The sequence below is a fragment of the Streptomyces sp. NPDC101776 genome (genome assembly GCF_044766845.1).
Classification (GTDB): Bacteria; Actinomycetota; Actinomycetes; order Streptomycetales; family Streptomycetaceae; genus Streptomyces.
Genome location: NZ_JBIWMV010000034.1, coordinates 1 through 55548, shown reverse-complemented (window position 1 = coordinate 55548; position 55548 = coordinate 1). Strand labels below are relative to the sequence as shown.

General features: G+C 68.3%; 42 protein-coding genes and 9 pseudogenes. 18 read left to right on the top strand and 33 right to left on the bottom strand.

Annotated features, from left to right (window positions below):
- Positions 1-94 precede the first annotated feature (94 nt).
- The 3 genes and pseudogenes from ACIRRY_RS49100 to ACIRRY_RS49090 form a co-directional block, all read right to left on the bottom strand.
- Positions 95-586: pseudogene (locus ACIRRY_RS49100) on the bottom strand (ATP-binding protein); the annotation flags it as partial.
- A complete protein-coding gene (gene istA, locus ACIRRY_RS49095) occupies positions 583-2001 on the bottom strand; it encodes an IS21 family transposase (protein WP_403986770.1) in 1419 nt (472 codons plus the stop codon). The gene istA and the pseudogene ACIRRY_RS49100, both read right to left, overlap by 4 nt.
- A gap of 1696 nt (positions 2002-3697) precedes the next feature.
- Positions 3698-4099, bottom strand: a complete 402-nt coding sequence (locus ACIRRY_RS49090; protein ID WP_403986767.1) for a hypothetical protein — start codon at positions 4097-4099, stop codon at positions 3698-3700.
- A 184-nt stretch (positions 4100-4283) separates the two neighbouring features.
- Here ACIRRY_RS49090 and ACIRRY_RS49085 point away from each other — a divergent pair.
- Positions 4284-4841: pseudogene (locus ACIRRY_RS49085) on the top strand (IS701 family transposase); the annotation flags it as partial.
- Here ACIRRY_RS49085 and ACIRRY_RS49080 read toward each other — a convergent pair.
- The 3 genes and pseudogenes from ACIRRY_RS49080 to ACIRRY_RS49070 form a co-directional block, all read right to left on the bottom strand.
- Positions 4841-5410, bottom strand: a pseudogene (locus ACIRRY_RS49080) (IS5 family transposase); the annotation flags it as partial. The pseudogenes ACIRRY_RS49085 and ACIRRY_RS49080 overlap by 1 nt on opposite strands.
- A gap of 12 nt (positions 5411-5422) precedes the next feature.
- Positions 5423-5617, bottom strand: coding sequence for a transposase (locus tag ACIRRY_RS49075; protein WP_403986764.1), 195 nt, complete (start codon positions 5615-5617; stop codon positions 5423-5425).
- Positions 5618-6273: 656 nt separating this feature from the next.
- The gene (locus ACIRRY_RS49070; protein ID WP_403986761.1) at positions 6274-7122 is read right to left on the bottom strand and encodes an ISL3 family transposase; all 849 of its coding nucleotides are present in this window, start codon (positions 7120-7122) and stop codon (positions 6274-6276) included.
- A gap of 182 nt (positions 7123-7304) precedes the next feature.
- On the opposite strand from ACIRRY_RS49070, the gene ACIRRY_RS49065 reads away from it, so the two are divergent.
- On the top strand, positions 7305-7451 hold the full coding sequence (locus ACIRRY_RS49065) for a hypothetical protein (RefSeq protein ID WP_403986758.1): 147 nt from the start codon (positions 7305-7307) through the stop codon (positions 7449-7451).
- 36 nt (positions 7452-7487) lie between these two features.
- Here ACIRRY_RS49065 and ACIRRY_RS49060 read toward each other — a convergent pair whose 3' ends face one another.
- From ACIRRY_RS49060 to ACIRRY_RS49010, 11 genes are all read right to left on the bottom strand, one after another.
- Positions 7488-10598, bottom strand: a complete 3111-nt coding sequence (locus tag ACIRRY_RS49060; protein WP_403986755.1) for an alpha-N-acetylglucosaminidase TIM-barrel domain-containing protein — start codon at positions 10596-10598, stop codon at positions 7488-7490.
- 20 nt (positions 10599-10618) lie between these two features.
- A complete protein-coding gene (locus tag ACIRRY_RS49055) occupies positions 10619-11533 on the bottom strand; it encodes a beta-glucosidase (RefSeq protein ID WP_403986752.1) in 915 nt (304 codons plus the stop codon).
- On the bottom strand, positions 11530-12468 hold the full coding sequence (locus ACIRRY_RS49050) for a hypothetical protein (protein ID WP_403986749.1): 939 nt from the start codon (positions 12466-12468) through the stop codon (positions 11530-11532). The genes ACIRRY_RS49055 and ACIRRY_RS49050 overlap by 4 nt, the downstream gene beginning before the upstream one ends.
- Positions 12465-13895: an alpha-L-fucosidase gene (locus tag ACIRRY_RS49045; RefSeq protein ID WP_403986746.1), complete on the bottom strand. Its 1431-nt coding sequence runs from the start codon at positions 13893-13895 to the stop codon at positions 12465-12467. Before ACIRRY_RS49045 ends, ACIRRY_RS49050 begins: the two co-directional genes overlap by 4 nt.
- 11 nt (positions 13896-13906) lie before the next feature.
- Positions 13907-15979: a GDSL-type esterase/lipase family protein gene (locus ACIRRY_RS49040; RefSeq protein ID WP_403986743.1), complete on the bottom strand. Its 2073-nt coding sequence runs from the start codon at positions 15977-15979 to the stop codon at positions 13907-13909.
- 178 nt (positions 15980-16157) lie between these two features.
- Positions 16158-18164: a glycoside hydrolase family 31 protein gene (locus ACIRRY_RS49035; RefSeq protein WP_403986740.1), complete on the bottom strand. Its 2007-nt coding sequence runs from the start codon at positions 18162-18164 to the stop codon at positions 16158-16160.
- On the bottom strand, positions 18164-18547 hold the full coding sequence (locus tag ACIRRY_RS49030; protein WP_403986737.1) for a beta-galactosidase: 384 nt from the start codon (positions 18545-18547) through the stop codon (positions 18164-18166). The genes ACIRRY_RS49035 and ACIRRY_RS49030 overlap by 1 nt, the downstream gene beginning before the upstream one ends.
- Before the next feature lie 5 nt (positions 18548-18552).
- Positions 18553-22194 (bottom strand): beta-galactosidase, encoded by a 3642-nt coding sequence (locus ACIRRY_RS49025; protein ID WP_403986734.1) that lies wholly within the window; start codon positions 22192-22194, stop codon positions 18553-18555.
- Entirely contained in the window at positions 22191-24068 is a 1878-nt protein-coding gene (locus tag ACIRRY_RS49020) for a glycoside hydrolase domain-containing protein (protein WP_403986731.1), read from the bottom strand. The genes ACIRRY_RS49025 and ACIRRY_RS49020 overlap by 4 nt, the downstream gene beginning before the upstream one ends.
- 86 nt (positions 24069-24154) lie before the next feature.
- Complete coding sequence (locus tag ACIRRY_RS49015) at positions 24155-27118, bottom strand: TIM-barrel domain-containing protein (protein WP_403986773.1); 2964 nt, start codon at positions 27116-27118, stop codon at positions 24155-24157.
- A gap of 421 nt (positions 27119-27539) precedes the next feature.
- Positions 27540-28439 carry an SIS domain-containing protein gene (locus tag ACIRRY_RS49010; RefSeq protein WP_403986728.1) on the bottom strand — a complete coding sequence of 300 codons (900 nt, stop codon included), beginning with the start codon at positions 28437-28439 and terminating at the stop codon, positions 27540-27542.
- A 159-nt stretch (positions 28440-28598) separates the two neighbouring features.
- Here ACIRRY_RS49010 and ACIRRY_RS49005 point away from each other — a divergent pair, with 159 nt between their 5' ends.
- The 3 genes from ACIRRY_RS49005 to ACIRRY_RS48995 are packed head-to-tail and all read left to right on the top strand — an operon-like array spanning position 28599 to position 31749.
- The gene (locus ACIRRY_RS49005; protein WP_403986725.1) at positions 28599-29894 is read left to right on the top strand and encodes an extracellular solute-binding protein; all 1296 of its coding nucleotides are present in this window, start codon (positions 28599-28601) and stop codon (positions 29892-29894) included.
- A gap of 26 nt (positions 29895-29920) precedes the next feature.
- Entirely contained in the window at positions 29921-30865 is a 945-nt protein-coding gene (locus tag ACIRRY_RS49000; protein ID WP_403986722.1) for a carbohydrate ABC transporter permease, read from the top strand.
- Between the two features lie 56 nt (positions 30866-30921).
- Entirely contained in the window at positions 30922-31749 is an 828-nt protein-coding gene (locus ACIRRY_RS48995; protein ID WP_403986719.1) for a carbohydrate ABC transporter permease, read from the top strand.
- Between the two features lie 50 nt (positions 31750-31799).
- Here the strand turns inward: ACIRRY_RS48995 and ACIRRY_RS48990 are convergent, their stop codons facing one another.
- The 4 genes and pseudogenes from ACIRRY_RS48990 to ACIRRY_RS48975 form a co-directional block, all read right to left on the bottom strand.
- Complete coding sequence (locus ACIRRY_RS48990) at positions 31800-32588, bottom strand: DeoR/GlpR family DNA-binding transcription regulator (protein WP_403986716.1); 789 nt, start codon at positions 32586-32588, stop codon at positions 31800-31802.
- A gap of 445 nt (positions 32589-33033) precedes the next feature.
- A pseudogene (locus ACIRRY_RS48985) lies at positions 33034-33738 on the bottom strand (carboxylesterase family protein); the annotation flags it as partial.
- 57 nt (positions 33739-33795) lie between these two features.
- Positions 33796-34103, bottom strand: a pseudogene (locus tag ACIRRY_RS48980) (transposase); the annotation flags it as partial.
- Between the two features lie 173 nt (positions 34104-34276).
- Positions 34277-34756: pseudogene (locus ACIRRY_RS48975) on the bottom strand (transposase); the annotation flags it as partial.
- An 88-nt stretch (positions 34757-34844) separates the two neighbouring features.
- Here ACIRRY_RS48975 and ACIRRY_RS48970 point away from each other — a divergent pair.
- Positions 34845-35259 (top strand): annotated as a pseudogene (locus ACIRRY_RS48970) (hypothetical protein); the annotation flags it as partial.
- Positions 35260-35506: 247 nt separating this feature from the next.
- Here the strand turns inward: ACIRRY_RS48970 and ACIRRY_RS48965 are convergent.
- The 4 genes from ACIRRY_RS48965 to ACIRRY_RS48950 are packed head-to-tail and all read right to left on the bottom strand — an operon-like array spanning position 35507 to position 37464.
- Positions 35507-35689, bottom strand: coding sequence for a DUF397 domain-containing protein (locus ACIRRY_RS48965; protein ID WP_403986713.1), 183 nt, complete (start codon positions 35687-35689; stop codon positions 35507-35509).
- A gap of 9 nt (positions 35690-35698) precedes the next feature.
- Complete coding sequence (locus ACIRRY_RS48960; RefSeq protein WP_403986710.1) at positions 35699-36553, bottom strand: helix-turn-helix domain-containing protein; 855 nt, start codon at positions 36551-36553, stop codon at positions 35699-35701.
- Between the two features lie 7 nt (positions 36554-36560).
- A complete protein-coding gene (locus ACIRRY_RS48955) occupies positions 36561-37085 on the bottom strand; it encodes a DUF6879 family protein (RefSeq protein ID WP_403986707.1) in 525 nt (174 codons plus the stop codon).
- Entirely contained in the window at positions 37057-37464 is a 408-nt protein-coding gene (locus ACIRRY_RS48950) for a hypothetical protein (RefSeq protein ID WP_403986704.1), read from the bottom strand. Before ACIRRY_RS48950 ends, ACIRRY_RS48955 begins: the two co-directional genes overlap by 29 nt.
- 192 nt (positions 37465-37656) lie before the next feature.
- Here ACIRRY_RS48950 and ACIRRY_RS48945 point away from each other — a divergent pair, with 192 nt between their 5' ends.
- The 4 genes from ACIRRY_RS48945 to ACIRRY_RS48930 all read left to right on the top strand — a co-directional run bounded on the left by ACIRRY_RS48945 (position 37657) and on the right by ACIRRY_RS48930 (position 40697).
- Positions 37657-38010 carry a hypothetical protein gene (locus tag ACIRRY_RS48945; protein ID WP_403986701.1) on the top strand — a complete coding sequence of 118 codons (354 nt, stop codon included), beginning with the start codon at positions 37657-37659 and terminating at the stop codon, positions 38008-38010.
- 437 nt (positions 38011-38447) lie between these two features.
- On the top strand, positions 38448-39575 hold the full coding sequence (locus ACIRRY_RS48940; protein ID WP_403986698.1) for a radical SAM protein: 1128 nt from the start codon (positions 38448-38450) through the stop codon (positions 39573-39575).
- On the top strand, positions 39572-39739 hold the full coding sequence (locus ACIRRY_RS48935; RefSeq protein WP_403986695.1) for a hypothetical protein: 168 nt from the start codon (positions 39572-39574) through the stop codon (positions 39737-39739). Before ACIRRY_RS48940 ends, ACIRRY_RS48935 begins: the two co-directional genes overlap by 4 nt.
- Positions 39740-39827: 88 nt before the next feature.
- Positions 39828-40697 (top strand): GNAT family N-acetyltransferase, encoded by an 870-nt coding sequence (locus ACIRRY_RS48930; protein ID WP_403986692.1) that lies wholly within the window; start codon positions 39828-39830, stop codon positions 40695-40697.
- A 540-nt stretch (positions 40698-41237) separates the two neighbouring features.
- Here the strand turns inward: ACIRRY_RS48930 and ACIRRY_RS48925 are convergent.
- Genes ACIRRY_RS48925 through ACIRRY_RS48915 form a run of 3 tightly spaced genes read right to left on the bottom strand, consistent with a single transcriptional unit; the run spans position 41238 to position 44523 of the window.
- Positions 41238-41861, bottom strand: a complete 624-nt coding sequence (locus ACIRRY_RS48925; RefSeq protein ID WP_403986689.1) for a TetR/AcrR family transcriptional regulator — start codon at positions 41859-41861, stop codon at positions 41238-41240.
- A gap of 4 nt (positions 41862-41865) precedes the next feature.
- Positions 41866-42999, bottom strand: coding sequence for a hypothetical protein (locus tag ACIRRY_RS48920; RefSeq protein ID WP_403986686.1), 1134 nt, complete (start codon positions 42997-42999; stop codon positions 41866-41868).
- A gap of 15 nt (positions 43000-43014) precedes the next feature.
- Positions 43015-44523: an FAD-dependent oxidoreductase gene (locus tag ACIRRY_RS48915; protein ID WP_403986683.1), complete on the bottom strand. Its 1509-nt coding sequence runs from the start codon at positions 44521-44523 to the stop codon at positions 43015-43017.
- Between the two features lie 437 nt (positions 44524-44960).
- Between ACIRRY_RS48915 and ACIRRY_RS48910 the strand changes: the two genes are divergently transcribed.
- From ACIRRY_RS48910 to ACIRRY_RS48900, 3 genes are all read left to right on the top strand, one after another.
- Positions 44961-45533: a DUF4232 domain-containing protein gene (locus ACIRRY_RS48910; protein WP_403986680.1), complete on the top strand. Its 573-nt coding sequence runs from the start codon at positions 44961-44963 to the stop codon at positions 45531-45533.
- Between the two features lie 345 nt (positions 45534-45878).
- On the top strand, positions 45879-46397 hold the full coding sequence (locus ACIRRY_RS48905; RefSeq protein WP_403986677.1) for a TnsA-like heteromeric transposase endonuclease subunit: 519 nt from the start codon (positions 45879-45881) through the stop codon (positions 46395-46397).
- A 217-nt stretch (positions 46398-46614) separates the two neighbouring features.
- Positions 46615-46857 (top strand): hypothetical protein, encoded by a 243-nt coding sequence (locus ACIRRY_RS48900; protein WP_403986674.1) that lies wholly within the window; start codon positions 46615-46617, stop codon positions 46855-46857.
- Between the two features lie 615 nt (positions 46858-47472).
- On the opposite strand, the gene ACIRRY_RS48895 is transcribed toward ACIRRY_RS48900, so the two are convergent.
- The gene (locus ACIRRY_RS48895; RefSeq protein ID WP_403986671.1) at positions 47473-48192 is read right to left on the bottom strand and encodes a dienelactone hydrolase family protein; all 720 of its coding nucleotides are present in this window, start codon (positions 48190-48192) and stop codon (positions 47473-47475) included.
- Between the two features lie 336 nt (positions 48193-48528).
- Here ACIRRY_RS48895 and ACIRRY_RS48890 point away from each other — a divergent pair, with 336 nt between their 5' ends.
- The gene (locus ACIRRY_RS48890) at positions 48529-49047 is read left to right on the top strand and encodes a hypothetical protein (protein WP_403986668.1); all 519 of its coding nucleotides are present in this window, start codon (positions 48529-48531) and stop codon (positions 49045-49047) included.
- A gap of 70 nt (positions 49048-49117) precedes the next feature.
- On the opposite strand, the gene ACIRRY_RS48885 is transcribed toward ACIRRY_RS48890, so the two are convergent.
- Both ACIRRY_RS48885 and ACIRRY_RS48880 read right to left on the bottom strand, forming a co-directional pair.
- Positions 49118-49648, bottom strand: coding sequence for a hypothetical protein (locus tag ACIRRY_RS48885; RefSeq protein ID WP_403986665.1), 531 nt, complete (start codon positions 49646-49648; stop codon positions 49118-49120).
- Between the two features lie 14 nt (positions 49649-49662).
- A complete protein-coding gene (locus tag ACIRRY_RS48880) occupies positions 49663-50031 on the bottom strand; it encodes a hypothetical protein (RefSeq protein ID WP_403986662.1) in 369 nt (122 codons plus the stop codon).
- 155 nt (positions 50032-50186) lie between these two features.
- On the opposite strand from ACIRRY_RS48880, the gene ACIRRY_RS48875 reads away from it, so the two are divergent.
- Positions 50187-50600, top strand: a complete 414-nt coding sequence (locus ACIRRY_RS48875) for a peptidase inhibitor family I36 protein (protein WP_403986659.1) — start codon at positions 50187-50189, stop codon at positions 50598-50600.
- A gap of 154 nt (positions 50601-50754) precedes the next feature.
- On the opposite strand, the gene ACIRRY_RS48870 is transcribed toward ACIRRY_RS48875, so the two are convergent.
- On the bottom strand, positions 50755-51876 hold the full coding sequence (locus ACIRRY_RS48870) for a hypothetical protein (RefSeq protein WP_403986656.1): 1122 nt from the start codon (positions 51874-51876) through the stop codon (positions 50755-50757).
- Positions 51877-52003: 127 nt separating this feature from the next.
- Between ACIRRY_RS48870 and ACIRRY_RS48865 the strand changes: the two genes are divergently transcribed.
- The 3 genes and pseudogenes from ACIRRY_RS48865 to ACIRRY_RS48855 form a co-directional block, all read left to right on the top strand.
- A complete protein-coding gene (locus ACIRRY_RS48865; protein WP_403986653.1) occupies positions 52004-54232 on the top strand; it encodes a TIR domain-containing protein in 2229 nt (742 codons plus the stop codon).
- Positions 54229-54543: a RyR domain-containing protein gene (locus ACIRRY_RS48860; protein WP_403986650.1), complete on the top strand. Its 315-nt coding sequence runs from the start codon at positions 54229-54231 to the stop codon at positions 54541-54543. Before ACIRRY_RS48865 ends, ACIRRY_RS48860 begins: the two co-directional genes overlap by 4 nt.
- Before the next feature lie 17 nt (positions 54544-54560).
- Positions 54561-55043, top strand: a pseudogene (locus ACIRRY_RS48855) (hypothetical protein); the annotation flags it as partial.
- A gap of 55 nt (positions 55044-55098) precedes the next feature.
- On the opposite strand, the pseudogene ACIRRY_RS48850 reads toward ACIRRY_RS48855, so the two are convergent.
- Positions 55099-55308: pseudogene (locus ACIRRY_RS48850) on the bottom strand (IS5/IS1182 family transposase); the annotation flags it as partial.
- Positions 55309-55548: the final 240 nt, after the last annotated feature.

The window sequence follows — 55548 nt, the reverse complement described above, 5'->3', positions numbered from 1 at the left end:
GTCCTACGAACCCTTCACCCGTCCCCTGCACCTCCTCGGCATGACCCCGTGACCAGCAACTTCACCCACCCGGCAGGACTTTGGAACAGCCCTGGGGCCGCAGGTAGGTGCCGGGCTTGTTCATCAGACGCCCGGCAGCCTCGGCGGTTTTGAGATTGCGGACCATGTCGTCGAGGCTGGTGAAGTAGATCGAGTAGCCGGCCCGGCAGGCCGCGACCGCGAGAGCGACGGCGATGTGTGTCTTGCCGACCCCGGGCGGCCCGAGCAGAGCGGCGTTCGCCTTGCCGTCGACGAACGAGAGGGTGGCCAGGTCCTTGACCTTGCGCGGGTCGAGGTCAGGCTGGAAGGAGAAGTCGTACTCGTCGAGCGTCTTGTGGTGGGGCAGCCGGGAGAGCCGCAGGCCCTGGCGGAAGCGGCGGTCGTCGCGGACGGCGAGCTCCTCGGACAGCACCAGGTCGAGGAAGTCGAGGTAGCCCATCTTGCCCTCGTCGGCCCGCCGGGTGTACTCGTTGATCGTTTCGGCCAGGTGGGGCAGGCCGAGCTTTCCGGCCGTGTTGCGGATGCGGGTGGAGACCAGCTCGCTCAGGACGTTTCCCTCGTGCTCGGACGGGTGGTGAAGGGGCGGGTTCCGGTCAGCTCGTCATAGACGGACAGCGGACGGCGGCCGACCTCGATGCGGGTGGCCGCGGTGCGGTTCAGCAGGGCCTGCAGAGGCCCTGTCTCCTCGCCCCGAGAAGGCTCATGGCGAGGCCGTGGCAGGACATCGCCGGTGGTGGTCCGGCGGCCCTTGCCGGTGGGCAGACCGTTCCAGTGGGCTTCTTCGACAACGCGGGTGCCGCGGCCAACCGCCCGCAGATGGGTGGCCAGCAGCGTCTCGCCGTCGGCGTCCGCGATGGTGGAATGCAGCATGACCTGCGATTTCGTGGCCCGGATCTCCACCAGTTGACGCGGTCGGACCCTGCGTGCGGGCACCGAGTAGAGATTGCCGCCGAAGGCGACCAGGCAGTCCTTGCCGACCGGCCGCAGATGCCGTTCGGCCACCAGATACGGAGTTTCCGGCAGCGGTTTGAGGGCCACGTGATCGCGGGCGGCCCGCTCGCCAATGATCTGCTGGTGAGTCCTGTGGGCCTGAGCCCTGCGCCGCGGCACCCAGGCGGCGAAGGCGGCGTCCATCTCCTCGACGGAGGAGAAAGACCGGCCGGACAGGACGTGGTCACGGACGATGAGGACCTGCCGTTCGACGCGTCCCTTGCCGGTGGGCCGGTAAGCGGCCAGGACGTCGATATCGAAGTCGTAATGGCCGGCGAACCCGACCGCTTCCGGATGCAGCGGGACCGCCTCGCCCGGAGCGACATGCCTGCGGACGACGGTCTTCGTGCGGTCGTAAACGATCGCCATCGGGACGCCGCCGAAGTGGGCAAAGGCCCGGCGATGGCAGTCGAAGAAGCTCTGCAGGTCCTGGCTGGTGGTGAAGCAGCAGAACGGGTCGCGCGAGTACGACAGCGTCATGTGGAAGGAGTAGACCTTCGGGATTCCCATGTGGGCGAGGACCTTGCCCTCGTCGCCCCAGTCCACCTGGGCCTGAGCGCCGGGGATCACCTCGAAGCGGCGGTGCATGCCGGCGAGTTCCTTCGGCGTGATGCCGAGTTCCCCGGCGATGCGAGGCCGGGCGTCCTGAACGTAGAGCTTGACACGCTGGTAGTTGCCGGTGAACCCGTACTCCGCGGCCAACCGCCCGTGGATCACCGCGGCCTTCATCAAGATCTCCGCCCGCAGCATCGAGTCGACCAACGGCGCGAACTCGTCGATCACCCTCGCCTTCGACCGCCCGCTCGGCGACCGCCGCGGTGGGGTCACCGGACCCGGCGCAGACAGATACTTACGCACCGTCTTGCGGTCCAGCCCGGTCTCCCGGGCCACCTCCGACAGGCTGATCGCCCCAGATTCCAACAGACTCCGGAAGCGCCTCAGTTCCAACCAACGTTGCGGATCCAAGACCACCGTCGACCGCCTTCCGCCGCCTCTCACCGACCAAGCAGCAGAGTGCCGAGCAGCAGGTCTCAACGCATCAACAACCGTCCCTTTTCATCCGTACGCGGGTGGGGACGTTCACGTGTACGCCGACAGGGGCCAGCACAGGAGTCTCGAACCTGATAGGCGGATAACGGATACAGCGGCGGGCGGCGTCACAGCCGCCCGCCACAGCTTCTCAGCGCAGGGAGATTCAACCGTGGGCGAGCTTGGTCCATCTGCGGAACAGCAAGGTAAGTCGCGCATGTTCTACGTCTGGTCGTCAATCGCATCAGCAGTCCTGGTGATCGCCGGAGTGGCACTCGCGATCATGGGTAACGGCGCAGGCTGGGTACTGGTTGTCTTCGCTGCCGTCAGGTGGACAGGACTCTTCCTCACTCTCAGGTACACGAAGCAAGCGCAGCCCTGAGCAGGTCCCTGGCCTGGAATCGAAGTTCGGCCGCATAGAAGCGGAGCAGCCTGCGGCCCCTCGTCGGCATTCACGAATACCTTCCACCAGTGCAATTACAGGATGAACCGCGCATGGGGACGCCGACCTCCATGACAACCGACTTCCCCGACGCCGTCACTGGCGTCGGGATGCAGGCGACCAAGCCGACAGTGCCGCCGACAGCCGTCGCGGCGTCCACCGGGGAAGTCATCGCGGGGCCTCCTACCTGGTGTCGGTGTCGGCGGCTGCGTGGGCGGTGGCGAGCGAGATGAGCAGGGTGCGGACGTTGGTGACAGGCGTGCCGGCCAGGGTGAGGAGCTCTGGTGGCGGGGCCGCAGGTGTCGCCGTTGGTGGTGCAACGGGGAATCCGATAGCCGGCGGCTGTGCCGGTGGAGCCGTTGCAACTGCTCTCGGCGGTGGATCAGCAAGCGATGACCTGGAGTCCTGTGCGATCTGGGGGGTAACTGCCGGTATAGGCGCGGCCCTCGTCGGGCTTCTCTGATCAGGCGAAGGAGGACGACTATGCAGATGTATGGCGCTCGCAGAATCCGGTGGGGCACTGTCAGTCTTGTAATGTGCGTGCTCGTGGGCCTGGGCGGAGCGATAAAGCACTATCCAGTGGCGGCGTACGTGGTTCTCGCGCTCATTGCCGCACTCGCTCTGATCGCCATAGCGAGGGGATGGCGAGAGCAAGGAGTTCGTAGATGCCGGCGAAATTATCCTGAGGCTACGGACGGGTCCGGCCCCGCCTCGCGTAGATAGGACGTTCGGACGGTTTCGGCCCTACTGGTCCGCGAACCACGGCGGCACCACCATGGATGATCGGTGGTGCCGCCCCGACAGAGTCGAGCTGGGGGAGCAACCCGGTCTCGCGGGGGCCTGGTATGGGGCCCGCCGCGGGCATGGGCAGGGGGAGCCCCGGCTGGACCGGGGAGACCAGTTGGGGCGCTGAAGTGGAATGACGACGATGAGCGCAATCTCGCGCGTGGGAATTTTTGTGGCCGTGCTCTATCTGGCAGGCGCACTCGGTATCTTTATAGGAGTGAGCGGTGGGGGTGCATTTCCGCTGTTCCCTCTATTGGCTGGAACAGTGTGCGTGTTGATCGGGATGACCCTCACGGTCGTTAATTCGAAGATCAAGAAATCGCGCCTAGTGCTCCAGCTGTAGATCGCGATCTTGCTGGTGGAGGCGGCTGACCACCCAGCCCGCTTGCACCGACTGGCCGTCTTGGGTTGTCAGATGACGCTTCGGACGATCGTGACGTCGATGGCACGAGCGTCCGCGCCTGGAGAGTCCACTGTGACTCGCACTCTGAACTCGCCGCGGTCTCCCACTCGATATACGAAGCGGGTCAGTTGCTCCACGTCGCCGACAGTAATGCGGCCGTCAGGCAGTAGCAGGGACCCGTCGAAGACCGTGATGAACGCGGGGTCGGCCCCTTCGGGATCCTCAGACTGCGGCTGCACGAAGAGACGTACTTTGACGAGTCCCGTCTGCGGCCGCACCCGAACCGCTACGTGGGTATCGCAGCTGGCTGCGGGTGCCTCTGCCAAGGCGAGGGAGAGGGGAACCCAATCGGTTGCCCCCAGGTGCAGCACGGCGTGGTTCACGTAGATGTCGACTCCGGCGACCTGCACTGCGCTCCATCCTCATTCAGCTCAGACCGCCGATCCTGCTGCCCTCGGTGGCTGAGCGGCCGGCCAGTCCCGTAGGGGAAGCGGCCACCGTTGATCATCGTGAGGTGTGTGGACTAACGAAGAGACGGTGGCCGCGGGCCACAGCATAGATCCCGTCCATTGGCGGCAGTCTTTCGAGGCTGTCTTGAGTCGGATCGCGGGCCGGTTCGCGCGAGTCGAACCCCGTCGGCGTGCGCGGAGGCTGATCCTGGGCCTGTTGTCGGACCTGCCCCGCAAGAACTGCTGGACGATCGCCGAATGGGTTGGCGAGGCGAGCCCGCACGAGATGCAGCACTTGTTGTGCCGGGCTTCCTGGGACGCCGATGTAGTCCGTGACGACATACGGGAGTACGTGGTCGAGCACCTACATGACCCCGACGCCGTACTGGTGGTCGATGAGACCGGAGACCTGAAGAAGGGGATCCGCACCGTCGGCGTCCAGCGCCAGTACACGGGCACAGCCGGACGCATCGAGAATGCCCAAGTCGCCGTCTACATGATTTACGCAGGTCAGCACGGCCACGCTGCGGTCGACCGGGAACTGTATGTCCCTCGTTCCTGGACCTCGGATCCCGAACGCTGCCGCGCTGCAGGTCTGGCCGAGGAGACCGTCATGGCCACCAAGCCGGAGTTGGCCGCACGCATGATCACCCGGTTTCTGGATGCCGGCCACCAGCCCGCATGGGTGGCCGGCGACGAGGTCTAGACATGCAGGTACTCGTAGTCCTTCGACAGGCGGCGGCACCGTCCCAGCCAGGCGAACGTCCGCTCAGCCACCCAACGCCGCGGGACCACCGCGAAGAGGGGCAGTGCCGGTGGCGGTGCCCCTACTTTCGCCCAGGTCGAGCGGAATCCACCGTCGCGGTGCTGCACGACCTCCACGGTGATGCCGGTGGCTTCTCGGGCCCAGCTGTGGAAGTCGGCGCCGCGGTAGCCCTGGTCCGCCCACAGGTGTTGCAGGCGTGGAAAGGCGTCGGCGGCCCGGGAGAACAGCACCGCGGCACCGTCGCGGTCGCCGACGTTGGCCGGGCTCACGCAGGTGACCAGGACGGTGCCGCGGGTGTCGACGAGCAGGTGACGCTTGACGCCGCTGACCTTCTTGCCGCCGTCGTACCCGTGCAGGCCACCGCGTTCACTGGCCCGGACGCTCTGACTGTCCACGATGGCAGCGCTGGGGGTGGGTTCGCGGCCGAGCTGTACCCGTTCGCGTTCGTGCAACGCCGTCAACATCTGCTCTCGCACGCCTTCTTGCTGCCATCGCCGCCAGTAGTGATAGACCGTCTGTCATGGCGGCAGGTCATACGGCAGCAGTCTCCAGGCACAGCCGGCCCGCAGCCAGTACGCCAGCGCCTTGAGGATCTCCCTCCGGGTGTGTTTCGCCGGCCGACCACCGGACTTGACTGCCGGAACCAACGGACGGAGGATCGCCCACTCCGCATCGGACAGATCCGTCGAGTAACGGGTACGCAGCCCGCACACCCCAGCCCCCGAAAGTGCGACGCCACCCCGCTACCAGGCAACTTGCCCGCTGGGCAGGCTTTTCAGACGCCCTCTAACCAGCCTGACCGAGGAAGCCCTCGCCGAGCTGTACCTCGCGCTCGCCCGGCCCGTGGCATCGGAAGCTCTGGACCCGCCCCTGCCCTCCGGGTGGGTTGGCGAGGACCACTTCGGTGAGCTGATCCGATCCATTCCACCGCTCCTTCAGGCCAAGAACACGCCGCAAGCCGCCCATCAATTGCGCCGTCTGGCCTCCCGGACAGGGGTGCGGCGCCTACGACTCCTCGCCCGGCAGACCGCCACCACAGCCGCGCAATCCCTGCGCACCCCGGTAACACCCCCTCAGCTCAGGGAACTTGCCGAATCGAGCCAACGTCGCTGGGTCACTGACGAAGGACATCTCCTGGCCCTCGTGCCGGAGGCTCTCGGCCGCTTCCAACATGCCCTGCATCGTCCCCACGGCCTGAGTATCGCCTTGTGGAACCGCTCGGAGTCCTCTGCAGCCCAGGCCGAGTGGTGGCCCTGTTGGGGGTTCTGGCCGCAGTTCCGTGAAGCTCATGGTCGGGTGAGGATGCGGATCCGGAGGAGCCGGAAGGATGCCCGGTTGTACATGCTCCTCTTGATCGTTTTTACGCTGTTCACGCTGCCCTCGACGACGCCGGAACTCCATTCCAGGGTGAGGCCGGCGGTGACGGCAGCGAGGTCTCCTCCTCGGCATGTTTCCGCAGGCAGGAGCGGTGTTGATGACAGGTCTTCTCCACGGCCGCGCCGAGGTTCTGCAACAGGTGCCACCGGTCGGCGACCTCCAGGGCGTCCGGCGCGGCCTCCTTGATCGCTCTGCTGTAAGCGATGGCACGGTCCCTGCAAATGATCTCGGCGCCGGGATGCGCGGTGAGCCGGGCGGCGAAGGTGTCGCACTCGTGGTCGGACAGGACATCGACAACGCGGCCGGATTCGACGTCGACGAGCAAGGTGCCGTACCGCTTCCCCTTCCGGAAGGCGAAATCATCAACACCGAGCACGCGCGGCGCCCGTTCCGGGACGGCCGGCTCCGTGAGCAGGCCCAGCAGCCGCGTCCGGCCCGCCTTCAACCGCAGCCGCCGACACAGCCGTTGACCGGGACGACCACCGAGCTCGACAGCGACCGCGTGCTGCCACTGCTTCAGTCCGAGGCTGGAGCGGCGGTACCGCTCGCTGAGCTGAGCAACCTGCTCGACGAACGTCCGCCTCGGACACCGGCCGCGGTCGCAGAAGAACCGCCGGACCTGTAACCGCACGGTCAGCCTCCGCCCGTTCACCGGCAGCCCCGCCAGGCCCCGCTCGTACGACGAACGCACCCTCGACGCCTGCGAGTTGCACCCCGGACAACGTGGTGGCGGCCCGCACGCGACCGCCTCGACGACCAGCACCTCGGCGTCCTCGGTGACGCGCGTCAACCGCACATCGAAACCGGCGAACAGAACATCAGCGAGCGATTCGACCCTCATGCGCAGGATGCCCCACAGGGGAACGTTCTTGCATGCCGCCCCTGACCTGGGCATTCACGGAACTGCGGCCAGAACCGTTTTCAACGGGCGTCATCAGCTGCCCGCCGACATGTGGAAGCGTGGGGCGACGGAAGCGACTCCGAAGCTCCGATCGCGCTACGTCCTGGGACCGGGCCCGGCACATGTTCACCCATGACACCGCATACGCCGATCTCACCGGTCACCACTTCCTCGAACTCACCGGCCGGGCCAGGCAGACCCGACGCCTGGTGAGTCGGCTCAACCAACTCGGCCACCAAGTCACCCTCCAAACGAAAGGTGCTGCCTGACCAGCGGCTACGGACACGGGGCGGGGGATTATCGAATCAGGCCACCGTGAACGCGTCGAACGTGGCAGTGCCCCGAGTGCCGGTCCAGCCGTTGGCCGCGGTCATGAAGACCCCGACGTCCTGTGCGGCGGCCGTGCCTCCCGGAGTGGCAGTGCCCACCGTCGTCCAGGTCAGGCCGTCCGTGCTGGCCTGGCCGGTGTACGAGGCGCCGGACCTGGTCAGCCGCAGCCGGACCGGCGCGGTGAACGAGCCCGACAGTGCGATCGAGTCGAAGTGGCCGTCGCCGTCGGCGTCCCAGCTCAGTGCGCAGCCGTTGGACGGCGTGACCGCCAGGTTCACATAGCCCGCGCTCCCCTGGGTGCCCAGGTCGTTGCGGACGACGAGGCCCGCCCGCGCCCAGCCCCCGGTCGCGTCCTGCGACGTGACCGTGACCTCGGCCACGGTCCTGTCGCCGTATGCGCCCGCCCGGTACACCGCCCCGAACTCGTCGGTGGCGCCCCACAGGTCGGCCCCGGCACCCTCGACGGCGAGCTCGTCGCCGGCCTGGCCGAACACGGCGTCGTTGTAGGAGATCGTGCGGTACGGGTCTCCGACCCCGGCCGCGGCCATCAACCGGAGCGGCGCGACCGCCTTCCCGCCGCCCGCGTACGCCGCCACCGCGACGAGCCGGCTGAGCAGATGTGTCGGCTTGCCGGTCAGTGAGACCTCGAAACGGGCGGTGATCTTCTCGCCGGAGGCCACCGACCTCGTGTGGACGGGATCGAGCGGTTTCACCGCCAGGCCCTCTGGGGCGGCGACGGAGAGGGTCACGTCACGTGCCGTCGCGAACCCGTTCCTGTTGGTGAAGGTGACCGTCACTGTTGCGGGCCTGCCCTCGGCCACCGTTCCCCGGTCGGCCGCCGCGCCGAGGGCCGCCTGATGGGGAGTGCCGGCGAGCAGGTCGCGCACGTGGCGGGCCAGGGCGTACGGGGAACCGTGGGGCACGGTCGGGTGCGTCTCGTTCCCGTGCGCCCAGCGGTCCTCCACGGCGAACCAGTCGATCGTCGCCGGGTCCTTTCCCGTGGCGAGACCCGCGGCGAGCGCGTCGAAGTACGTCTTCCAGCGAGTCCGGTACAGGCCGCCGACCAGCCCGGACCACTCCCGGTTCGCATAGTCGTGCAGTCCCTCGTCGCTGCTGGCGCGTCCGCCCCAGGTGGTGAGGAGGGAGCGGACGTCGTATTCCAGGCGGTCCTTCTCGGCCCGGTCGGCGCCCCAGGAGCGGGCGTCGGCGAGCCACCGCCCGAGCAGATGCTGCCCGGAGGCGCCGAGGAGGTCGTCGAGGAGGTCCATCCAGCCCAGCCAGGCCCCGGCCAACCTGCCGAACAGGGCCTTCTCACCGACGTCGTACGCTGCCTTGATCTGGGGCAGCAGGACCCGGCTGCGGTTGGACAGGACCTGTCGGGCCACGTCGACGACGTCGTACCGGTAGGCCGAGCTGTCCCTCAACTCCGCGCGCACGGCGAGGAGTTCGGTGAGTGCTCGGTCGAAGACCGTGGTGTCGTAGCGGTCCTTCTCCGGGCCCCACGAGGCGGCCTTGTTCGCCGTCAGGCTCGGCCGGGCACCGAACAGGCCGTCGGGTGCCTCGCTCCAGGAGTCCGCGCGGGACATGTTGTACGCGGTGTCGCGGATGGTCTGCCAGGCCGCGGCGGCGTGCCGGTCGGGGCCGCCGTAGCGGGAGACGGCGTACGCGGCGAACCAGTCGTCCAGATCGACGGTGCCGGGAGTCCAGGCCAGGTCGGTGAGGAGGGCGAGGGCGGGCGCGTTATTGTCGGCGCCTTCCGGCATCGCCGCAATACCGGCGAGTGAACTGCCCTCCCTGTCACGCCACTTGGGGTACTGCTCCACCCAGTCCGGCGCGTTGGCGCCCATCGGGGTGTGGCCGCCGAAGTTCCAGATGCTGCCGAAGGCGTACGGCGTGCCGCCCCAGTCGCCCTCCCGGTCGGTGACGGTGGTGTAGCGGTCCGAGAGGCCGTCCACGATCAGCATCCGGCTCTTGTCGACGCCATCGAGCAGCGCCTTGGACGGGTTGGTCTGCCAGCCGAGGATCGCCCAGACGGCCCCCGGGTGGGCCTTCTGCAGTGCCGTCTCCACGGCCCTGGCGGCCTCGTCCACCGGCACGTTGCCGGGGTTGCCGCCTTCGTGCAGCAGATCCATCTTGTACATCGTGCTCGCACCGAACCGCTGCGTCTGGGCCCGGTAGAAAGCGGCGGCCACGTCGTCGAAGGCGATGGTGCGCGGGTCGAGCCAGTCGGGGCGTTCGAAGGCGCCCCAGGTACCCTGCGCCACCACCGCGGCGTCCCCGCCGTGCTTGGCCGGGAAGTCGTCCGGGACGGTGCCGTAGTAGCCCGGCAGGACCGGCGTCATGCCCAGGTCACGGACCCGGTCGACGATCTTCTCGGCGAGCGCGGCACGTCGCTCGATGAGCTGCCGGGAGACCGGTTCGCCGAAACCCGACATGTTCTGCAGCAGCCACCAGGGCTGGTGGGCGGGGGTCGGGATCCAGGCGCGCAGCGCGGCGTCGGAGTAACCGAAGCGGCGGAAGGTGTCGTAGTACACCGCGTCGCCGCCGATGTAGAGGAGGACCCGGTTGACTCCGTGCACGGCCAGCACGTCCAGTTCGCGCTGCCAGGCGTCCCAGTCGCGGTAGGCGCCGGTGTAGCCCTCGTTGGTGTCGTTGAAGGCGAATCGGTGCGGCACATTGGCCGTTCCCGTGATCTCCTCGGCGGGTGCGGGCAGGGTGTGCGGCAGGTTCAGTTGCTCGCCGGTCCAGGAGACGGAGGCGTGCGCGGTCCGCCGCAGGTAAGTGTGAAGGCCTGTCAGCAGCACGCCGGTGCTGGTGCCCGTCACCGTGATGTGCCCGGCCCGGCCGGTGACCCGGAAGCGGTCGGTGTCGTCGTCGACCACCCGCATGGTGATCTGCCGGTGGTGGTCGGGAAGCAGCCGCCGCAGTGCGGCCGCGGCGGGAGCGGTGTCGAACAGGGCGCCGTCGGCCGCGTACGCGCCCTGTGGGCGGGACAGCAGCGCGGCGCCGCCCAGCGCGACCGCACCCGTGAGGAGCCGTCTGCGGGTGACACCGGCGCTGCCGAGGTCGCCTCGGTTGTCGAGCATGAACGTCCTTCCGTCAGAGCTCAGTTGATCGACATGGCGAAGATGTGCAGGGCGGGGACGCCCGGCTGGAGGCCGTCGCCGACCTTGGGCAGGACCAGGGAGCCCAGCTCCTTGCCGGCCGTCAGATCGACGCCGAAGGTGAACAGGCTGACGGGGTTGTCGTCCTGGCCGGTGGCGATGTGGCGGTACGGCACCACGACCGCGGCGGAGGGGCCCGTCCCGTACCAGTCGTGGACGGCGACAGAGAACCCCTGCTCCGTGCCGTCGGCGTAGACGACCCTGCCGTCGCCCCTGCCCTCGCCCCAGGTGCTGGTTCCGAGGAAGGACAGCCGGGAGCCGGAGCCGGACAGCAGCATGGTCTGGCCGGTGGAGACGACGTTGTCGAGGTTGCCGGGTGCCGTGTTCGGCCAGGTGAAGGTCACGCCGTCGTAGGTGACCTCGGCGCCCGGAGTCAGTCCCACCGACGCCAGCGCCTCGGCGGACAGACTGGAGTTCGAGCCGTCGATGTCGGCGACGGAGAGGGCGTCGTCGGAGGCGATCCCCGCGTTGTCGAAGGCCCCGGGAAGCGAGCGGTACGGAAGCACGACGGAGGAGCCGGCGCGGGTGCAGTCGGAGCCGTGGCGGTGCACGTCGAAGAGGGCGTGCGCGGTGAACACGATCCGGCCCTCGGCGTCGTCGGCGAGCCGGGTCCGCCAGGTACGGGTCACCGACCGTCCGGGCGCGAGCCTGCCCAGGTCGGCCGGTTCCCCGGTGTCGTCCACGGCGAGATACAGCACGGTGCCGCGCAGCGCGATCCCGGTGGTGTTGGTGAGGGTGGCGGCCAGGGTCACGGACCCGCCCGGCTCGGGTGCGGGCGGGGTGACGGTGAGCGAGACGGGCGGCGGGAGGAAGTCCTCCTCGGGGCCATAGGCGCTCTCGGGCCGGTGGGCGTTCACGACTCCTCCACGGTGAAGTGGTCGAACACGGCCCGGACCGTCGTGCCGGGGTAGTTGAGGTTCACGGCGCTCGCCACCACGCCGGCGTCCAGGGCGCCGCTCGCGGAGGGCACGGTCACCCTCGCGATCTCGTGCCAGGCGAGGCCGTCGGTGGTGGAGTACGCGGTGCAGGTGGTGCCGGCGCGGACCAGGCGCAGCCAGGCGGGGTGGGTGGAGGCGCCACCGCCGGCCCAGGTGTCGAGGTGTCCGTCGCCGTCGCTGTCGGTCATGAACTCCACGCCATAGGACTGCGACATGGTGAGCACCGCGTAGCCGCCCTTCTCGGGCGCGGTCAGGTCGTTCGCTACGGCGATCCCGTACTTGGCGCTCGGGTTGCCGCTCCCGGTGAGGCCGACCGTCTTGACCTGCACCACGCTCGACGCGGCGGCGGAGCGGGGAAGGAGGATGCCGGCCTTCTCGTCACGGCCGCCGGACAGGTCGGCGCCGCCCGCCCAGATCACCAACTGGCTGCCGTACTGGCCGAATTGGGCGCCGTCGGCGGTGGTGAACGTCCGGTACGGGTCCCGCACCCCGTTCGGCTCGTAGGGCACGCTTACGGTCTTCGCGGCCCGCGCGCAGTCGGCGCTGCGTCCGTCCACGTCGAAGAGGGCGTGCGCGGTGAACGCGATGTCCCCGGCGACGTCGGCCGGCATCGACGTACGCCAGCTGCGGGTGACCTTCGCGCCGCGGCGCAGGTCACCGAGCGGGATGGTGCGGTGGGCGGTCACGCTGCCCGGGTCCACCAGGTACAGGACGGCGCCGCGCAGCGGGAACGGGCAGTCGTTGACGAGGACCGCGGTGGCGGTGACGTCGTCGCCGCCGACCGGTTCGGCGGGTTCGGTGGTGACGGTGAGGGTGGGACCGAGGGTGTCCGTACGGGTGTTCAGACTGCTCATCGCCTCTCCCAGTCGACGGTGAAGGTGTTGGCGATTTCGCTGGGCAGCGTCTCCGGGACGCTGATGTGGACCCTGCCGTCGGAACGCGTCCATCTCAGCGGTCTGTCGTGGCCGAGCAGCCGGATCCGTGAGGTCGCGGAGAGGGGGATGTCCGCGGGCACGGAGAGGGTGCCGCTGGGGGCGCCCAGCACGATGATGTTGAACTTGCCCGGGCTGACGGTGTAGCGGATGCCGAGCGGACTTCCCTCCTCCTCGGCCCGCAGCCAGGGCGTCGAGCCGTAGATCGCGGGCCCGTTGACCTTCAGCCAGGCGCCGATGTCCCGCAGCCGCCGCTGCATGACGTCCGGGATGGTGCCGTCCGGCTTCGGCCCGATGTTGAGCAGCAGGTTGCCGTTCTTGCTGGTGACGTCGGCCAGCAGATGGACGAGGAACGCGGAGGTCTTGTAGTCCTCCTCGATCTCGAACTTGTTGTAGCCCCAGGAGTAGCCCATGGTGATGCAGCACTCCCACTTCTGGGCGTCCATCGTGGGGTTGGTGCGCTGTTCGTAGGTGGCGTAGTCGAAATGCGTGTCGAAGCGGTCGTTGACCACGACACCCTTCGGCTTTCCGCGGTTCTTGGCCTGGTTGTAGAAGTGGGCGATGGGCTCCTCGCTGCGCCACGGCGGTTCGCCGGCGGGCCGGAACCACTGGCCGTCCGCCCACAGCAGGTCCGGGTCGTAGCGGTCGATGATCTCGTACAGCTGCTTCAGTTCGTAGTCCCCGATGTAGTCGTCGACCGGCTTGTAGCCGGTCATCGGGACCTCCGCACCGGTGTAGAAGTTCTTCATCGGGCGGCCGAGCGCGGGGTTGAAGAACTCGCCGAGCGAGTAGTACAGGCCGGGCCGCACGGTGCCGCGTCTGCGGGCGGCCGTCATCAGCTCGCCGACCAGGTCGCGCCTGGGGCCGTACTTCCCGGCATGACGGTCCGTCACCTCGCTGGGCCACAGGGCGAATCCGTCGTGGTGCTTGCTGGTCAGCGTGAAGTACTCGGCACCCGCCTGCTCGAACAGCCGCACCCAGGCGTCCGGATCGTAGTTCTCGGCCGTGAACTGTGGGATGAAGTCGTCGTAGAGGAAGTCCTGGCCGTAGGTGTCGCGGTGGTACTTCCAGGTGGGATCGGTGTCGAAGCTCTGGTACCAGAGGTACCACTCGGCGGCCATCTGCCGGGCGGAGCCGGCCGGGACCGAGTAGACGCCCCAGTGGACGAAGATGCCGAACTTGGCGTCCTTGTACCAGCGGGGCACGGGATGGGTGTCGAGGGATGCCTTGGTGGCCTGGTAGTCGGGGATGGCGCCGCCGATCGCCCGGGCGGCGCCGGGCGGGGCCAGGAGCACTGCCGAGCCGAGAGCAGTGGCCGTGGTCAGAAAGCGTCTACGGCTGACGTTCACGGGAGGCCCTTTCAGTCGGTGGTCGAGAAAGAGTCGAAGACGGCTGTGGTGGTCTGGCCGGGGAAGTCGAGGTTGACGGCGCTGGCGACCATCCCGGCGTCGAGGCTGCCGTCGCCGACGGTCGGCACGGTCGAGGCTCCGATCCGCTGCCATGTGGTGCCGTCGGCACTGGCGTACGCGGTGTAGTCGGTGCCGTCGCGGGTGAGCCGGAGCCACGCCGGGTGGTACGAGGCGCCGCCGCCGGCCCAGGTGTCGAGGTGTCCGTCGCCGTCGCTGTCGGTCATGAACTCCACGCCGTAGGACTGCGACATGGTGAGCACCGCGTAGCCGCCCTTCTCGGGCGCGGTCAGGTCGTTCGCGACGGCGATCCCGGCCTTGGCGGAGGGCCCGCTGCCGGTCTGGCCGACGAGACGGACGGTGAGGCTGCCGGCAGCGGGAACGGCGTCCAGCCGGTAGACCGCGGCCTTCTCGTCCTTCCAGCCGGCCAGGTCCTGACCGCCCGCCCAGATCGCGAACTGGCCGTTGTTCTGGGCGTATTGGGCGTCGTCGGTGGTGGCGGTCGTCCGGTACGGAGGCTGGACGGCGGACGGAACGGGCGTGACGTCGGCGCTGACGCTGTCGGTGTCGTGGCGTGTCCGGCTGCCCTGCCGGTAGGAGGTGCCCACGCCGATGTCGTACGGCCCCCATGGCGCGTCGGCGGACGGGGTGACGCGCCAGGTGACGGTGGAACTCCCGCCGGGGGCAAGGGAGTCGGTGCTTGTGGGCCCCTCTGCTTCGGCGGTCCAGCCGTGCGGCAGGCGCAGCCCGGTGGTGACCCGGGTGACCACCTTGCTGCCGGAGTTGGTGACGGTCGCGGTGATCTCCGTGGCGCGGCCGGCCGGCAGGCCCGGGCGGTACGGGGTGAGCCGGACGCGGGCCGAGGGGCAGTCGCGGGCCACGTGGAGGCCGGCGAGGTCGACCGCGTCGGCGAACGCCTTCATCCCGCTGTCATTGGGGTGCAGATGGTCACCGGAGTCGAACGCGGCGGCGTAACGGGTGGGGTCGCCCGGATCCCGTATCGCCCTGTCGAAGTCGGCGTAACCGTCGAAGACGCCACCGTCACGCACGAAGGTGTTGACCTTCTGCCGGTCGGCCTCCTTGGCCTCGGTCCAGTAGTCGCCCCAGCCCCGGTACGGCACCACGGTCGCGCCGATCACCCGCAGCCCGCGGGCGTGGGCCCGGCGCGCGATCTCCTTCATGCCGCCGATCACCTGGTCGCCGGTGGCGCCGCCCCAGCTGAGGTCGTTGACGCCCTCGAAGAGGATCACCGTCCGGGCGCCCGGCTGGGACAGCACATCGCGCTCCAGCCGCTCCAGTGCGGAGGGGTTTCCGTCGGTCCCGGCCGTGATGCGGTTCCCGCTGATGCCCTCGTTCAGAACTCCGGCGGGGGTGGTACAGGCCGACAGCCGTGCCGCCAGATAGTCGGGCCAGCGCCGGTCGGCGTCCGAGGTGGAGGCGGCGCCGTCGGTGATGGAATCGCCGAGCGCGACCACGGAGCCCCGCGCCGGACCGCCGCGTACGTCGACACCCGTGAGGAACGGGAAGGTGGAGTCGGTCCTGGTGAACGCGTTCCCACCGGCATCCCCGGAGTGGTCACCGCCGCCGTCGGGCGTCCAGTAGACGGTCTGCAGTCCCATCCAGTGCTGGCTGATGTGGGTGAGCCTGCCGGGGAAGTACAGGCTGACCACCAGGTCGCTGCGGGCGGCCACGGGAATCCGCACCCCGTCGCTCGCCGCCTGACCCCCGGCCGGGATCGTCACGTCGCGCTTCCCGCCGAACGTCAGATCGCGCGGGCCGGACACGGACGAGCCGCTCGCGCGCCGCCCCACGGTCGCGTGCCCGATCGTCACCGGCTGGTCGGTGAACTCGTTGGTCAACCGGATCCGCACACTCGTCCCGGCCACGCTGACGCGCACCGGGATCCGCACGGTCACCTCCGAGGTGCCCGGGTCGTAGGACGCGTGCTGCGCGGTCGCCCAAGTCCCCGTCCAGCCCTGCTGCCGGCCCTCGGCTTCAGCCGGAGCCGCCGGAAGCAGAGCCGCCACAACAGCCACCACCGCCGCCGTCAGGGCGGCGAACCTTCGGCCCCCAGCCGGGTGTGCACGCGGATGTCCCCGCCGGTGTCCAAGTAAGCCGAGCACAGATCCTCCTCAGGAACAGCCGTGGCCGAGGCCGACGGCGGTCAGGTCGATGGAGCAGGCGAAAGCCCGGGTGAAATGCGCCCTACCGTTTCGCGCCGGGGCGCGCGAGCGCCCGGTACGCCTTGGCGGCGCCCTCGGCCCCGAGGTGCACGAACGCCGGTGTCACTCCGAGCGGGGCCGCGTATTCCTTGAGCGTCACGGGGCCGTGGACGACCTTGCCGTTGGTGACGTCACGCCATGTTCCGGTCGGCAGGAAGACGTCCCGGGTGGTGCCCTCGTCGAGCTTCGGCGCCGCCAGTACGGCCGGCCCGAGCAACCACTCGTCGGCGACCGTGTAACTCGCCTGGTCCTTCGGGAAGTCGAAGAACAGCGGACGCATGATCGGATCGCCGGTCTTCAGCGTCCGGCGCACCTGGTCCCAGATGTACGGGGCCAGCCGCTCGTGCGTGGCGATGGCCGACCGGTAGAGGCCGACCGTCTCCTTGTCGTAGCCGACCCACCGGCCGGTCGTCGCGTCCCGGACACCGGTGGGTGAGGTCGAGGCGTACATCAGCGGCATCAGGGACGCCGCCTGCGCCCAGCGGGCCAGAACCTCCTTCGTGGGCGGCGGGTAGCTGAGTGAGCCGCCGATCATGTCGGTCTCGACGAAGGGGTATCCGATCGTGGAGACCGCCAGGTTGGCCGAGACCGCGGCGCGCAGCCCCGCGAAGGTGGTCGGCTTGTCGGCCGTGCGGGTGGCGAAGCCCTTGGCCTGCGCGGCGTTCCACGCGACCCGTAACCCGGCGCCCTGCAGGTCGAACTCGTCGGCCAGCTCGGTGCCGTACCGCACGTAGTCGGCGCGGGTGGCCCCCGGGTAGGGGGCGCACCGGTCGTCGAAGAAGGCGGTGTCGAACTTGAACCCGGCGACGCCCGACTCGGTTGTCTGCGCCTTGAGATCGTCGGTGTACCACTGGCGCGCGGCCGGGTTGGCCAGGTCGATCAGCCCGGTCTGCCGGCCGTTCCACCAGGTGAACAGGCACGGTTTCGTGGGGTCGGACGGGTCCTTGAGCAGGTACCCGTGGTCGGCGGCTTCGGAGAAGTCGGCGGCGGTCTCGGGCACGTACAGGCCGGTCCACATGCCGAGGTCGAAGCCGAGGCGCCTGAGTTGCCCGGACAGGGCGGGCAGATCGGGGAAGCGTGCGCCGAAGTCGGCGGCGATCACGCTCTCCTCGACCTGCACCGCGTGCCCCCCGAGCCCGGCGCCGGCCAGCGCGCGGGCCCAGGTGAGGACGTTCTGCTGGGTCTGTTCGCCGTAGAGCTGGGCCCAGGAGTTCCACAGCGGGGTGGCGTACTGCTCGTAGGGTGTGTCGGAGCGTTCGGGCTTGCCGACCAGTGCGATGTGGTCGCGGTACACCTCTTCGGGGGTGTTCTCGACGAACACGGTGGAGGCGGCCGGGCGTTGCCCGGTGACGGTGAACTCGCCGAGCCCGTTGCCGCCGGAGTTGATCCGCACGTCCATCGGGTCGTCCGTGTCCGCCCACAGACCGGTGGCGGTGGAGGTGTACCAGAAGGGGGAGACCACCTGGTACGACGCCGGGCTGAACGCAGTGTCCACGATCTGACCGGAGTCCAGCGGCCACGGCTGGACCGTCTGGTCGCTGTTCTCGCCGTGTCCGTACCAGTGCCCGGCGCTGCCGAGGTCGTAGGCCGTGCTGAGCGCGTCGGCCCGGGCACCAGATAGAGACCAGGTCACGTCGTACCGGTCGGACCGCAGGGTGATCCGGAGCTCTACCGTGACGTCCGGCAGATCGGTGGCGGCGGTGACGCGCACGGTGTCGCCGTCGCGGGAACTGCCGGTGACCTCCCGGACGATGTGCCAGTCGGCACCGATGCGGAACCGGAACGCCCCGGGCGCGGTGGCCAGGACGGTCCGGTCTGCCCGTTGCGTGGTGAGGGTCAACCGGTCGGTGTCGACGCGCAGTTGGTAGCCCGGGGTGCTGAGGGTGATCGGCCCAGACACTGCGGCCGTCGCGGGGGTCGCACCGAGCAGCGGGGCGGCCAGCAGCAGCGTCGCGGAGGCGCGGCGCACCGCTTGTCCGTGTCCGGGCATCAGACACCGCCGCCGCAGGTCGGCTCGGCGCCGGCCCGGCCGGCGTGGCCGCCGGCGTTGCCGTCCCCGGCGTCCGAGACGCGGGTCGCGGAGCGGGAGCGGCCCTTCTGTGTCATCAGCCGACCGGGGAAACCGCCGCTGTCCGCCTCGGCGTGGATGTCCGGGCCGGGTCGCGTACTGACGTACAGCCCGGCGTCCTGGGCCATGCCGAGCAGCTTGTCGACGTCGCGGACGCCGGAGAAGTCGTACTTTCCCGGCGCGGACGGATGGTAGGCCCGGTCGAGGAGCAGGGCGCGTCTGCCGTCGACGGTGACGGAGCAGCGGTCGTAGGTGACGTCGTGGGTCGGCACCTGGCTCGGGGGTGCGGAAGACGGGCGTTTCACGGGCCTCATCCGGTGCCTCCCGTACAGGTCAGGTGGGCGCCGGCCCAGTCGGAGTGGTCGGAGGAGATGTCACCGCCGCCGTTCACGCTCAGGTCGAGCCATCGGGCGCCGGTGACGTCCACGTCGACCGGGGTGCCGCCGTCGGAGCCCAGCAACGTCGGGCTGGTGAACAGGTCGCGCCCGTCCGCGGTGACCTTGAAGGAGACGCTGCCTCCGTCCCCGACCTCGTCGTCCACACCGACGGTGGCCGTGAACCGGGTGCACACGCCGCCGAGGTAGACGCGGACCTGGCTGTCGGCGTGCACACCGAGCCCCTTGGTGTAGGGGGTGCCGCCGATGCTCAGGGGTCGTCCGTCGCCGGCCGCGTTCTCGCCGTTGGAGGTGTCCTTCTCGACCGGGCCCCAGCCGTTGACGGCCCGCACGAGCGGCAGATCGCTCACGTACGCGTCCCCGGCGGGCGCGGGCGGCGGGACCTGGACGGCCCGCTCACCGGTGGTCCGCGCGGTGCGTCCGCCCTGCCGGAACGCGGCCGTCGCCGACAGCAGTGCGTACGGCACCGGATCGGCGGGCGGAGTGACGGTGTACTCGGCGGTGACCGTGGCACCCGGTGCGACCCGGGCGAAGTGAGTCGGGCCGGTCGCCTTCGCCGTCCATCCCTCGGGAGCCTTCAGCGACAGGTCCACGTCGCTCGCCGTCTTGCCGGGGACGTGGAAGGAGACGGTCGCCCGGGCCGCCGCGCCCGCGCTCAGGAAGGGTTCGGCGTCGACGGTGATCCGGGCGCCTGCCGGCGCGTCCGTGTACGTCTTCGCGTCGTACGACGGTGCCTTCACCGTCCCGATGTTGATGCCGCCCGCGCTCGCGCCGAGGTCGACGAGGCGCGCGGTGCCCGGTCCGGCGCCGGCACGTGTGGACCAGACGGCGAGGGCGATGGTGTTGCTGCCGTGCGCGTCGAGCAGACCGCTGGGGATGACGAACCGGGACTGTGGGCCGGTGTCGGCGAGATAGCGGCCGATGAGCCAGCCGTTCACGAAGATCTGGGCCCGGTAGTCCTTGCCGCCCGCCCCGTCGGTGAGTTCGAGTGCGAGGGGGGTGTCCTGTCCGCGCGGCAGGTCGAGTCGGGCCGTGGTGCGGTACCAGCGCACGCCGGTGCCCGACTTCGCGGACTGTGCGGAGAGAGTCGTACGCGGCCAGGAGGCGTCCGGGTAGCCGGGCAGCGACCAGCCCGAACGCTCGCCGTACAGACCGCCGTTGTTGTACCCGCCGCGTGCCGTGTCGACGGGCTGTTCGCCGCCCCGGTCGCCCTGGATCTTCCAGGTGACGGTGGAGTCGGCGCCGAGGAGGTCGGCCAAGAGCAGCCCGCGTGGTTCCTTGGAGTAGTCGTGGCCCCATTCCTCGTTGTCACCCGCGTTCTCGACGAGGACGGAGAGCACGTTGTCGCCGTCGCCCGCGAGCGCCCCGTCGGGGATGTCGAAGGTGTGGCTTCCGTCGCCGCTGCTGCCGAGGTAGTAACCGTTCAGCCAGGCCGCGTACAGGCCGTGCGGGCCGGTGTTCGCGTTCAGGGTCACCCCGGTCGTTCTGCCCGTGGTGCGGAAGCGGCCCCGGTACCAGACGTCGCCCTGGTGGAAGCCGTACTCGTCCATGGCGAGGACGGGCGTGTACCCGGCGAGATCGGGGTTGGTGGCGGCGAGGTGGTCGGCAGTGGTCCACGACGAGTCGTCGAAGTCCGGTGCGGCTTCGGGGTTTTCACCCCGGGTGCGCCAGTCGGTGAGGGCGGGTGGTTCGACCGGGCGGGGTGCGGACGTGACGGCCGTGCGGCGCCCGTTCCAAGTCACGTCCGTGGCGGCGGCGATGACCTCGATCTTCGCGGCCTTCGTCGAGTCACCGGTCAACTTCAGTGTGCCGTGGTCGACTTGGGCGGTGCGCAGGAGGGACGGGCCGCGTACGAGCACCAGCCCGGCGCTCGTGTCCTGGCGCCACCAGTGCGCGGTCTCCTGCTCGTCCGCGATGAGCAGGACCAGGTCGCCCACGCGTACGCGGATCAGGCCTTGATGGGTGTAGTTCAGTCGCAGGTCACCGCGTGCGGCGTCCCAGGTGACGTCCGCCTTGCCGTCCAGGACGGTCACCTTCGGCTTGGACGAGTACCGCAGCACGGTCTCTCCCGCCTCGCCCCTCGTCCCGTACAGCAGTGCCACGTCGTCGGCGCCGACACGGGCATGGGTCATGATCTCGGAGGTGGAGTAGACGAGCCGCTGCCGGCCCAAGTCATAGTCGGCGACCAGGAGTTTGGCGTCCCGGCCCGCGATCGTGATCGCGCCCCGTTGCGGGACGCGCGGGTAGTCGCCGTCCTTGCCGGACAGGGACAGGGTGGTGGTGTCGGTGTCCTTCACCCTGGTGTCACTGTGCCGGACGGTGAAGAACTGGGTGCCGTCGTCCGGGTTGACCCGGCGGTCGATCCGCAGGGCGTCGTCGCTGGGCGTCGGCGCCTGGGCCCTGTCCGTGCGGGCCAGCGGCTTCACCGCGTCGACGAAGTAGCCGAGCCGCTTGAACTCCTGGTACTTGTCGGTGAGTTGCCGTGACTCGGTGATCGGCGCGCCGTAGTCGTACGACGTGTAGACGGCGTTGGGGTCGGCGAGCCAGCCCCAGTTGGTGCCGCCGTACGTCATGTAGAAGGACTGGCCCGTGACGCCCGCGGCGATGTTCATCTTGGTGAACACGCGGGTGAAGTCGGTGCCGGTGAGCTCGCGGCAGGCGTCGTAGCCGGAGCCGCCCCACGGGTCGAAGGCACCCCCCTGCGCCTCCGGGATGATCAGCGGGGACTGGGGCTTCCAGTCCTTGACGTACGAGTAGTCGGGCAGGTCCTTCCAGGTGTCGGGGTGGGAGCAGTCGAAGCCCTGCGGGTAGGCGTCGAAGCCGTAGATGTCCGGGGCGCCCTTGCCGCTGACCCAGTTCTTGTTGGCGCCACCGTCGTTGACGAAGGTCGGGACGTCGATGCCGTCCTGGCGTGCCCAGTCGATGAGGGTCTGCATGTAGTCGGCGTCCAGCCCATCGCCCTGGTACTCGTTCTCGACCTGATACAGGATCACCGACCCTGTGCCACGGGTGAGTTGGTGACGGGCGATGATCGGGTTGATCCGGCTCATCCACTCACGGACGTCCTTCAGGTACACCGCGTCGGACGTGCGGTTCACGCCCGCGTGTGTCTTGCGCCACGCGGGGAAGCCGCCGCCGGACACCTCCGCGTTGATGTACGGCCCGGGACGGGCGATCACGTACAGGCCCGCCCGCTCGGCCTCGTCCAGGAGCCGGTCGAGGTTGCGGATGCCGGAGAAGTCGTAGTCGCCGGGCTTCGTGGAGTGGTAGCCCCAGTCGAAGTACAGGGACACGGAGTTGAATCCGGCGGCCTTGATCTTCTGCAGTACGTCTCGCCAGGCGTCCGGGCTCGGCAGCCGGAAGTAGTGCAGCTCCGCACCCCAGACGTACAGCGGCCTGCCGTCGATCTTCACCGAGTACTGGTCGTAGGTGACGGTGTGCGCCTGAGGGGCGGCGACCGGCGCCGACCGGGGGGCGGCTGCCTGCACGGCGGGCGCGGCCAGGCAGCAGGCGGCCAGCAGTACGGCCGTGAGCAGAGAGAGCCAGGTCTTCTTCAAGAGGTCAGCGCCTTCACTACGGTGGCACGCGCGGTCTCGATGTCGCTGACGTCCTTCGTGCGGCCGTCGAGATCGCGCGTCGCCGTGCCGAGGGCCTGGGTCAGGGCGTCGCTGTCGGTGGTGCCGCCGGACTTCTCGCGCAGTTCGTTGATCAGCTCGAAGTCCTCGATGCCCTCCTTCAGTTGCTCCCAGCGGATGCTGGACATCGGGCCGTTCCTGCCGGGATAGACGAGGTACTCGTCGCCCTGGGTGAAGATGTAGGTCGGGTCGGTGAAGGGGGCGGACGTCCAGCTGTTGTACGACCAGCGCAGGAAGCCGTCCAGGTGGCGCTGGGCTGAGATCCACGGCAGCATCCTGGCCTCGACGGCGGGGGAGTAGGACAGCGTGTTGGGGTGGGCCGGGGTGCCGTACACGTAGAAGGTGGTGACCTTGCCCTGGGCGCGGCGCTCCTGGGCCTTCGCGGCCGTCATCTGGTCGATGGTGTCCCAGCTGACGGAGAGGTCGGAGGCGAGGTCTGCCGTGCCGGCCGAGCCGGCGACCGAGATGCGCCGGTCGAATTCCGGCGCGACCTCGTGGACGAAGTCCTTGACGACCGTCATGGTGTTCACCGGCCGCTCGTCGAAGGACAGGTAGGTACGGTCCAGCCAGCCCTTGCGCTGCAGGTGCGCGACGAAGGCGGGCAGGAAGGTTCCCCACGCCTCACGCCACCGGGTGCCGCCCAGGTCGACGTTCTCGTAGACGCTCTTCCCGGTACGGGTGTCGGTGTAGGTGAGGTGCTCGCCGTCCTGGAACGCCAGCATGGAGAACGCCCCGATGTCGGGGCCGAGTCCTGCCTTCAGCGCGGTGCGGACGTATCTGTCCCAGCGGGAGAAGTCGAAGGAGAACCGGCTGCCGTTCCACTTCCACGCGACCATGCTGGAGTAGGGCGTGGCCGTCTGCGACTGACGGGTGCCCAGCGACCACTGGTGGTGCCACGGGTTGTCCACGATGGTGGTGTTGACGACCTTCTGGCCGTGGCTCGCCAGGTCCTTGTCGTACGCCTCGATCAGTTTCCAGTGCTTGTCCGACCAGGGTTGGACACCGCTGTTGAGCGCCATCGTCTCCGGTTGTGCCCATACGTCGAGGAAGAAGCTGTAGTCCTTCGGGTCCGGTACGGCGGCGTTCGCGACCTGGACGGAGAGCGGGTAGGTGACCTTGGTGCCGTCGGCGGCGGTCACCTTGACCGTGCCGGTGTAGGTGCCCGCGGCGGCGGTCTTCGGGATGTGGAAGGTGAACCACAGGGGCTGCGCGGCGTAGGCGGGTACGTCGACCGAGGAGCCCTCCTGCAGCGCGTCGCCGACGACGTCCGGGTCCCGGTCGCCGGAGATCTCGGTCGCGGAGCCGACCTGGTCGATGGTGGCCGACCAGTCCATCTCGGTCTTGGAGCGCTGCACGGGCACGTACTTCACGAACCGGATCTGCGTGCCCGCGCCGGAGATCCGCGCCCCGCCGGGCCCGGTGAGGTCGCCGACGTTCGCCTTCACGTCGTGCAGGTCGTGCCCGGAGGCGATGGCGAGCTGTGCGGAGACCTGCTCGTTGCGGACGGCGGACAGGGACAGGTCTTTGGTGTCCTTGCCCTGGATGGCGGTGGTCGGGTAGCGGGGGACGCGCACCTCGGCGGAGGAGGCGAAGGATCCTGTGGGGACCCAGGTGATCGTGTCCCTGGTTCCCATGGCGTCGGCGACTTTGACGGTCAGCCAGGTGGTCGTCGCTTTGTTGTTGACGTCGGGGATGGATCTGCCGGTGCCGGTGCCGGTGCCGGCGATCGCCGTCGTTGTCGCGGCTATGACAACACCGGCGACAAAGGCGGCGACGGCCGTGGGAACGCGTGACATGGTCCGGGCCCCTCTCGGGCTCGTGCTGGACTGGGCGGAAGGCCGGGCGGGCTCAGGAATTGGCGGGCCTCAGGAAGTGGCCGGGCTCAGGAGGTGACGGTGAAGGCCTTGAAGACGGCCTCGGTGGTGTCGCCCGGGAAGTTCGCGTTGACGGCGCTGGCGACCAGACCCGCGTCCTCACGTCCGGTGGCCGACGGCACCTGCGCCGTGCCGACCGTCGTCCAGGTCTCGCCGTCCCTGCTCGTGTAAGCGGTGTACTTGGTGCCGTCGCGGACCAGTCGCAGATGGGCCGGGTAGTACGTCGCGCCGCCGCCCGCCCATGTATCGAGGACGCCGTCGCCGTCGCTGTCGGTCATGAACTCGAGCCCGTAGCTCTTGGTCATGGCCAGGACCGCGTAGCCGCCCTTCGCCGGGTCGGTGAGGTCGTTGGCGATCGCCACACCGGCCTTGGCCGCCGGGCTCAGGCCGCTCTGGGAGACCAACTGCGCCTGGACGGTGGACTGTTCGCCGGCCACGCCGTGCAGGTAGACGGCGCCCTTCTCGTCCTTCCAGCCGGACATGTCCTGCCCGCCCGCCCAGATGGCGAACTGGTCGCCTGCCTGGGCGTACTGGGCGTCGGTGGTCTGCGTCGTCCGGTAGGGGTCCTGGACGCTGCCGGGGGTCGCTTCCACCGTGGCCTGCACGGTGTCGTCGACGCTGGTGGTCTTCCCGGCGGAGGTCCGGTAGGTCACCGTGCCCGTGAGGCCGTGGCCGCCCCATGCGGCGTCGGCGGCCGGGGTGACCGTCCAACTGGTGGTGTACGCGGCGCCGGGCGCCAGGGAACGCGCGGTCGTGGCGGTGGTGGCCCGCGCGGTCCAGCCGTCGGGCAGGCCGAGCGAGGTACGGACGCCGCTGATGGCTCGGGTGCCCCAGTTCGTGGCCGTGGTGGTCACCTGGAAGGGCTCACCGGAACCGGTGCTCGGCGCGTCGGGACCGATCAGGACGGACGCGGCCGGCACGTCGTCGCGCCTCAGTGCCCGGATCGCCTTGAGGGCGCCCTTGGCGCCGAGTTTCACGAACGTGGGCGTCACCCCGAGCGGCGCGGCGTAGCCCTTGAGGGTCGCCGGGCCGTGGATGACGGTGCCCTGGTTGACGTCGTACCAGGCGCCGGACGGCAGGTACACCGTGCGGGTGGCGCCGGAGCCGAGCTTGGGCGCGGCCAGCACCGCGGGACCCAGCATCCACTCGTCCGCGACCGTGTAACTCGCCTGGTCCTTCGGGAAGTCGAAGAACAGCGGACGCATGATCGGGTCGCCGGTCTTCAGGGTCGCCTGGACCTGGTCCCAGATGTAGGGCGCCAGGCGTTCGTGCGCCTTGATCGCCGCCCGGTACAGGTCGATGGTCTGCTGGTCGTACGTCACCTTCTGGCCGGTGGTGACGTCGTTCGTCTCCACCGGTGAGGTGGAGGAGTACATCAGCGGCATCAGGGACGCCGACTGCGCCCACCGGATCAGGACGTCCTTGCTGGGCGCGGCCTGTCCGCCGGAACCGCCGATCATGTCGGACTCGACGAACGGGTAGCCGATCGTGGAGATGGCCAGGTTCTGGCTGACCGACGCCTTCAGGGAGTTCCAGCCGGTTCCCTTGTCGACCTGGCGGGTGACGAAACCGGCCTCGTGGGCCGTGGAGTTCCAGTGGACCCGGATGCCGGCGCCCTGGAGGTCGTACGCGTCGGCCAGTTGGGTGCCGAGCTTCTGGTAGTCGGTGGCCTGATAGCCGTCGCGCGGCGCGCACTTCTCGTCGAAGAAGCGGGTGTCGAACTTCAGTCCGTCGATGCCGTAGTCGCCCATGAGCTTCTTCAGGTTGCCCTCGTACCAGGCCTTGGCCGCCGGGTTGGCGAGGTCGATGATCCCGGCGTTGCCGTTCCACCAGGTCACGTCGCAGGGCTTGGTGGTGTCGGAGGCGTCCATGAGGAGATAGCCGTGGTCGGCGGCGTACTGGTAGTTGTCGGAGTCGAGGTTGATCCACAGGGTGACCCAGATGCCGAAGTCGAACCCCATGGCGTGGATCTTCTCCGACAGGGACTCGGGGTCGGGGAAGGTGGTGGAGTCGAAGGTGAGGTTGCCGTACTCGGACTCCCACCTGTCGTCCAACTGGATGGTGTGCCCGTCCAGGCCGGCCGCGTGCAACTTGGTGGCGTAGTCGAGGAGTTTCCGCTGGTCGACGTTGGTGTAGAACTGCGCCCAGGAGTTCCACAGCGGCTTCTCGTACTGCTCGTACGTGGCGTCGCTCTGCCTGGGTTTGCCGACGATGCCGACGTAGTCGCGGTAGACCGCCAGCGGGGTGGACTCGACGAAGACGGTGGCCTTGTAGGTGTCGGCCGCGTTGACGGTGAAGCGGCCGAGGCCGTCCTTGCCGCTGTTGACGGACACGTCCATGGTGTTGCCGGTGTCGACCCGCAGTCCGGTCGAGGCCGAGGTGTACCAGAACGGATCGATCATGTGGTAGGAGGCCGGCCCGAAGCCGGTGTGTTCCACCTGACCGCTGTCCAGCGGCCAGGGCTGGTCGACACCCGGGCCGCCCTGCGGGGTCTCCGCCTCGCCGTGGCCGTACCAGTGGCCGGCCGACGCCAGGTCGTAGGCGAGGCCTAACTGCTTGGGTCCGCCGCCGTGGACGTCCCAGTCGAGCTGGTAGCGGTCGGCGCCTGGGGTGATCCGGGCCTCGACCGTGGCGCCGGCGAGCGTGCTGTCGGCGGTGACGGTCAGGACGCCGTTGCGCCACGTCCAGCCGGTGACGCCGGTCGCGTGCTGCCAGGCGCCGTCGGCGCCGGTGAAGCGCAGGGCGCCGGTGTCGCCTGAGGCCGTGGCGAGCACGGTCTTCCCGGCGCGGCGCGTGGTCAGGGCGAGTTCGTCGGTGGCCACGTCGAGCGTGTAGCCGGGGGCGCCGGCGGAGGCCGGCACGGAGACCGTGACGGCGTGCGCGGTGCGGGCCACCTTCGGGCCGTCGATGGTGGCGGCGGGGCGGGCGGCGGCCGTTGCCATGGCGGAGCCGGTGACGGGCGCCATCAGCATGGCGGCGGTCAGGGCGGCAGCGAGCAACAGGCCGCCGGGACTGCTCAGTCGGGCGTGCACTCGTGTCCTCCAGTCGGACCGGACGGTGACAGGGCTCAGGAGCTGCGGTGCTTGGTGCTGGTGGCGTGCCGAGTGCACGGTCACGAGCAGACGCGGTGCTGGGCAGGCTTGCGATCTGCTTGATTCTGCGCGCAGTTGCAAGAATCCAAACAATTTCGCTCATGCTCTTGCGAGAACCGCCACCTGTCAACCAGGGGGACATGCGGGGTTCCAAGCGCTCCGAGGGGCCTCGTGGAGCTGCTTTCGTCCCTGGTGGCGATCGGTCCCGGAGGTCGCCGGGAGACCTCGACGGGCCCGGAAACCGTTCATAAAAGGCAGGTAAATTCTGTGGCTTCCCCGGGATCGGCCCCGGGCCGCCGGGTCAGGCCAGGATCACGGAACGGGTCAGATGGCGCGGATTGTCCGGATCCATTCCGCGGGCCGAGGCGAGGGCGACGGCCAGCCGCTGCACCATGACGAGGTCGGACAGGGGGTCCCGGCCGAGGGCCACCAACTGCCCGCCGGTGTGGGCGATGTCGTCGGCGAGACCGGCCGGCAGGGCCGCCGGGTCCCCGAACCACCAGGCCACCCGGCCGGGTCCGGTGACGCTGATCGGGCCGTGCCGGTACTCCATCACCGGATAGGCCTCCGTCCAGGCGCCCGCCGCCTCACGCATCTTCATCGCAGCCTCCTGCGCGATCCCGTACGCCCAGCTCTGTCCCAGGAAGGTGAACTGCTCGGCGTCGAGCACCCTGGCCGGCAGTGGTTCGTCCACCGCCGATCGCCCCTGCCGCGGCAGATGCCCGAGGTCCTCGCCCAGATGCGCCCGCAGAAACACCAGTTCCGTGCTGGCGAACCGGGTCTGGACGACCGAGGTCTCGTCGGCGAAGTCGAGCAGGACCACGGCGTCCGCCGGGCCCGTCACCGGTGAACGCGGTACCGCGGTCACCGCGGTGGTGGGGGTGTGCCCCCGCAGCCGGCGGAGCAGTTGCAGCACCTCGGTCGTGGTGCCCGACCGGGTCAGCGCGACCACCCGGTCGTAGGCGCGCCCGGCCGGCATCTCGGAGGCGGGGAAGGCGTCGGTCTCGCCGTGGCCGCCCGACTCCCGCAGCGCCGCGTACGCCTGGGCGATGAACCAGGACGTGCCGCAGCCGACGACGGCCACCCGCTCGCCGGGCCGGGGCAGCGAGGCGGCGGAGGGGCTGTCGGGCCGCCGGGCCAGCGCCACGGCCCGCTGCCAGCACTCGGGCTGACTGGCGATCTCGATCTCGGTCCGACTCATTGCGAAGTCTCCCTCTCAGGCGCACGGCGTGACCGATACGTGATGCGGCGGCCCTTGACACCGTGTGCGTTTCGTTGAGCATCATGTCGTTCGATGATTGATAGCACTAGAAATCGAGCATAAACAAACAAGCATGCGCGCCATCAGGCGAGCACGCGCTTGACCAAGCACGCCATGCGTGCGGAGGGGTACTCCGTGAAACGGCACCTCGCGGGCCTCGCCGGGGGACTGTCCCTGGCCCTGGCCCTCACCGGATGCGGCAAGGGCAGCTCCTCGGACAGCGGCGGATCCGACGGCAAAACGATCAGGTTCGTCGCCGCCAAGTACGACGACGACACCCAGGCCTACTGGACCGCGCTGATCAAGGACTTCGAAGCGGCGAACCCCGGTTACCGGGTGAATCTCGAAGTCGTCGACTGGGAGCAGATGGACTCCAAGGTCAAGACGTACGTCCAGACCAAGCAGGAACCCGACATCCTCAACTACAACAAGTTCTCCGACTTCGCCCGCGACGACCTGGTCTACAAGGCGCAGGACGTCGTCTCGCCCAAGGTGCTGGCCGACTTCCTCCCGGTGTTCCGGCAGCAGGCGCAGTACCAGGGGACCCAGTACGGCCTTCCGCTCCTCTCCAGCGCACGCCTGTTCTTCTACAACAAGGACATCTTCGCCAAGGCGGGCATCGCCGGGCCGCCGTCCACCTGGGCCGAGGTCGAGGCCGACGCCAAGAAGATCAAGCGGGCCGGTTACATCGGCCTCGGCTTACCCCTGGGGGCGGAGGAGGCCCAGGCCGAGTTCCAGATCTGGGCGATGAACAACGGCGGCGGCTGGACCGACTCCTCGGGCAAGTGGACGATCGACCAGCAGGCCAACGTCGACACGCTCACCTATCTGCGGAAACTGACGAAGGAGAAGGTCACCCAGCCCAACCCGGAGGCCACCAACCGCAAGGACGTCTTCAACGAGTTCGCCCAGGGCAAGATCGGCATGCTCAACGGGGCGGTCTTCCTGCGGAAGGGTTTCATCGACCCCGTCGACAAGAAGCTGAACTACGGCGTCGAGGCCCTGCCGAGCAAGGACGGCAGTACCCACAAGACGCTCGGCGTGCAGGACTACCTCGTCGCGTTCAAGAAGAGTGACGGGCCGAACAAGGCGGCCGTGAAGAAGTTCCTCGACTTCTTCTACCAGAAGGAGAACGCCGCAAAGTTCGTCTCCACCGAGGGGTTCCTGTCGGTCACCAAGTCGGCCGGCGCGGTGCTCAGTTCCGACAGCCCAAACACCGCCTACTACAAGCCGTTCGTCGACGCCCTCGCCGCCGCCGAGTTCGCCCCCGCCGACGACCCCGCGTGGGCCGCGGTCGACGGCGCCGTGAAACAGCGCATCGGCACGGCGGTTGCGGGCGGCGACCCGGCGAAGGTCCTGGGCGAGATCCAGAAGACCGCGCAGAAGGGCGACTGATCTCGGTGGCCGTACACGATGTCACCGTGGGCACCGCCGGGGCCGAACGATCGGCCCCGGTGGCGCCGGCCCCACCTGCGCCGCGCCGCCCGCGCCGGACCTGGCGCGCCCTGGAACCGCTGTTGTGGCTCGGTCCCGCGACCCTCCTCATCCTGACCATGGTCGTCTGGCCGGTCTTCGAGATGGCCCGAACGTCACTGACGCGGGTGAGCTCCACCGGGCTGTCCCAGGGCTTCGCCGGACTCCGCAACTACACCGACCTGTTCGCCGAGGACGACCTGCCCGGAGTGCTGCTACGCACCCTCGTGTGGGTCGTCGGGGTCGTCACCGTCACGGTCGTGGTCTCTCTCGGCCTGGCCCAACTGCTGAACTCCCGGTTCCCCGGGCGCCGGCTGGTGCGGTGGGCGATGATCGTGCCCTGGGCCTCGTCCGTGCTGATGACGGCGCTCATCTGGCGCTGGATGCTCAACGACTTCTACGGCGTGGTCAACCGGCTGCTCATGGACCTCGGCGTGCTGGACGCGCCCGTCAACTGGCTGGCCAACCCGGGGCAGGCCCTGGTCGCGATGATGGGCGTGGCGGTGTTCGTCTCCCTGCCGTTCACCTCGTTCGTCCTGCTGGCCGGCCTGCAGAGCATCCCCGGCGAGGTGTACGAGGCGGCACGGGTGGACGGCGCCGGCCCGGTCCGCGGCTACCTGGGCATCACCCTGCCGCTGCTGCGGCCCTCACTGGTGGTCGCCGCGATCATCAACGTCATCAACGTGTTCAACTCGTTCCCCATCATCTGGGCCATGACGCGTGGCGGCCCCGGCTTCGCCACCGATACGACCACCACCTACCTGTACAAACTGGCCTTCGACAACCAGTCGGTGGGGGAGTCGGCCGCCATGGCCGTCGTCAATTTCGGGCTGGTTCTGGCTGTGGTGCTGGTCTACCTGCGTGTCGTGCGCCGACAGGAGGACACCACGTGAGCCGGACAGCCGTCATCACCCGCAAAAGTGGACCGCGCAGGAGGCGGCCAGGACCGATGAAGCTGCGCACCGTTCTGCTCACCGCCGCCGGATGGCTGGTGGCGCTGGTCTTTCTCGCGCCCTACGTCGAAATGCTGCTGACGGCGCTCAAGCCGACGCCCGAACTGATGAAGTCCCCACCGTCCTATCTGCCCTCCCGATGGCAGTGGTCGAACTTCACGCACATCTGGTCGCTCACCGACCCGCACGTCGGGGACGCACTGCTGTTCTCGCTGTACATCGCGGGGGCGGCCACCGCGCTCGCCCTGGCCGTCGGGCTGCCCGCCGCGTACTACACCGCCCGGCACCGCTTCCGCGGGCGCGGCGCCTTCCTGCTGCTCGTACTCGTCACCCAGATGTTCGCGCCGACCGCGCTGCTGGTCGGCATCTACCGGGAAATGGTCAGCCTCGACCTGACCGACACCGCCGAGGGCCTCATCCTGGTGAACGCGGCGTTCAACCTGCCGTTCTGCGTGTGGATCCTGAGCGCGTACTTCGCGAGCATCCCCAAGGAACTGGAGGAGGCGGCCTGGCTCGACGGCACCGGGCGGTTCGGCGCCCTCACCCGTGTCGTCCTGCCGCTCGCGATGCCCGGTGTGGTGACCGCGCTCGTCTACACCTTCATCGGGGCGTGGAACGAGTACGTGGTGGCGCTCACCATCACCTCGTCCAGCAACCGGATGACCCTGACCAGGGCGATTCCCGGCTTCGTCACCTCGTACCACGAGCAGTGGCAGTACCTGTTCGCCACTTCGATCGTCGCGATCGTGCCCGTGGTGGTGCTGTTCGTCTTCGTGGAGCGCCACCTCGTCTCAGGCCTGACCGCTGGCGGCGTCCGGGGATGACGCCCGGATGCGCATCGCGGCCGCCACCGTCCGGCCAGCGGCGTGTGGGATCAGGCGCGGATGACCTCCACACCGGCAGCCGTGAACGACTCGGTCAACTCGTCGGAGGCGGCCTTGTCGGTCACGAGCACGTCGATGTCCTCCACCGGGCAGATACGGGCGAAGGCGCGCCGGTTCAGCTTGGAGGAGTCGGCGACCGCGACGACCTGTTGCGCGCGGCGGGCCAGCGCCCGGTTGATGCTGGCCTCGCCCTCGTGGTGGGCGGTCGCGCCGTAAGCCACGTCGATGGCGTCCACCCCGATGAAGGCATGGTCCAGGGCGATTTCCGAGAGCAGGTCGGTCGCCAGCGGCCCGATCAGCTCGTAGGACGCGGGCCGGGCCACCCCGCCGGTCACCACGAGCTTGACGTGGCGTCGTACGACGAGTTCGTTGGCGATGTTCAGGGCGTTGGTCACTACGGTGACCGCTGTCTCCGCGCTGCCGGAACTCAGGTCGGCGCGGGTGGCCAGAGCCCGCGCCACCTCGGTGGTCGTGGTGCCGCCGTTCAACCCGACCACGGCCCCGGCCTTCACCAGGCCGGCGGCCGCGTGCGCGATCCGCTCCTTTTCCGGAGCGTTGCGCGCGGCCTTGTAGCGCAGCGGCAGGTCGTAGGCGATCGCGTTGATCACGGCTCCGCCGTGCGTGCGGGTGACCATCTGCTGGCGGGCCAGCTCGTCGAGGTCACGCCTGATCGTCGCGGCGGAGACCCGCAACTCCGCGGCAGCCGGCTCGACTTCGAGCCGCCCGTCGCGCGTCAGCATCTCCAGCAGCGCGCTCCACCGGGCCTGCGGTGCCGCCATGTCTCACAACTTTCTGTCAGGGGGATGCGCAACGATGTGCACACCGCCATGAAACCACAGCGCTTGATTGAGTGTTTTATGGTCGCGAAACGAGCAAAACCATGCACTTCCCGAAAGTGGCTCCGTAGTAGCTCCGTCGCGGGCCGCCCGGTCATCTGCCGGATCAGAGGGAACGCCGTGCGCGTCCACGGCGCAGGTGCGCCCCGACGGCCCGCACCACCGCCGCGTTCGCGGTCCCTGTGCCTTTGCGCCTCGGCCGCAGCACCGACGAAGCGCTGTTTCGGCGCGCCGCGGACTGTGTCTTCGGATCGCTTTTGTCGCTCAGCCCTTTCCTCCAGAGGAACCGATCCCGACTGACAACGCAGTGCGAACGGGGGAGTGACCCAAGGCCCTGAGCAGCCTCGCTGTTCGATTTTCGTCCCCCGCTTCGGATTGAACTCCCGGGTCAGCGACCTGGGGTCTGTTTGTCGGCCGGGGTGGTCGGCCCGCGCGGTGGTCCTCGGCGGGTGTTCCAGAACGCGCAGTGGTGGCGGAGTTCCGCCGTGCGGGTGGGGGCGATGTGGTCCGGTGCCAGGGACAGCACCGTGTGCTGGGGCCAGTGGGGGGACGTGGGGCTGTTGGGGTCGGCCGTGCGGGCGAAGCGGGTCCAGTAGTCGATGATGGTGTCGGCCAGCCGGTGCTGTGCCTCGGTCAGGTCGCGGGGGCGGCCGCCGAGGTCGAACAGGTAGGTCAGTTCGCTCGCGTGTGGTGCGCCGAGCGGGAACGGCGGTGTGCCGGGGGTGAGCGGTGGGGCGTGCTGGTCGGCGAACTCGTAGCGCCAGGTGGGTACTTGAGCGCTGAGCAGGGCGTCGGTGCGCGCCGTCGGACAGGCGAAGTTCGCGTCGCCGATGACGGCGCCGAAGACCGGGCCCCCGTCGGTACGGTTCACCGGGTACTCGCGGACGATCGCCTCGGCCTGTCCGGGGGAGGGGAAGAAGGCGGCCACGACGTCGGGCCAGGTGTCGGGGGTGACGGGGTTGCCGGCCTGGATGATCCCGGCGGCCCAGCCGTTGCCTTCGTCGTGGGTGTTGCCGAGGAGGACGGGGACGTGACGGAAGTGGCCCGCGGTGATGGCCGGGGCGGGGTCGTCGGGCAGCAACGGGGTGGCGTAGGCGGGTTGTTGATCGGTGTCCTGGGCCGCGAGAAGGCGGGGGACTTAGACGGTGTCCTACGTGGTGAGGCGGACGAGGCGCTTGTAGCAGCAGAGGGCGGCGGCGAGTCCGAGAAAGGCCAGGTAGTTGCGGGGATGACGCTCGTAGCGGGGGCTGAGTCTGCGGTAGCCGGACAGCCACGACATCGTGCGCTCGATCCCCACCTCCGGCGCCCTAATCGTTCACTGGACTCGATGCCTTTGCGTGCGATGCGTACTCCGATGTGTTTCCAGCGGAGCCATCTGCGTAAGTTGGCGCGGTCGTAGGCCTTATCTGCGTGGAGGCGCTGGGGCTTGAAGTACCGGCCGCGGTGAGGGTCGTATCTCCTTACGTTGTTCCTGGGGTTGATTCCGGTCACTCGTAGGATCGGGAGGCCCAGGGATGCTGGGTGTGGCTGCGTGTCTCCAGCCCAGTGGTGGTTTCAAACGATTGGGGTCACGTCCGTGGGAGTGGTGTATTGACGGCCACTCGGTGATCTCGTTTTGAGGCTATGCGGTCCTACCTTGTTTGTGGGTTGGACGGGAGTGCGGGATCTTCGGTTTCTGACTCGATCGGGTGGAGGCGGCCCTTGGCCAGCAGGTCGATTCCCATGTAGCGGCGGGCCTCGGTCCATTCGTCGTTCTGCTCGGCCAGGACCGCGCCGACGAGCCGGATGAGGGCGGTGCGGTCGGGGAAGATGCCGACCACGTCGGTGCGGCGGCGGATCTCCTTGTTCAGACGCTCCTGCGGGTTGTTCGACCAGATCTGCCGCCAGATCTCGCGCGGAAACGCTGTGAAGGCGAGCAGGTCGTGCTGGGCGGTGTCCAAGTGGGCTGCGGCCTTGGGGAACTTGGTCTCCAAGGCGTCCAGGACGTGCCGCATCTGGGCCTGGACAGCAGTCGTGTCGGGGTGTTCGGAGACGGTCCGCAGCAGCGTGGCCACCCAGGGCTGGGCCGATTTCGGAACCTGGCTCAGCAGATTGCCGGCGTAGTGAAGCCGTAAAAAACAACCTGTTGCTTCGCGGTCAGCGGCTCGTTGGCCTGGTATCGCGATCACGGAGGAGTTGCTGTCCCAACTCGACCACCGGTTGGCGGTGTTGCTGCCGCATCTGAACGAGCGTCAGCGGCGTCTGACGCTGGGGCAGGAGGCGCGATTGCTCGGACATGGTGGGGAACGGGCCGTGGCGCGGCTGGCCGGAGTGAGCGAGACCACGGTCCGCAGCGGTGTGTTCGAGCTGGAGGCCGGTGAGGAGCCGCTGCGGGACGGCTGCGTCCGGCGCCCCGGGGGTGGCCGCAAGCCTGCCGAGGAACAGGATCCTTCCCTGGTTCCGGCGTTGCTGAAGCTGGTGGAGCCGGACGAGCGGGGCGATCCGATGGGTGAACGTCGGCACCGATCACGACACCTCGGTGTTCGCCGTCGAATCGATCCGCCGCTGGTGGCAGGCCCGCGGCCGGGTGGACCACCCGGATGCCAACCGGTTACTGATCACCGCGGACTGCGGACCGGTTTGTGTAGAGCGCCTCACCACGACTTTAACGGAGAGTAACTTTCCGGTTACCACAAACGCCGCACAGAGGTTCGCACCATCCCCCGCACGTTCGCGCCACCCCGATCACCTGCGCGACGCCCGAAGCGATCCACGATCTGCCACGATTTGCGCAAACCCTGCGTGACCACTCAACTACACTTCGCGTGACGGAGGTCACGACGGTACGGCTGGGTGACGGAGGGCACCCGGGCGATCGACCCCTACCCCACCTTGGCGAACGCCACGAACGCTGCCCAGGCGGTCGGCCGCACAGCCAGGACTCCGCGGCTACGTGCCTTCGTGTCTCGCACCATCACCTTGGCCGGCGCGTTGTCGGCCACTTCGACGCAGTTCTCGGTCCCGGTGTAGGTGCTGGTCCGCCAGTTTGGAGTGACACGCTGCATGTTCTTCTCCTAGTCGCTCGGCATCTGATCGAAGTGTTGGCTGGCAGTGAGGATCAGGTCGCGGACGGCGGTGCCGTAGACCGCTGACCGTTTCAAGAGGGCGAAGGCCTTGGTGTACAGCTCGATCTCTCGGGGCTGCGTGACGGAGAACTCCGCCGAGTAGGTCTCAACGAGAACGAGCTTGTCGTCGAACATCGAGAAGGAGTTGCCGGGCCAGATACCGATGGACGCGGAGCGCGGGATGATGCCCAGGCTCAGCCGGGGCAGCCGCATCACCGCCAGCAACCGGTCGAGCTGCCCCTTCATCACCTCCGGTCCTCCGAAATTCGTGTAGAGCGCCTGTTCGCCGAGCACGACGTTGAAGATCCGGTTGCCTCGGTACAGGTACTGCTGTCGTTCCAGCCTCTTGGCGGTGGCGGCTTCCGCGTCGTCGGGGATCTCGTAGTAGTCGACCACCTGCCGGAAGGTCTCCGCCGCGTACTCCGCCGTCTGGAGCGTTCCCCACACCAGCGTCGGATGCCAGATACGGAAGACCTTGGTCTTGGCGTAGACCGGCAGTGCCTTCTTCTGCCGCTGCTCCGCGCCGGTCTGGAACTGCCGGCGCCACTCAAGCCACAGCTCATCGATGTGCCGCACCGTGGCGATCAGGTCGGCGAGGTGCTCTTGCCTGTCGGTCTTCAAGCACCAGGTGCGGATGTCATCTTCGCTGGGGTTCTGCTTGCCGTTCTCCAGCCGGGAGACCTTGGACTCCGCCCAACCGGTGGCCACGGCGAATGCCCGGCCGCTCGCGAATCCCGCATCCTTGCGGAATCCACGTAGCCGGGCACCCAGTGCCTCTCGTGCTTCTTGTGCTTGGTTGCTCACTGATGGGTCAGGGCTTGTACTCGGTGTGTGGGATGGCGTCGGCCCAGAGCAGGTCGCGCACCCGGATGCAGGCGGCCACCGTGTCAGGGTCCTCAACGATCTCTGACCCGAGGACACGGCCTTCCGGATCGAAGTGACCGACCGCAAGGAGACGATCGTCGTACAGCCACCAGTCGTTGCCACCGGCGGGGAAGGTGACGTCCTCGGGCAACCGTTGCCGCGGAAGCCATCGGATGTCCTCGCCGGCCTCGATGTTGAGGTGGGTCAGCGAGTGTTCCCATCCGACGTACTCGGAGTGTGGCTCCGTGATCACTCGGACCCGTCGCACGGTTTTACCTTCACCCGTAACCCGCTTCATCAGCGTCATCCACGGATCGAGCCACACGTAGTCGTCGGGCTCGCCCCGCTGCCACCTGGCATACGGCGTGTCTTCGACGGGAGATCCGTAGTCGTCCCGCAGCTCCAGATGGAAGGCGTCACGTTCGAAGCTGCGGAACAGCTCGTCACGTTGTGCGGGGGTGATCAGGTCCACTGTTCTCCTTCAGCAGGGCCATGATCGAGGACTTGGGGACCTCGATGCAGGTCTCATAGTCAGGCATGCGCATCTGGCTCAAGGCTTCAGCATCGTGCATTTCCGGGCCTTGGAGTACGCATGTTCCCTGTTCCGTGACGAGCATGATCGGGGCGGTGAACTTCCTGATCTCACCGGAGACTTGGCCGTCCTTGGTCAGGTGCTCGAACAGCTCGGTCGGCACCTCCACCGCGGTTTGTCCTTCCGGCACGTCGAGTTGCGTGAGCAGTTCGTTGGCGAAGATCTTCCAGCCTTGGATGACGTAGCTGTCCTGGTCACTGGCGTACAGGGTGGGGCTGTCTCCGGGGGTGGAGTTCTTACCAAGGAACCGTAACTTCATGGTTGCTCTCCCGTCCGCTGTCTTGCGCAGGTTTGCGCGACACGGCGATCGTCGAGGAGCCGTTCGAGCCCGTCAATCGACTTGCTGCAAACTCGCGCAACCTCCTGGGAAGTTGGACGCTGGCCGCTCTACGTTCGTTCTCGAACCCAAGTCCGCGCAAGTCGCATCGAGGGGAGAAGCGTGGTGGCGAGCGTGACCGAGGAACCCGAGGTCGGCGTCGACAACTTGCCCATCGATGTCGAGCTGATCTCGGACGTAACAGATGGCGTGCTGAAGACGGAGCTGAACACGTCGACCCGTGAGGACATCGACTTCAAGACGATGAGGGTCGTCGGTCTCCTGAGCCTGCTCCTGGGCGCCGATAACGATGACGAAGTCATGGATCTGTTCCGCCAGGCATACAAGCTGCTGGAGCTGACCAACCATCCCGGCAGACGAGCGCCGAGCTTCACGGCCTTCTTCTTCATGCGCGACGTAGCCAACCTCACCCGGCGCCTGCTGTGGGTTTACGTCGAGAGGAACGGCGGGGTACCCCGCCGTGACTGACAGCAAGCGGCCTGGCGTCGGAGACGAGGTCGAGTGCAAACCCGGATGCCGAGCGATTGTGACGGACGTCAGCCGTGGTGTACCCGTCCTCCGAGCCCCAGCTCGTTCCGAGTGGCTGGCCGACAATCCAGACCAGCTCGTTGTGACGCGAACCCGGCAGGAGCGCATTGAGGCCGGCGCGTGACTCGGCGCCAGTGGTCCAGGGGCACCTGTCTGCTCTGTCGTCGCTCTGATCAACTCGTGATCTTTATCGGCCCGGTCGAGGTAGGCGGCCTATCGGCTCCGGTATTCGCTTGTGGCGACTGCTGCGAGTGGTGTCGCTGGGTCGTCCACTCCTACCACCAGCGGTTGGACGCGCGTCCTGCCATGTAGCTCCCACCCCCAGCTCGGTTCCCCCGTACGAGTTGGGGGTGGGGCTCAACCCCAGGAGGTATCGGATGCACCAGCTGATCATCAGCCCGTTCCTGGATGGCCACCTGGCCGTCCGGCCGGGAAGCCCAACCTGCGTGCGGCTGCCGGCCGAGCACTACGAGGAGGTACGGCGGAGCACCAGTTCCAACACCCGTGTGCCGGACTGGTTGGTGGAAACCGCAGCCGAAGCCTGGGGTCTCGATCTCGACGGTCAGGCCGTCGACTCGACGCTCCTGATACGCGAACCGACCAAACTCGGCTTCGTGCGCGCGAGTTGGGAGATCAACCTCTACTGCAACTTCGGCTGCAAGCACTGCTACCTCGGCGAACGCCCCCTGGCCGGCCTGAGCTGGGACGAGAAGGTCAAGCTCATCGACATCTTCCGCGACTCGGGGGTCCTCTGGCTGCAGATCACGGGTGGCGAGCCAACGGTCGATCCCGACTTCGAGGGCGCCTACTGGTACGCGTGCCGCCAGGGCATGATGCTCACGGTTTCCACCAACGCCTCGCGTCTGTGGAAACCCGACTTGCTCCGTCTGTTCCGGGACTGCCCGCCGTACCGCGTCGTCGTCAGCATGTACGGCGCCACGGAGGAGTCCTTCGACGAACTGACCCAGCGCAAGGGCGCGTGGAAGAACTTCCAGCGAGGCATGGCCGCCGCTCGAAATGCCGGCCTACCGCTGCGAGTGTCAGTCGTGGTCACGGAGGACAACGCCCACGAGGTCGACGCCATGGTGGACCTGGTGAAGGGCTGGGGCCTGGACCACCACGTCTACACCAACATGCAGCCGACCTTCTCAGGGACAGGCGAGCCGCTGCTCGTCCAGTCGACGGAATTTCTTCGCAAGCGGCCGGTCTTCCAGGGCTGCAACGCGGGCGTGACCTTCTTCCACGCCGACCCTCACGCCATGGTCTCGATCTGCAAGATCGGCCGCGACGACCAGATCAACCTCATGACCGAGGGGATCGACGGCCTTCGCCGACTCGGAGCGATCTCCGATCGGCTCATGCTTCGCACCGGTGGCTGCACGGGCTGCTCGATCTCCGGCTCATGCCGGGTATGTCGACCGCTCGCCAAGGTCTACCAGGAGGCGAAGGCACCGCTGAACACCTACTGCCAGCACGGAGACACCAAGGAGATGGTGCACTCATGAGTACGGTTCCCGTTGAAATCCAGTCCAGCCGCCCGCCGGCCATCCGCCCGGCTCTGCCCACCACCCTCGTCGCCACCACATCACTCGTCATCGAGGTGGACGCCGACGCCTTGATGGAGGGCAGCGCCTGCTCCTGCGCGGCCGGCGACGACAACCCGAACTGACCGAACCCCTCCGATCATCTGCGCTCAGGCCCTGGCGGATCTGCGTCGGGGCCTGAGCCTTCGAGCACGAGATGAGTACTCTGAGCACATGCGATTCCGCTGGGACTGGCTACGTCCAGTGGTGTCGGCGCCCTACCTGCCGACGATCGGACCGGTCCACCCGTCCGTCCTCACCGAAGACCTCTTCACGGACACCCTGATCGCGGCCTCCACCGACCGCTGGTTCCTGCGCTACGACAAGGACATTCGCTGGTCCGACAGCAAGGACGAGACCGTACTCGTCGAGAACATCGTCCACCGGCCTGGCGAGACGTTGATTCCCACGCTGTCCCGGCGAGGCTCCGGCACGGTCAAGGTCCACCTCTACGGCATCGAGCCCGACAGCGCCTTCACCGCCACCGAGCTGGCCCAGAAACTGGCCGCCGAACACGGCGTAGGCAAGACACGGATCGTCCGTTTCCTCGGCCCCGAAGCACCAGACGGGCGAGGGACACGCATCCAGCTCCAGGACTTCAGGGCGACCATCCGACCGGCACCCGACGGCCCCGTACGGCCTTTCAGCGAGTGGCCGGCGAAGGTACGAGCCACCTTCGCCACGTTTGCCGAGCGGATGGCACCCGACGGCTTCGCCTTCCTCTACGAGCAGATGCAGGCCCGGACCGTTGGCCCGGTGCTGACCGCCGCCGTGGGCGACACGGTGGCCGGCGCCATCGGCCCCATGGAGATCCGCCCCGACGCGATCGGCGCTCCTCAACTGATGCCGCAGTACTTCGGCGTCCTCCAAGAGCACCGCGGCGAAGGGCTGGGACGTCTCCTGTGGCGGGCAGCGATGCATTGGGGCCAGGTCAACGGGGCGGCCTACCAGCTCCTTCAAACGGAAGTCGGAGGCCCTTCAGATCGTCTCTGCCGGTCCGAAGGACTAACGTCGCTCGGATTTACCTACTGGCAGACGGCTTGACGCTGCAGGAGTACCTGACCAAGGAACTGGGAGGAGTGCTGAACCTGGCTTCGGACAAATCCAGTACAAGTTGATGATCAACCTTCCACGGCCAGCCAGACGATCATGCAGTAGCCCACCTGGACGTTGGAACATGATCGCTCCGCTGCGGTACCCAAGGCTCTTGATACAGACGGGCATCTCAGCGGGCCGACGGGGTCCACTGGAGTACCTGCTCCACGCCACCACCCGCCCGACCCGCAGCATCAGATGACATCCGAACAACCCGTACCGGGGCGGCGCTGGCCAGGCTCGCGCCCCGCGCCAGCAGCGATGACGGGCTACCACTGAAGGCTCGCATGCGCCCTGTCAATCGGTCCTGTGCGGCAGAGCCTTTTGAACCACACCCGGCGCCCTGGGCGGGTGAACCATGCGAGGGGCTCACCACGTCCCGCAGAACAACGTAGAAAAAAAATGTGCTCCCACCCTGCGACTGCGTTGAGTTTTGGTTGGTGCGCGAGACGCGATTCGGTGCTGCCTCTTACGTCACCGGGTGTGCGTTCAGGATTGCGGGGGTGCGGGTGGTGGTGTCCGGGAGAGTGCCGGGGCCAGCCAGCGGTTGAGGAAGGTGCGCAGCCGGGTTTCGTCCTGCGGTGGCTCGCCGGGGTGCTGCAGCAGGGACGTCAGGAGTCGCATGATCATCTCGGCGAGGCCGTTGAGGTCGTCCTCGCCGATGCCGGCGGCGGCCCAGTCGACGGGGAAGCGCTGGAGCATCTTGGCGCCGTAGGCGATGGTGTCCCTGGTAGTGGTGCTGCGGCCGAAGGCGGTGGTGTCTGCGAGTTGCAGCAGGAGGCTCAGGCGTGGCTCGGTGGGGATGGTCCGTACGCAGAAGACCATGCCTTCGACCACGGCTTGGGCCGGGTCGGTGATCCCTTGCAGGTGCGCGATCATCAGGTCGACGAACGACTCGGCGCCCTGGGCCGCCACCTCGCGGATGATGTCGCTGATGCTGTCGAAGTGGCGGTAGACGGTCTGGCGGGTGACACCGAGCTCGCCGGCGACGTCGGACAGGGTCGTCTTCGTGACGCCGTGCCTGTCGATGCAGCGGGCGGTCGCGTCGATGATGCGCTGCCGGGCCTCCGCGTCCGATGCGGGAGGCCGGCCTCCCCAGCCGTGATGCCCCATGGCCTCAGGATCGCACAGGCTCTGAGGCCCGTCGGGACACGGTCGCGCGGAGTACGGCCACGATGAGCCCGGTTGCGGCTAGGGCGCACAGCACGGCGTACCACAGGCTGCCGATCGGAGTGCCGTGCTCGGTGATGCCATTGGTTGCCGCGAAGTAGGCCGGTAATGCGATCAGCCAGAAGACGATGTGCACGCCGAGGTACAGCGCCGGATAGATCCGCGCGAACAGCGACGATGCGGCCGGAACCGGAGCCGGATCTGTCCGCCGCGCGCGCCAGGCGTCCGCGAGAAGGCAGAGGCCGACGAGCCAGACCAGGGCTAGTTCGGCACCGATGATGGCCTGCTGGATCCCAAGGTGGCCCCCACCACGGAAGGCGTTGCTGGGCACGCCGGCGACCGACATCGCCAACGGTGTCAGGACGCCGACGGCCACGGTGCGCAGGCTGATCCGCCGGCCGCTGAGAGTGCCCCGGCCGTCCTTCGCACCGACCAGCCGGCCAACGAGGTAGGTCATCGCGCCGAAGGACACCGAGGCGAACAGGAACATGCTGTTCATCGGGACCGAGGCGAGCGACGGCTTGTTGATCATCTCGTTGCCGGGGTTCCAGGCCCACCATTTCAGCTGAGGTCCGAGCTGATCGAAGATCTCGTAGAAAACCTGGCAGGTGAACGCGACCGCCAGCGAACCGAGAAGGAGCCCACGGCGCGCGAAGACGCCGAGGGCGCGGACCACCTCGTAGGCGAGCTGCGACAGCGCCGGATAGAAGGCCACGATGTAGAGCGGCAGCCGGTCGTACATGAACTGCACGGAGAACACGTTGTGGGAGAAAATCATCCCGACCTGCTTCTCCAGGCCGAACCAGCCCGGGAAGTAGAGCGGCGGCTCGATCACCGCCAGGTAGACGAGCGAGGCGAACCACAGAGAGATGTTGACCGGGTCGCCGTCGCGCCGCCACCGCCGCCACGCATGGACGAGGGCGAACACCGCGCCACCGATGATGAGCAGTTCGAGGAACGGCATGGTGCCGTTCTCGAGACCGAACGGGTTGCGGAAGGTCACGATGGGATGGGCGTCATGGCAGGAGAAGCCCAGCTTTCCAGCGAGACGCTCGGCCGCTGCGTCGCATGAAGAGCTCATTGCCTGCTCCCCGGGTCAGTCATTGACGAGGTCGGTCTCGGCGTACGGTGCGCTGCCGGCGCGGCTCTTGCCGGTGAAGTCGGTGCCGGGCGGATCCTGCTGGTCGTCGAACCCGCCGGGCACGACCGTGCGCCCGAGCCACTGGCGCACCTTGTAGCGCGCGATGCCGAACCAGAACCGCACATCGGTGGTCATGTCCCGGAGCGACAGGTCGAGGTTGAAGACCTGGGCGAACGTCCGCTCGACGTAGGCGTCCTCGCGGCTCGTGGCGTTGATGGCGTTGAAGACCGGCCAGCTGAGGCGCGCGGCCAGTTTGCGGCGCCAGGGAGCGACGACCTCACTCCCGGTCGCGAAGTCATATGCGCGGTCACGGGCCATCGCGAGCATCCAGGGCACGTCGAGTGACTTCTTCTGCCTGGCGAGGAACTCGCGGAAGAAGGCGAGGTCGAGGACGTCATGGCCGTGCAGCATCTCGGCGAGGATGAGTGCGGAGCGGGCCGCCGAGCTCATCCCCTGGGCGTAGAACGGGTTGAACGCGCAGATCGAGTCACCGACGCAGACCAGCCCGAGCGGAGGCTGGTCGAGCAGGTCGAAGCGGCGCCACTTGTTGCCGGTCGAGCGCGTGAGGTGCACCCCGGAGGTCGGCGTGCAGGCATGCGTCGCCTGCCCGAAGGACCTGGCCCGCACACGGTCCACCGCGGCCTCGAAGGTGTCGACCTCGCGCGGCATCCGGATGCCCCACGCCCCCATGCACACGATGGCGCGGTTCCCCTCGATCGGGAAGAAGTTGCTGAGGAACTCGTGTTCCTCGGGATGGTCGCCGGTGTCCTGGGTCGGAGTGATGACCAGGTGCTTCCACCACCACGCCTGCGGACGCCGGTCGGCGGGCGGCAGGTCGTACCATCGCGACGTGTAGGTGACCTTGGCGTCGAGGGTCTTCTCCGGCGGCGCCGGCCAACCCGCCGTGCTCAGCCAGTCGGCGACGGAGGAGCCGCGCCCCAGCGCGTCGACGACCAGGTCGGCGGACAGGTGGCCCGAGTCGTCGCCCGCGCGGTACTCGACTCCCTCGACGCGCCCGCGCGCGGTGCCCGCCCCGGTGGAACGAAGTCCGGTGACCGTCACGCCCTCGCGGATCTCGATGGCCGGGAGCTCGCGGACCTTGTCGCGCAGGACCCGCTCGATGAGCACCCGGGAGCTGTAGACCATCGTCATCGACCCGGCCTTGCGCGGGGCCCAGCCGCTGTTCTCGCAGTACGCCGCGTCCATCGACGGCATCAGACACATCCCGCCCGCGGCGATCAGTGCCTCCTCGAATCCAGGAAAGATCTCGCCAATCGCGCGACGCCCGGAGTTGAGGAGGAAGTGCGGGTGCTTGCTCTGCGGCACGCCCCGCCGATGCTGCGCGTCCGGCGGGAGCCGGTCCCGCTCCAGGACGATCACTTCGTCGAAATGCCTCGCGAGCACTCCCGCGGCGCACAGCCCCGCCACGCTACCGCCGAGCACCACGGCTGTCTTTCCCCGCACGCCGCCTCCATTCATACATGTCATGACTGAATGTATGAGCGGGGGGAAGGTAACAGGTGCGGCCTGAACGTGCCACCCTTTCCACGAGACGTCGCGTCCTGTCCCGTGCCGCTGGATCTTGACCGGTTGCCATCGGACTTTGACGGACGCGAGTTTGTGTCATAGGAGTTTGATCACCGCAGGTCAGCGGCTCAGCGCACCTTCGGTGCGCGCCGGGGGTGTGGTAGAACTCGTGGCGCGCTGGAGGTGCTTCTGTCTGCCCTGTCGGCCATCCGCACGGGTGCAGTCTGTCGTCACCGTTCCGTCACAAGCAGTCGCCGCACGGAACCCTGCCGCTCTCCCGTCCCCTCTGCACTCACGTACCACGACCACTCGTACCGCGGGGCTACGACCGACGACCGAAACCCGCGGACGAGACGACTCAGGGGGACCACAGCATGCGGCACAGCAACGGCATTCGCAGGGCGGCTCTGGCGACGACGGCGGTCACGGCCGTCGCGGCGGCGGTGACCGGCATCCTGACCGGCACTGCCATGGCGGCGAGCACCACCACCTCCACCCCGCCGCCCGTCTGCCCGGCCTCCGCCCTCCAGGTAAGCGCCCGGCAGGCCGCCCACCGGCCCGTCGGGACCGGGACCGGGGCGGCGGTCGTGCAGTTCACCAACGTCTCCCGGAAGACGTGCGTCCTGAAGGGCCATCCGACGACGGTCGCGGGCGCCGGCAACGGCTCCCCCTCCCACAACACCCCGCTCAAGGTCACCCCCACCGGCAGGGCGGCCACCGTGCCGGTCCGGCCGCACGGCAAGGCGTGGGTGAAGCTGACCTTCGTCCAGGTCCAGGGGGAGGGCGACGGCTACTGCGTGTCGGGCAAGACCCCGGCGGCGTATCCGACGATGGTCATCGGGCTGCCGCGCTCCGGGAAGCACCAGGTCGCCCTGAACGACGGGTGGTGGGCCGAGTGCGACAACAAGGTGACCGTCACCCCGGTCTCGGCGGTCAAGCCTTCCTGACCCCACCGTCCCCACAAAACGAGCAGCCTGCACGATGATCGCAACGCTCTCACCTGCACGTTTGCGAAGCGCTGCACGTAAGTGCCGGTCAGCGGCTCAGCGCACCGCAGGTGCGCTGAGCCGCTGACCGGCGGTGATCAAACTCCGATGACACAAACTCGCGTCCGTCGAAGTCCGATGGCAAACGGTCAAGATCCAGTGGCACGGGACAGGTCCACCGGAGTGACCTCCCGCGGTCCAGCTGACCGCTCTCATCCAGTCGAGTCGTTTACTCAGCGAACCCAGTCGTTTGGCTTTCCGTCTCAGTGAACCTAGGCGCGTAGGTGATCGCGCTGGGGGTGCTGGGTGGCTGTACCGGCTGGGGTGGATCTTCCGGGACCGTGCGTCGACCTGTCGTACGTGGACCTCGTACGCGAGCGGCGACGGCGTCCGCTGCTGGACTGTGTGACGACCCGTTTCGAGGACGTGGCACCGGTACGGCCCTTTCGGTGGTCTCGCGGTGACCGTCACTTCGCGGGCTGGTACTGGGCCGCGACGACTGGGCAGCACGTTGGCTTTGAGTCCTGGTTGGAGCGGGATCGGCTCCTGCTCCTGGACTTCGACACGAAGGTGACGGGGATCGCCTCGCAGCCGTTCTGGCTGTACTGGCACGACGGCGAACGAGAACGTCGGCACGCCCCGGACTGCTTCGCCCGCCGCGCGGATGGCTCGGCGGTGGTCATCGACGTCCGCGCGGATGAGCGGATCGAGCCGAAGGACGCGGAAGCGTTCGAGGTGACGCGGCTCGCCTGCGCTCAGGCCGGGTGGGGGTTCGAGCGGTGCGACGTATCTCGCCAAGAACACCTTCATCACCTGGTCCGGTGACAAGGCGACCCTCACCTAAGACGGATTCCTGTCCCACATCGGCACCCGCACGAAGAACGCCCCGTCCTTTGACGCCCTCGACGCGAGCGCTTTCGCGAACCAGGAGTTCGGCGACGCGACCACCAACGGCCGCCACTTCACGCTCTACAGCGTCCGCACCGCCACCGGCGACGACACGGCGCAACTCGACGCCGACCTGCCCGAGAAGATCAAGCTGATGAATCCGATGCACTTCATCGGGCAGCGCAACCCCGGCCGCTCCAGGCGCTGGTGGCTGCGTACCGGGTCGCTTGACACCAACACCTCGCACAACATCGTCCTCAACCTCGCTGCCAAGCTCCACGGCCTGGGCGACGATGTCGACTCCTACCTGTATTGGGACGGCGGCCATGCCGTGTACGAAGACGCCGACGCCATGATCGACCGGGTCAACGGCCTCACCGGCCACCGCCTGGCATAGGTTTCCGTCGACGATGGTCGATGCCCCGGCGTGCGCCGGACGTTGACTTCCGACGGCAACCGCGGACTTGAGGTTGTCGAATGCCCGGTCTTTGGTGACGGCCGCCGGCAGCGGACAGGGCGTGGACGCGGGGGTGGACACCGGAAGCGTGGCCTCCGCGACCGTCGATCTGTCTCCTGCTGTGGTGCACGGTGGCGACCTCGTCGCGATCGCCGGCCGGCCGGATCTGAGAGCTGTTGCCCCGTTCCACCGTCGCTCCGTCCGTCCACGAGATCGCCCTGGGCGCTGCCCACCGTCATGGTGACCAACGTGCGCGCGAACCTCTCCTCGATGCCCGGCGCGCTGTTGACCCTGGTAGCGGACGGACGCCTGGATGCCAGGCTGTCCCGAACTTCTCCCTGGACGAGATCCCGTCGCCCTCGGTGAACTGGCCAGGCGCCACGTGAGGGGCAAACTCGTACGGGCCTTTCACTAAAGTCGGGGGGACGGTGCGGCCAGTCGCTGTGCCCGAAGAGAAGGGGCTCCGACTGCATTTGCGGTGGAGACCCTCCTCGTGCTTGCCGCCGGGACGGTAGCTCTGGCGTTTAAGCAAGCGGTTACGGTGATCGGGTGGACTCAGCGTACGAAGGACTGCCGGATCTCCTTCTTCAGGCGCTTCAGGCTGGCCTGTTCCGCAGCGGCGTTCGCAGGGTTCGTGTCGGCCGCATCCGCTCCCAGCCGCATGAAGGCGTGATCCGAGTCGGCGTAGACGACCGGCTCGTAGTGCTTGTGGGCGGCTGACATCGCCTCTGTGGTCGCCGGCAGACTGGTGCTCACCCGGGTATCGGTCGCGCCGTAGAAGCCGTGGACCGGAACCGCGATCCTGTCGACGGAGTAGTTGTCGAGACCCTCGGTGCGGTGGCAGCCCTGTGTCACCGCGGGTGGGCCGACGTCGTAGAACACGAACACCGAGTCGACCGATTTGGTGCCGGTGGCGGCGTATCGAAACGCGGCGCCTCCACCCCAGGAGAGTCCGACGATGTCGGTCTGTCCGGTGGAGCGGGGCAGGTGCTGGGCATACTTCACCCATGCGCTGATACGAGCGCTGACCTCGTTGTCCGGCACGGCTGTGACCAGGTCGGAAGCCTGTCCGCCACTGCCCGTCAGGGTGCGGGTGTCGCCGTCACCGCTGGGGCCGAGGCCCGAGATCATGTCCGGTGTGATGGCTATGTAGCCCATCGCGGCGATCTCGTCGGCGGTGTTCCGTGTGGAGTCGGTCAGTCCGAACACCTCGTGCAGGACGAGCACCACCGGTGCGTTCTTCCGGCCGACGGGATAGTCCACCCACGCTTTCATGGTCTGTCCATGGCCGCGACTGTCGTTTCCCCACGACCAGACCAACGACCACCCAAGCAGAAAGTCACATGATCAACAACTTCTGTTAGGACCTCTTAAGACCGTGTATCGAAAGCGCTCTTCGCGGTGCTCGTCGGTGGCTGCAGACGCTGCTGTACACGCGAGCCAGGGGTGACGCGAGCCACCTCTTGAGCCACAGAGTTGAACGCGTTCAAAAAATCTGGCAAGTTGTCTTCCCACGGCACATTCCTGTCGGTTGGCCGATGCGGGCTGGGGGAGGACCTGGTGGCGGGTGGGAAAGGGCCGCGTGCGTGGTGGGCAACCCTCGGCAGCTTGATGGTGGTGTTGACCGTTCTGACTGCGTGCGCCGGCCCCTATCAGTACTACGGGGGAACAGGTCTCCACGACGCCACGACGGCCGAAGTCGCCGGGGGCTGGGAAAACGTCGAGGGGACCCACGTGATGCTTCGCGAAGACGGAACGGCTCTTCTCGAAAGAGTCGACGGGCATGACTTCGACTTCGAGAACGGCTGGCGCCTATCCGGTACGGGAACCTGGCAACTGACCGACGACGACGGCGGACAGGTCGTCCGGCTCTCGCTGACAGCCCGGACACGAGTGGAGAGACGTTCCCCCGTGGCGGCAACTGATGCCTCGGCTCCGGAGCCCCCATCGACATACGCGTGGTCCTTCTACGTGGACCGCGATCAGCACGGCGAGTTGAAGCTGTTCTTCTTCTATGGCGATCCCGACATCGGGAACGCATACGTGATGACGCGCAAGCCCCAGTCGCTGGGCGGCCCGGGAGCTGGCGGCCAGGTTCGAGTGTTCCGGATCCGCGTGGGCGGTCGCTAACAGTGGAGTCGGGTATGGGAACTGCCTGAATACCCTCACTTCAAGCTCTGGTGGCGGGGTCGCGGCAGCGTCAGTCGTCAGCTGCGACGAGGAGAGTGAGTGACTCTGCCGGGCGGTCGATGAGGACGAGTTCGTGGTAGTCGACGTGGATGGGGCCGTAGTCGTGGAACGCGCCCTCGGGAAGCTGTCCCAGCAGATATCTGCTTGTTGCCTTACGGATCGGGGTGTAGATCTCCTGGCGCAGGTGTGATGCGAGCGATTCCGGGACGTCTCCATGCTGGTCGGCCCAGGAGTGGACGACATCGACCGCCATCTCGGCATCGACGGTCTCGTAGGCGTCAGGGGCGATGCGGTCGAGCCACCACTGGCCATGCCGTGGCCAGTCTTGAACGCCGGCTCCGTCGTACGTGTCCCGAAACTGAGGATGCGCGATCAAGGCAGCCAGCACGTCTCGGTCGTCCAGCGCCTTGGACGACAGCTGGAAACGCTTGGCAGCGACCCAGCGGTAACCGTGAGGGCCCTTGCCGAAGTCGAAGTCCCGGAAGTTGATGAAAGGGCTGTCCAGGTGGACGAGGGCGGGCAGTGGTTCCACGGTGGTCATCGTAGATCTTGAGGCTACTCAACCCCATCGGTGATCGACGGTCTGAGCAGTGACTGTTCCTGCCGGTGCCCATGTCCGAGACTGGCATTTCCGCTCGGATGCACGGCTCGTGAAGTCGTGCGTCGGCTGATCTCGGCTGCGTAGGTGGCCCAGTCCCCAGCGGCGGTTCGCTGCCATTTGACGGCAACGGTGATGTCGATGCCGAGGGTTCGGGCGAGGCCCGCGGCGGGCAGTTCGGCAGCGAACTGGAACAGCGCGGTCGAGCGGGCCTGCGCGAGCCGGATGCCGAGTTTGCGGAGTCGTTCGCCCATGGCCCAGGCACTGATCGGGCGGCCGGGCCGGCCTCCGTCATTCCAACCGGTCTGCTCGGTCCACTTCTTCACCTGGGGTGCGGATCCATCACGGCAGGCGCGTACAGGGCGGACAAGGTTTAGGCAAGGTCGGTGTTCCACAATCCGTGCACGCACCGCCGAGGGGCCGGCCCGAGACGTGTTCTCCGCCGGCTTGATCAAGGATCACTCACGGGAGAGGACCATGAATGAACGTCACAACACGCGCAGTCCGCAGGACTCTGAGCGCGGCCGTCGTCGCCGCCACGGTGGCGGCTCTGGGCCTGTTGGCGCCGAGTTCGGCCGAAGCCGCCGCGAGTGACTGCCCTTCCGGCAGCCTGTGCGTCTGGGACCAGATCAACTACACGGGGAACCGCTGCAGTTGGAGCAATGCCGACAACGACTGGACCAGCGGGACCGTGGCGTGTTCATGGGCCGACGACCGCAACGTCAAGTCGGTCTACAACCACGGGACTTCTTCCTCGTACGAGGGGGTCGGCCTCTATTCCGGAACGGGCTACTCGGGGTATCTCGGCTGCATAGGACAGGGCGTGAAGGGCCCGGGCGTCAGCGGCGGCCCCGGCCTCAAGGTGCTGTCCCACAAGTGGCTCACCAGCTGCTGAGTCCGGACGCCGGAGAGGGTGGGCACGGCACGGGCCGAGCGCCCGGTGGGGCCGCCAAGGGGGAGCGGCCCCACCGTTGCCGATGCGGGTCAGCGGGCGAGGGAGACGGTGACGGGGGAGGTCGGGGCAGCGGGCGAGCGTCTCGGACGGAGCGTCAGGCACGCGGACCGTCGTTGATCGAGGGCCGGGATGTGCCGGGCGCCAGCGGGTCGGGCGGGGGGACGGACGGCGGGCCCGCCGCGCCGGTGCGCAGCCGCTCGAAGACGAGGTCGAAAGTGAAGCCTGCGGTGAAGCCGAGCGGAATGGTGAAGAACAGCAGTCGGCGTACGTCCAGATGGTCGAGGAGGGTGGGGACGGTCAGCAGCTGTGAAGCGAAGTAGAGCAGGACGCAGACCAACCCGGCACCCAGCCCCCGTACCGCCGCGCGCCCCCAGCGCACATCACTCTCGAAGGAGTTGCGCAGGATCGCGCCCGCGGCCGAGGCCACCAGCGGGGCGCCCACCAGGACCAGCAGATCCAGGGCGTCCGCCTGCTGCGACTGGCGGGCCGTCACCAGGGCCGCGAGGGAGACCAGCATGCACACGGCTGCCACGGTGAGCCCCCTGGCCGACCGCCGGGCCGCGGTGCGTTCGCCCCGCGCGCGTTCCGCAAGGGTGCGCAGCCTGCGTTCTCGCTGTCTGAGCAGACAGGCGATCAGCCGAGAGGCGGACGTTGAGGACCAGTTGTTGCCCATCAAGCGGATGTCGGAGTCGTCCGCGTCGTTGCGGACCTTGTCGAAGTTGATCCACACCTGGCTGGCCCCGCCGCCGAACGCGGCCACCGTCACCAGCGGCAGACGCTGCGCAAGGGCGATGATCCCGGCCACCCTGGTGGACTGGCCGCCCCCCATCAGCAGCACGCCGTCACAGCTCAGCAGGGTGTGGTAGAAGGCCACCTCCCACTCGCCACTGCTGTCGCGGAGGATCTCCAGGCTGGCGTGGGCATCCGGCGCCAGGCCGAAGTCGACGTCGCTGTGGCGCGGCGGGAAGGCCGCCACCCTGCCGGGCCCCGTTTCGGTGCAGGCGTCCGCGTACCCGGCCACGACATCGCTCTCGATGTACTCGGGGCTGCTGGAGAAGACGGCCAGATCACAGCCGGCCCGGGCGAGTTCCCTGCCCAGCTGCCGGCAGGCTGCGGGAGCGAGATCGGCGGCCTTGAGGGCGTGGGAGAAGGTCCGGTCGGGGTCGGTGCTGCCGATGACGGCTATGAGAGGACGCGCGGAGTGCGGCGAAGTCATGTAGCAGTCTAGGCAGTTGCTCTGATGTGCCTCGACTGGTTCAGCGGGGTTTCACCCAATTTCCCGGAGTTCGGTGTGTAGCCGGAGGCGTGCGGGGGGATGGGTGAGCCGACGGTGGGGGGAAGTGATGGCAGGCGTCAGCCGGATACCGGCCTATTTCAGCCACAGCTACTGGGCAGAGGACCGGGAGCTGAACGAGCACTTCTGGAACCTCTTCTGGAACGAGGGCTTCACCTTCGCGGTCGACCCGAAGACCAATTCCCTCTCACCCACCCATCTGGAACTGATGATGGATCAGAGCGCCTGCTTCGTCGGTCTGGTGACCCACCGTCAGGAGGAACGCCGCTACCGTTCCTCGCCCTTCATGGTGCACGAGCACGACCTCGCGCTCCAAGCGAGGAAGCCCAGGCTCGTGTTCATGGAGACGGGTGTGTCGGCGGGGTTCTTCCCGGTGGCCGACGAGCAGCGCATCGTGTTCAACCGTCGCCAACTCCCGGACGCAGGCGAGGTGAAGCCCGCGATCGCACGCCTCGCCAGCCGGAGCGGTCCGGCCGGCGGCGCCGCCAAAGGACTGCTTGGCACGGTCGGACTGATCCTGCCGGACGACCCCGCGTACCGGGCCGCCGAGTCGCTCATCCGGCGGGCGGTCGAGGACGTCGGATACCGCGCCCGCACGATCAGCACCGAGTTCGAGGATCTCTTCGAGTTCCTGCTCGCCGTCGACGGATGCGACTTCGTCGTCGTCGACGTGGCCTCCCCTCACGCGGTGCCCTGGGTCTTCCCCGAGCTGAGCGGCCGATTCCGGCCGACCCTCAAACTGATCCACGATCCACCCGACGGCCGGTACGTGCCGCAGCCGTCGAAACTGGTGAGCGGAGCCGCCCTCCGGGCGGCCGAGCCGGCGGACCGTATCACGGTGCACTGGAGCTACCCGGAGGAACTCGCCGACCGCGTCCAGGACCTGGTGGCCCGGTTCTACCAACCACGGCTGGAGTTCGAGACCTACGAGGAGGGCGTCGGATACTTCCGCAGCCTCGGCCGGGCACAAGGCAGCATCTTCCTCAGCAACGCCCGCGGGGACGACACACTGGCTCAGCGCGTCGGCCGCAGCCTCGAACTGCACAACCTGTCGTACTTCCACTACCTGCGCCGCAACACCATCGAGCTCGGTGCCGACTGGCGCAGCCAGTTGTACGCGAACGTGGCCGCGTCCCGGGTGTTCCTGCCGCTCATCAGCCAGCACTACTGGGAGAGCGAGTACTGCCGGGAGGAGTACGACATCGCCGAACGCCTGCGCGCCGACGGCCGGCTGGTCATCCTGCCGTACTTCCTCGGCCCCGGAGTGGCACGGCAGGTCAGCTTCCAAGGCCGGGCCATCGGCCACCTCTCCCAAGACGAACAGGTCGCGGTCATCAGCCGTGACGCCGACAACGAGTTCGTCGAGCGCCGCCGGCTGGAAGACCGCGGCGTCGCGGCCGGGGAGCGGGATGCCGCGGCCCACGCCCCCACCCCGGGACGCCGGTGCGACATCGCGCTCGTCACGCTCCTGCCCGAGGCCCACGAGGCGCTGCGCCGGCACCTGGAGACCTCCGGCGCGCGCACCGAGACCGCACTGCACGGCACCGGATGCGCATGGCTGCGCACCAGCATCCAGGCCGTGGGCCGCAGCAGCGCCTACGAGGTGGTGGTGGCCCAGCCCTGCGACGGCCGCGACGGGGTTGCCAACGCCGTCGCCGCCACGATCGAGGAACACCAGCCCGAGACGGTGGTCTTCGTCGGAGCCTGCTGCGCCACCGCCCCCGACCTCGTGCCCGGCGACGTGGTGATCTCCAACCGGCTGTACGGCTACACCTACGACGAACTGGAACAGAGCTGTCTGCCCCGCCCCGACCGCAGCCACCTGGCGCACGAAGGGGTGGCCGCGCTCGGTGACAGTATGCGTCTCAACTACGCCTACTGGTCCGAGAAGGTGTACGAGCGGCCGCCCGGCGGTCCCCGGAACATCGGACCGCGTGTCGTGGTCGGCCCGATCGCCTCGGGGGACGCGTCCGTCGGCGGCAGCGGGGACCCGGCCCTACGGCCGGTGATCGGCGCCTGGCCGGGGCTGGCCGCCGTCGAGCTCGGGGGTGCGGACGCGGCAGGGGCCGTCACCCAGGTACGCAGAGGCGGCCGGACACATGTGTCGTTCTCGATGGTGTGCGCGGTGGCCGGCACCGCCACCGACGGCATCTCCGAAAACTCGGCGCGGCCGGAGCAGGAGAAGGCCTGGAAGCAGTACGCAGCCGACGTGGCCGCCACCCTGGTCCTGGAAGCGATCCGGTTGGCATGGCCCAGTCCGCCCAGGAGAGACGGATGATGCGACGGGACAGGCGGCAGCCGTGGACGCCCCCACCTCCCAGCACTGTGGACGTAAAGGTCCCCGACAGCCTGCACGCCCTGATCGAGATCCTCGCCGAGGAAGCCCACAACAACTGGGCCCGGCAACGTCTGTCCGAGGGCTGGCGGTACGGGCGCCGGCTGAGCCGGCGACGCAAGACGCACCCCCTGCTGGTCCCGTACTCCGCGCTCACCCATGCGCAGCAGGAGGCGGACCGGGTGGTCGCCATGGGCTCGGTGAAGGTCATCCTCCGCCACGGGTACACCCTCCAGGAGCCCGCCGGCCGATGAGATGAAAGGGGAGCTCTATGACGACCATCGCGGTGACCGGGCACATCAACCTGACGCCAAGGACCTCCGCCCTGGTGCGCACCGCTCTGGACGAACTGCTGCGGCGCTACGCCGCCGCCGGGGAACTGGTCGGGGTCTCCTGTCTTGCCAGGGGCGCCGACTCTCTCTTCGCGGAGGCCGTGCTTGCCGTCGGCGGCCGACTGGTCGTCGTCATCCCCTCCCGGGACTACCGGCGGGCCCGGGTGCGGCCCGAACATGCGCCCGTGTTCGACCGCCTGGTCGAGGCCGCCCACGTCATCGTCGTCCTGCCGATCGAGACCGCCGGCCGGCAGGCGTACGAGGCGGCGAACAGCGTCCTCGTCGAACGTGCCGACCGGCTCGTCGCCGTCTGGGACGGCACTCCGCCCACCGGCAGAGGGGGCGGCACCGCCGACACCGTGCTCGAAGCTCGGGCGGCGGGCGTCCCCGTCGACGTGGTGTGGCCCGACGGGGCCGAGCGCACCCGCCGGGAGCAGCACGAGGGCGCCGCCGACGGATACGCGGGTCTAGGTTCCTCACCGGCCGGGCCGTCGCGATCACCAGACGTGTGTCGGCATCCACGATGACCTGCACGTTCGCCGAGAACCGGTAGTTGCGGCCGGACGCGGCCATCTTTCGGTCGCGGAGCGGGATCAGCGTGCCGTCCACGATCCACATGCGCTCCAGTGCATCGACCGGGCGGGAGACGGGCTCGATCGCGAGCAGCGGCCCCAGCCGCTGGATCACGGGGTGCCGGTAAGAATGCTGTCACCGATCCTGCTGGCTTATTCCGCAGATAACGGTGGGGAGGGCAAGGCTGTGACCAGCGGCGCTTACGGTTGAGTGGGACACATTCGTGGTCGGTTTCCCGCTCAGCCGTAGGTAGCTGTCTCTAGATGAATGAGTCCGAGGGGTGTCGTTGCGGTCAGTGATCATAGGCGGTCAGTGATCGCTTGACTGGCTGCCCTGTCTTGTCGTTGTGCCAGA

What these genes read in the sequence shown, in the direction of transcription:
- ACIRRY_RS49070 (WP_403986761.1), bottom strand. Translation starts at nt 7,122, where the DNA reads ATGAGGGTCGAATCGCTCGCTGATGTTCTGTTCGCCGGTTTCGATGTG.
- ACIRRY_RS49065 (WP_403986758.1), top strand. Translation starts at nt 7,305, where the DNA reads ATGTTCACCCATGACACCGCATACGCCGATCTCACCGGTCACCACTTC.
- ACIRRY_RS49060 (WP_403986755.1), bottom strand. Translation starts at nt 10,598, where the DNA reads ATGCTCGACAACCGAGGCGACCTCGGCAGCGCCGGTGTCACCCGCAGA.
- ACIRRY_RS49050 (WP_403986749.1), bottom strand. Translation starts at nt 12,468, where the DNA reads ATGAGCAGTCTGAACACCCGTACGGACACCCTCGGTCCCACCCTCACC.
- ACIRRY_RS49035 (WP_403986740.1), bottom strand. Translation starts at nt 18,164, where the DNA reads ATGCCCGGACACGGACAAGCGGTGCGCCGCGCCTCCGCGACGCTGCTG.
- ACIRRY_RS49020 (WP_403986731.1), bottom strand. Translation starts at nt 24,068, where the DNA reads ATGTCACGCGTTCCCACGGCCGTCGCCGCCTTTGTCGCCGGTGTTGTC.
- ACIRRY_RS49015 (WP_403986773.1), bottom strand. Translation starts at nt 27,118, where the DNA reads ATGCTGATGGCGCCCGTCACCGGCTCCGCCATGGCAACGGCCGCCGCC.
- ACIRRY_RS49010 (WP_403986728.1), bottom strand. Translation starts at nt 28,439, where the DNA reads ATGAGTCGGACCGAGATCGAGATCGCCAGTCAGCCCGAGTGCTGGCAG.
- ACIRRY_RS48995 (WP_403986719.1), top strand. Translation starts at nt 30,922, where the DNA reads ATGAAGCTGCGCACCGTTCTGCTCACCGCCGCCGGATGGCTGGTGGCG.
- ACIRRY_RS48990 (WP_403986716.1), bottom strand. Translation starts at nt 32,588, where the DNA reads ATGGCGGCACCGCAGGCCCGGTGGAGCGCGCTGCTGGAGATGCTGACG.
- ACIRRY_RS48965 (WP_403986713.1), bottom strand. Translation starts at nt 35,689, where the DNA reads ATGCAGCGTGTCACTCCAAACTGGCGGACCAGCACCTACACCGGGACC.
- ACIRRY_RS48950 (WP_403986704.1), bottom strand. Translation starts at nt 37,464, where the DNA reads ATGAAGTTACGGTTCCTTGGTAAGAACTCCACCCCCGGAGACAGCCCC.
- ACIRRY_RS48940 (WP_403986698.1), top strand. Translation starts at nt 38,448, where the DNA reads ATGCACCAGCTGATCATCAGCCCGTTCCTGGATGGCCACCTGGCCGTC.
- ACIRRY_RS48935 (WP_403986695.1), top strand. Translation starts at nt 39,572, where the DNA reads ATGAGTACGGTTCCCGTTGAAATCCAGTCCAGCCGCCCGCCGGCCATC.
- ACIRRY_RS48930 (WP_403986692.1), top strand. Translation starts at nt 39,828, where the DNA reads ATGCGATTCCGCTGGGACTGGCTACGTCCAGTGGTGTCGGCGCCCTAC.
- ACIRRY_RS48925 (WP_403986689.1), bottom strand. Translation starts at nt 41,861, where the DNA reads ATGGGGCATCACGGCTGGGGAGGCCGGCCTCCCGCATCGGACGCGGAG.
- ACIRRY_RS48920 (WP_403986686.1), bottom strand. Translation starts at nt 42,999, where the DNA reads ATGAGCTCTTCATGCGACGCAGCGGCCGAGCGTCTCGCTGGAAAGCTG.
- ACIRRY_RS48910 (WP_403986680.1), top strand. Translation starts at nt 44,961, where the DNA reads ATGCGGCACAGCAACGGCATTCGCAGGGCGGCTCTGGCGACGACGGCG.
- ACIRRY_RS48900 (WP_403986674.1), top strand. Translation starts at nt 46,615, where the DNA reads ATGAATCCGATGCACTTCATCGGGCAGCGCAACCCCGGCCGCTCCAGG.
- ACIRRY_RS48895 (WP_403986671.1), bottom strand. Translation starts at nt 48,192, where the DNA reads ATGAAAGCGTGGGTGGACTATCCCGTCGGCCGGAAGAACGCACCGGTG.
- ACIRRY_RS48890 (WP_403986668.1), top strand. Translation starts at nt 48,529, where the DNA reads ATGGTGGTGTTGACCGTTCTGACTGCGTGCGCCGGCCCCTATCAGTAC.
- ACIRRY_RS48885 (WP_403986665.1), bottom strand. Translation starts at nt 49,648, where the DNA reads ATGACCACCGTGGAACCACTGCCCGCCCTCGTCCACCTGGACAGCCCT.
- ACIRRY_RS48875 (WP_403986659.1), top strand. Translation starts at nt 50,187, where the DNA reads ATGAACGTCACAACACGCGCAGTCCGCAGGACTCTGAGCGCGGCCGTC.
- ACIRRY_RS48870 (WP_403986656.1), bottom strand. Translation starts at nt 51,876, where the DNA reads ATGACTTCGCCGCACTCCGCGCGTCCTCTCATAGCCGTCATCGGCAGC.
- ACIRRY_RS48865 (WP_403986653.1), top strand. Translation starts at nt 52,004, where the DNA reads ATGGCAGGCGTCAGCCGGATACCGGCCTATTTCAGCCACAGCTACTGG.
- ACIRRY_RS48860 (WP_403986650.1), top strand. Translation starts at nt 54,229, where the DNA reads ATGATGCGACGGGACAGGCGGCAGCCGTGGACGCCCCCACCTCCCAGC.